The sequence below is a fragment of the Pseudomonas sp. BN414 genome, assembly GCF_029871275.1.
Classification (GTDB): Bacteria; Pseudomonadota; Gammaproteobacteria; order Pseudomonadales; family Pseudomonadaceae; genus Metapseudomonas; species Metapseudomonas resinovorans_C.
Genome location: NZ_SSOL01000068.1, coordinates 1 through 54,458, shown reverse-complemented (window position 1 = coordinate 54,458; position 54,458 = coordinate 1). Strand labels below are relative to the sequence as shown.

General features: G+C 55.1%; 43 protein-coding genes and 1 pseudogene. 21 read left to right on the top strand and 23 right to left on the bottom strand.

Annotated elements, in window-relative coordinates; genetic code table 11:
• The 14 genes and pseudogenes from E8E95_RS16500 to E8E95_RS16430 all read right to left on the bottom strand — a co-directional run.
• A pseudogene (locus tag E8E95_RS16500) lies at nt 1–137 on the bottom strand (transcriptional regulator); the annotation flags it as partial.
• Nucleotides 138–921: 784 nt separating this feature from the next.
• Nucleotides 922–1,119 carry a hypothetical protein gene (locus tag E8E95_RS16490; RefSeq protein ID WP_256873399.1) on the bottom strand — a complete coding sequence of 66 codons (198 nt, stop codon included), beginning with the start codon at nt 1,117–1,119 and terminating at the stop codon, nt 922–924.
• A gap of 249 nt (nt 1,120–1,368) precedes the next feature.
• A complete protein-coding gene (gene fdhA / locus E8E95_RS16485; RefSeq protein WP_280351907.1) occupies nt 1,369–2,568 on the bottom strand; it encodes a formaldehyde dehydrogenase, glutathione-independent in 1,200 nt (399 codons plus the stop codon).
• A gap of 152 nt (nt 2,569–2,720) precedes the next feature.
• Nucleotides 2,721–3,104: a VOC family protein gene (locus E8E95_RS16480; protein WP_179060091.1), complete on the bottom strand. Its 384-nt coding sequence runs from the start codon at nt 3,102–3,104 to the stop codon at nt 2,721–2,723.
• Between the two features lie 76 nt (nt 3,105–3,180).
• Nucleotides 3,181–4,299 carry an S-(hydroxymethyl)glutathione dehydrogenase/class III alcohol dehydrogenase gene (locus E8E95_RS16475; RefSeq protein WP_280351905.1) on the bottom strand — a complete coding sequence of 373 codons (1,119 nt, stop codon included), beginning with the start codon at nt 4,297–4,299 and terminating at the stop codon, nt 3,181–3,183.
• Between the two features lie 275 nt (nt 4,300–4,574).
• Nucleotides 4,575–4,961 (bottom strand): carboxymuconolactone decarboxylase family protein, encoded by a 387-nt coding sequence (locus E8E95_RS16470; protein WP_179060089.1) that lies wholly within the window; start codon nt 4,959–4,961, stop codon nt 4,575–4,577.
• 9 nt (nt 4,962–4,970) lie between these two features.
• Nucleotides 4,971–5,885: an NAD(P)-dependent oxidoreductase gene (locus E8E95_RS16465; protein ID WP_179060088.1), complete on the bottom strand. Its 915-nt coding sequence runs from the start codon at nt 5,883–5,885 to the stop codon at nt 4,971–4,973.
• Entirely contained in the window at nt 5,882–6,562 is a 681-nt protein-coding gene (locus E8E95_RS16460) for a dienelactone hydrolase family protein (RefSeq protein WP_179060087.1), read from the bottom strand. The genes E8E95_RS16465 and E8E95_RS16460 overlap by 4 nt, the downstream gene beginning before the upstream one ends.
• Before the next feature lie 10 nt (nt 6,563–6,572).
• Complete coding sequence (locus E8E95_RS16455; protein WP_179060086.1) at nt 6,573–7,529, bottom strand: VOC family protein; 957 nt, start codon at nt 7,527–7,529, stop codon at nt 6,573–6,575.
• A 19-nt stretch (nt 7,530–7,548) separates the two neighbouring features.
• On the bottom strand, nt 7,549–8,613 hold the full coding sequence (locus tag E8E95_RS16450) for a maleylacetate reductase (RefSeq protein WP_179060085.1): 1,065 nt from the start codon (nt 8,611–8,613) through the stop codon (nt 7,549–7,551).
• Nucleotides 8,614–8,760: 147 nt separating this feature from the next.
• Entirely contained in the window at nt 8,761–9,720 is a 960-nt protein-coding gene (locus E8E95_RS16445) for a PDR/VanB family oxidoreductase (RefSeq protein WP_280282242.1), read from the bottom strand.
• Nucleotides 9,721–9,742: 22 nt separating this feature from the next.
• Nucleotides 9,743–10,567 (bottom strand): alpha/beta hydrolase, encoded by an 825-nt coding sequence (locus tag E8E95_RS16440; protein ID WP_179060083.1) that lies wholly within the window; start codon nt 10,565–10,567, stop codon nt 9,743–9,745.
• Nucleotides 10,568–10,729: 162 nt separating this feature from the next.
• Nucleotides 10,730–11,686: a PDR/VanB family oxidoreductase gene (locus E8E95_RS16435; protein WP_280282243.1), complete on the bottom strand. Its 957-nt coding sequence runs from the start codon at nt 11,684–11,686 to the stop codon at nt 10,730–10,732.
• Nucleotides 11,683–12,723, bottom strand: coding sequence for an aromatic ring-hydroxylating dioxygenase subunit alpha (locus tag E8E95_RS16430; RefSeq protein ID WP_179060081.1), 1,041 nt, complete (start codon nt 12,721–12,723; stop codon nt 11,683–11,685). Before E8E95_RS16430 ends, E8E95_RS16435 begins: the two co-directional genes overlap by 4 nt.
• 129 nt (nt 12,724–12,852) lie before the next feature.
• Between E8E95_RS16430 and E8E95_RS16425 the strand changes: the two genes are divergently transcribed.
• From E8E95_RS16425 to E8E95_RS16385, 9 genes are all read left to right on the top strand, one after another.
• The gene (locus tag E8E95_RS16425; protein ID WP_280351903.1) at nt 12,853–13,563 is read left to right on the top strand and encodes a GntR family transcriptional regulator; all 711 of its coding nucleotides are present in this window, start codon (nt 12,853–12,855) and stop codon (nt 13,561–13,563) included.
• Between the two features lie 287 nt (nt 13,564–13,850).
• Nucleotides 13,851–15,128: an FAD-dependent monooxygenase gene (locus tag E8E95_RS16420; RefSeq protein WP_179060079.1), complete on the top strand. Its 1,278-nt coding sequence runs from the start codon at nt 13,851–13,853 to the stop codon at nt 15,126–15,128.
• A 676-nt stretch (nt 15,129–15,804) separates the two neighbouring features.
• The gene (locus tag E8E95_RS16415; RefSeq protein ID WP_179060078.1) at nt 15,805–16,842 is read left to right on the top strand and encodes an aromatic ring-hydroxylating dioxygenase subunit alpha; all 1,038 of its coding nucleotides are present in this window, start codon (nt 15,805–15,807) and stop codon (nt 16,840–16,842) included.
• Nucleotides 16,843–16,888: 46 nt separating this feature from the next.
• Nucleotides 16,889–17,725, top strand: a complete 837-nt coding sequence (locus tag E8E95_RS16410) for an N-acyl homoserine lactonase family protein (RefSeq protein WP_179060077.1) — start codon at nt 16,889–16,891, stop codon at nt 17,723–17,725.
• A gap of 174 nt (nt 17,726–17,899) precedes the next feature.
• The gene (locus E8E95_RS16405; protein ID WP_179060076.1) at nt 17,900–19,081 is read left to right on the top strand and encodes a cytochrome P450; all 1,182 of its coding nucleotides are present in this window, start codon (nt 17,900–17,902) and stop codon (nt 19,079–19,081) included.
• A gap of 18 nt (nt 19,082–19,099) precedes the next feature.
• Complete coding sequence (locus E8E95_RS16400; protein ID WP_179060075.1) at nt 19,100–19,912, top strand: CmcJ/NvfI family oxidoreductase; 813 nt, start codon at nt 19,100–19,102, stop codon at nt 19,910–19,912.
• Between the two features lie 34 nt (nt 19,913–19,946).
• Nucleotides 19,947–20,897, top strand: coding sequence for an NAD-dependent epimerase/dehydratase family protein (locus E8E95_RS16395; protein ID WP_280351899.1), 951 nt, complete (start codon nt 19,947–19,949; stop codon nt 20,895–20,897).
• Between the two features lie 33 nt (nt 20,898–20,930).
• Nucleotides 20,931–21,770 carry an SDR family NAD(P)-dependent oxidoreductase gene (locus E8E95_RS16390; protein ID WP_179060073.1) on the top strand — a complete coding sequence of 280 codons (840 nt, stop codon included), beginning with the start codon at nt 20,931–20,933 and terminating at the stop codon, nt 21,768–21,770.
• A gap of 33 nt (nt 21,771–21,803) precedes the next feature.
• Nucleotides 21,804–22,970, top strand: coding sequence for a serine hydrolase domain-containing protein (locus tag E8E95_RS16385; protein ID WP_280282247.1), 1,167 nt, complete (start codon nt 21,804–21,806; stop codon nt 22,968–22,970).
• Nucleotides 22,971–23,442: 472 nt separating this feature from the next.
• Here E8E95_RS16385 and E8E95_RS16380 read toward each other — a convergent pair whose 3' ends face one another.
• The 3 genes from E8E95_RS16380 to E8E95_RS16370 all read right to left on the bottom strand — a co-directional run bounded on the left by E8E95_RS16380 (nt 23,443) and on the right by E8E95_RS16370 (nt 28,874).
• On the bottom strand, nt 23,443–26,217 hold the full coding sequence (locus E8E95_RS16380; protein ID WP_280351897.1) for a LuxR C-terminal-related transcriptional regulator: 2,775 nt from the start codon (nt 26,215–26,217) through the stop codon (nt 23,443–23,445).
• Between the two features lie 242 nt (nt 26,218–26,459).
• Nucleotides 26,460–26,681 carry a hypothetical protein gene (locus tag E8E95_RS16375; protein WP_280351895.1) on the bottom strand — a complete coding sequence of 74 codons (222 nt, stop codon included), beginning with the start codon at nt 26,679–26,681 and terminating at the stop codon, nt 26,460–26,462.
• A 240-nt stretch (nt 26,682–26,921) separates the two neighbouring features.
• A complete protein-coding gene (locus E8E95_RS16370) occupies nt 26,922–28,874 on the bottom strand; it encodes a methyl-accepting chemotaxis protein (RefSeq protein WP_280351893.1) in 1,953 nt (650 codons plus the stop codon).
• Nucleotides 28,875–29,994: 1,120 nt separating this feature from the next.
• On the opposite strand from E8E95_RS16370, the gene E8E95_RS16365 reads away from it, so the two are divergent.
• From E8E95_RS16365 to E8E95_RS16340, 6 genes are all read left to right on the top strand, one after another.
• Nucleotides 29,995–31,356, top strand: a complete 1,362-nt coding sequence (locus E8E95_RS16365; RefSeq protein ID WP_179060068.1) for a DUF1329 domain-containing protein — start codon at nt 29,995–29,997, stop codon at nt 31,354–31,356.
• Between the two features lie 165 nt (nt 31,357–31,521).
• Nucleotides 31,522–34,254 (top strand): LuxR C-terminal-related transcriptional regulator, encoded by a 2,733-nt coding sequence (locus E8E95_RS16360; RefSeq protein ID WP_280282248.1) that lies wholly within the window; start codon nt 31,522–31,524, stop codon nt 34,252–34,254.
• A 71-nt stretch (nt 34,255–34,325) separates the two neighbouring features.
• Nucleotides 34,326–36,059, top strand: a complete 1,734-nt coding sequence (locus E8E95_RS16355) for a DUF1302 domain-containing protein (protein ID WP_280282249.1) — start codon at nt 34,326–34,328, stop codon at nt 36,057–36,059.
• 256 nt (nt 36,060–36,315) lie between these two features.
• Entirely contained in the window at nt 36,316–37,407 is a 1,092-nt protein-coding gene (locus tag E8E95_RS16350; protein ID WP_179060065.1) for a glycosyl hydrolase, read from the top strand.
• Nucleotide 37,408: 1 nt separating this feature from the next.
• Complete coding sequence (locus E8E95_RS16345) at nt 37,409–39,820, top strand: MMPL family transporter (protein ID WP_179060064.1); 2,412 nt, start codon at nt 37,409–37,411, stop codon at nt 39,818–39,820.
• A 332-nt stretch (nt 39,821–40,152) separates the two neighbouring features.
• Nucleotides 40,153–41,043, top strand: coding sequence for an alpha/beta hydrolase (locus tag E8E95_RS16340; RefSeq protein ID WP_280351891.1), 891 nt, complete (start codon nt 40,153–40,155; stop codon nt 41,041–41,043).
• Nucleotides 41,044–41,153: 110 nt separating this feature from the next.
• Here the strand turns inward: E8E95_RS16340 and E8E95_RS16335 are convergent, their stop codons facing one another.
• Entirely contained in the window at nt 41,154–42,053 is a 900-nt protein-coding gene (locus E8E95_RS16335; protein WP_179060062.1) for a dioxygenase, read from the bottom strand.
• 208 nt (nt 42,054–42,261) lie between these two features.
• Nucleotides 42,262–43,605 carry an aminomethyl transferase family protein gene (locus E8E95_RS16330; protein ID WP_280282252.1) on the bottom strand — a complete coding sequence of 448 codons (1,344 nt, stop codon included), beginning with the start codon at nt 43,603–43,605 and terminating at the stop codon, nt 42,262–42,264.
• 449 nt (nt 43,606–44,054) lie between these two features.
• Here E8E95_RS16330 and E8E95_RS16325 point away from each other — a divergent pair, with 449 nt between their 5' ends.
• On the top strand, nt 44,055–44,813 hold the full coding sequence (locus E8E95_RS16325) for an SDR family NAD(P)-dependent oxidoreductase (protein WP_179060060.1): 759 nt from the start codon (nt 44,055–44,057) through the stop codon (nt 44,811–44,813).
• A 703-nt stretch (nt 44,814–45,516) separates the two neighbouring features.
• Here E8E95_RS16325 and E8E95_RS16320 read toward each other — a convergent pair.
• Nucleotides 45,517–46,458: a LysR family transcriptional regulator gene (locus E8E95_RS16320; RefSeq protein ID WP_179060059.1), complete on the bottom strand. Its 942-nt coding sequence runs from the start codon at nt 46,456–46,458 to the stop codon at nt 45,517–45,519.
• A gap of 752 nt (nt 46,459–47,210) precedes the next feature.
• Between E8E95_RS16320 and purU the strand changes: the two genes are divergently transcribed.
• From purU to folD, 3 genes are read left to right on the top strand one after another with little or no spacing between them, the layout of a single operon-like run.
• The gene (gene purU / locus E8E95_RS16315) at nt 47,211–48,086 is read left to right on the top strand and encodes a formyltetrahydrofolate deformylase (protein WP_179060058.1); all 876 of its coding nucleotides are present in this window, start codon (nt 47,211–47,213) and stop codon (nt 48,084–48,086) included.
• A 49-nt stretch (nt 48,087–48,135) separates the two neighbouring features.
• On the top strand, nt 48,136–49,395 hold the full coding sequence (locus tag E8E95_RS16310) for an aminomethyl transferase family protein (protein WP_280351888.1): 1,260 nt from the start codon (nt 48,136–48,138) through the stop codon (nt 49,393–49,395).
• Nucleotides 49,396–49,451: 56 nt separating this feature from the next.
• The gene (gene folD, locus E8E95_RS16305) at nt 49,452–50,333 is read left to right on the top strand and encodes a bifunctional methylenetetrahydrofolate dehydrogenase/methenyltetrahydrofolate cyclohydrolase FolD (RefSeq protein ID WP_280351886.1); all 882 of its coding nucleotides are present in this window, start codon (nt 49,452–49,454) and stop codon (nt 50,331–50,333) included.
• 153 nt (nt 50,334–50,486) lie between these two features.
• On the opposite strand, the gene E8E95_RS16300 is transcribed toward folD, so the two are convergent.
• Nucleotides 50,487–51,599, bottom strand: coding sequence for a hypothetical protein (locus E8E95_RS16300; protein ID WP_280351909.1), 1,113 nt, complete (start codon nt 51,597–51,599; stop codon nt 50,487–50,489).
• A 179-nt stretch (nt 51,600–51,778) separates the two neighbouring features.
• Here E8E95_RS16300 and E8E95_RS16295 point away from each other — a divergent pair, with 179 nt between their 5' ends.
• Nucleotides 51,779–52,855, top strand: a complete 1,077-nt coding sequence (locus tag E8E95_RS16295) for an MBL fold metallo-hydrolase (protein ID WP_179060096.1) — start codon at nt 51,779–51,781, stop codon at nt 52,853–52,855.
• The gene (locus tag E8E95_RS16290) at nt 52,852–53,685 is read left to right on the top strand and encodes a hypothetical protein (protein WP_280351883.1); all 834 of its coding nucleotides are present in this window, start codon (nt 52,852–52,854) and stop codon (nt 53,683–53,685) included. The genes E8E95_RS16295 and E8E95_RS16290 overlap by 4 nt, the downstream gene beginning before the upstream one ends.
• Before the next feature lie 83 nt (nt 53,686–53,768).
• Here the strand turns inward: E8E95_RS16290 and E8E95_RS16285 are convergent, their stop codons facing one another.
• Nucleotides 53,769–54,125, bottom strand: coding sequence for a histone-like nucleoid-structuring protein, MvaT/MvaU family (locus E8E95_RS16285; protein WP_179060094.1), 357 nt, complete (start codon nt 54,123–54,125; stop codon nt 53,769–53,771).
• A 117-nt stretch (nt 54,126–54,242) separates the two neighbouring features.
• On the bottom strand, nt 54,243–54,458 hold a 216-nt coding region (locus E8E95_RS16280; RefSeq protein ID WP_348532581.1), incomplete at its 5' end, for a hypothetical protein.

Below are 54,458 nucleotides of genomic sequence, written 5' to 3'. Positions count from 1 at the left end.
TCATCGAGAAGCGCTCTGAGTTTGGTTTCAAACTCAATTTCGCGCTTGAGTTCTGCGTCGTTCTTGAGGCTGTTCAGCGCGGCAAGTTGTTCCGCGAGCTGTGCTTCCAGGCGTTTAAATTCGGCCAGTTTGCTCATTGCATTCTCCTTAGCGTGATGCAAATAGACACCGCAGTTGACCGATTTCGCGTGAAATTACTCTGGCGCTGGGCATTGCCCTTGGTCAATTTGCAAGGAACGCGTTGTTCGAGGCCATCAGTCCAAATTCTCAGCTATGTACCTGACTAGCTTGAGAGGTTCGGTGCTGTCGATGATGGAGAACATCACGTCCCGTTTGCTGCGGGGAAGACGTTGAGCGCAGCGTTTCGCCGTAGCTTTGATTGCTTTATCCGAACAGTGAATCTGAGCGGCGAGCAAGAGGGCAATGGTGGCGTCCAATAAAGTCAAACTGCGATGCCTTGTGTCAGTTAGCTATCCAGTATTCGCCAACTCGTAGATCGCTTCAAGTCTTCGTGTGAGCTGCGAGAGCAATCGCTTTACTTTGATTCAGACCGTGCCCACTACGTCTTCTGACGCTACAGTTGCGCCGTGGTGGCTATATGATGCTGCTTTGGTGATTTTGCGGACACTACGCCTAATCGGCAGGTGATAAGAGGGCAGCGCCATGGACTGGAAGGGAGCATTGCGCTCTATGTAGGATGCGTCCCCTAAACAAGTCCCAGCGGTGGGATGGTACCCGTAGTGGATGAGGTGGTGTGCGTCAGCTTAATGCACCCGCGCATCCTATTGCTCCAGCAGACCTTTGCGCAGAACCCTTTAAACCTCGGTTCGACAAATATCATTTCTAGCACCGGAGAGCGGGGTAGAGTTCCGTTCCTTACCCCGTAGGCACAATTCAGGTAATGGCAACTGTCGCTGATCTTTAAGGCGCGATCTGCCCCATATCGACAGAGTCCAGGTTTTCAGCAATGTACCTGACCAGCTTGAGCGGCTCGGTGCTGTCAATGATAGAGAGCATCAAGTCCCGTTTACTGTGGGGAAGGCAATTGGCGCAGCGCTTGGCCGTGGCCTTGATGGCTGCATTGGTGCCATGGATGTGAGCGGTGAGGAAGAGGGCCAAGGTGGCATCTTGAAGGTTCAAACGGATGTGCTCGCTGTGTGTCCCAAGTGAGTGGGCCGTGTGCCGTTAATTCTGCTCAATCCTACTTACTCCAACGATTGGGCGTGCCCTGTGGTCGTGAGAGGGACGGGCAGTCAGCGGGGACCGGATGCTCACTCGTTAATCTGATTGCGGGAAAAAAGAGGAGCCCGAAGGCTCCTAAAGGTTAACGCCGCAGGCACAAATCGCGGCGTCGACGGTAGAAGCGAATCAGGCTGCGCTGAAGGTCTTGTGCGGGTCGATGACGAATTTCTTCGGCACACCGGCATCGAACTCGCCGTAGCCACGCGGTGCGTCATCCAGGCTGATGACCTGCACACCCACCACTTCAGCGATGTTGATGCGGTCCCACATGATCGCCTGCATGAGCGCGCGGTTGTACTTCATCACCGGAGTCTGGCCGGTGTGGAAACTGTGGGATTTCGCCCAGCCGAGGCCGAAGCGGATGCTCAGGCTGCCGATCTTCGCCGCGGCATCGGTAGCGCCCGGGTCCTCGGTGACGTAGAGGCCGGGGATACCGATCTTGCCGGCCACACGGGTGACCTGCATCAGCGAGTTGAGCACGGTGGCTGGAGCCTCGTGCTGGGCACCGGAATGGCCATGGCCACGCGCTTCGAAGCCTACAGCGTCGATGGCGCAATCCACTTCCGGCTCGCCCAGCAGAGCGGCAATCTGCTCGTGCAGCGGGGTGTCCTGGGACAGGTCGGCGATCTCGAAGCCCTGCGCTTTGGCATGCACCAGACGCACCGGGTTCACATCACCAACGATGACCACGGCGGCGCCCAGCAGGCGGGCGGAGGCGGCGGCGGCCAGGCCGACCGGGCCGGCACCGGCAACGTAGACGGTGCTGCCCGGACCGACGCCGGCGGTTACGGCACCGTGGTAGCCGGTGGGCAGGATGTCGGAGAGGCAGGTCAGGTCACGGATCTTCTCCATGGCCTTGTCGCGATCCGGCAGTTTCAGCAGGTTGAAGTCGGCGTAGGGCACTAGCACGTACTCGGCCTGGCCGCCGGTCCAGTCGCCCATGTCGACATAGCCGTAGGCGCCGCCGGCACGGGCCGGGTTGACGGTCAGGCAGACGCCGGTGTGCTGTTCCTTGCAGGAACGGCAACGGCCGCACGCAACGTTGAAGGGTACGGAAACCAGGTCGCCGATCTTCAGGTTCTCGACGTCGCTGCCCTTCTCGATCACCTCGCCGGTGATCTCGTGGCCGAGCACCAGGCCGACCTGGGCGGTGGTACGGCCACGCACCATGTGCTGGTCCGAGCCGCAGATGTTGGTGGAGACCACCTTCAGAATCACCCCGTGCTCGATCTTCTTGCCGCGCGGATCCTGCATTTTCGGGTAGTCGATCTTCTGCACTTCGACCTTGCCCGCACCGAGATAAACGACACCACGATTACCAGACATGCCAACTCCTTCCACTCATGCGAGTGTTTCGGGATTCGGTGGTTTCCAGAGGAACCACTGAAAGTTCGTGATTATTGGTTTCGGAGGAGGGCGCACATGCATGCAACGGCAGTGCGCCTTCGATAGCGCCTTAGGTTAGGCGCCTGATGTGCTTACTCAGCTTTAAAGCAGTAAACCGCCAGCTTGTTCCCATCGAGGTCGCGAGCATATGCGGCGTATGCGTTCGGAGCCCAACCACGCGGGCCGGGAGCACCTTCGTCTTTACCGCCGGCAGCAAGAGCAGCGGCATGGAAAGCATCAATGGCGGCGCGATTGGGTGCTTCGAAGCTAACAGTGACACCGTTACCTACGCTGGCAGGTTCGCCGTTTGCAGGTTTCAGTACGAAGAAGGACGGAGCGTCTACGCCCCAGATGGAGCCATTTTCGCCAAGATCTGCAATGCGCTTATTACCCAGCGCACCCAAAACGTTGTCGTAGAAGCTACGGGCTTTGGCCAGGTCGTTGGTGCCAACAGTTACGTGCGTGAAGATGGACATCTTGTGATTTCTCTTTGTGGGTCTAAAGATGGCTGGAGAGCATTGCTCTCGGCCTTGGATAACTGGGTCGTTAGACTCAGTCTTGAAACTGGATAACCGTTCGGATGCTCTTGCCTTCGTGCATCAGGTCGAAGGCCTTGTTGATGTCATCCAGGGTCATGGTGTGGGTGATGAAGGTGTCCAAAGGGATCTCGCCCTGCTGTGCCTTGTCCACGTAGCTCGACAGTTCGGTGCGGCCCTTCACGCCGCCGAAGGCCGAACCGCGCCAGACGCGGCCAGTCACCAGTTGGAACGGACGGGTGCTGATCTCGGCACCGGAGGGCGCCACGCCGATGATCACGGACTCGCCCCAACCCTTGTGGCAGCACTCGAGCGCGGCGCGCATCAGGTTGACGTTGCCGACACACTCGAAGCTGTACTCGACGCCGCCGTCGGTGAGCTCGACGATGACGTCCTGGATCGGCTTACTGTGTTCCTTCGGATTGACGAAATCGGTAGCGCCCAGCTCGCGGGCCACCTCGAATTTGTCCGGGTTGATGTCGATGGCGATGATCCGTGAGGCCTTCGCCATCTTGGCGCCGATGATCGCTGCCAGGCCGATACCGCCCAGGCCGAAGATGGCTACGGTGGCGCCTTCTTCTACCTTGGCGGTGTTGAGCACGGCACCGATGCCGGTGGTCACTCCGCAGCCGAGCAGGCAGACCTTCTCCAGCGGGGCGTCCTTGGGAATCTTCGCCAGGGAGATTTCCGGCAGCACGGTGTATTCGGAGAAAGTCGAGCAGCCCATGTAGTGGTAGACCGGCTCGCCGTTGTAGCTGAAACGGCTGGTACCGTCGGGCATCAGGCCCTTGCCCTGGGTAGCGCGCACTTTCTGGCAGAGGTTGGTCTTGCCGGATTTGCAGAACTTGCACTCACGGCACTCGGCCGTATAGAGCGGGATCACGTGGTCGCCCACCGCCAGCGAGGTGACGCCCTCACCTACGGCCTCGACGATGCCACCACCCTCGTGACCGAGGATGCAGGGGAACACGCCTTCGGAGTCAGCACCGGACAGGGTGTAGGCGTCGGTGTGGCAGACGCCGGTCGCCACGATGCGCACCAGGACTTCGCCCGCCTTGGGCGGCGCTACGTCGACTACAACGATCTGCAGTGGCTGATTGGGGGCGAAGGCCACCGCAGCGCGAGACTTGATCATTCCAGATGTTCCTCGTTACTTGGATTTTTTGTTGGTTGCGGTCGTGCTTGTGCCGCGCAGCAACGAACCGTGCACTCGGGCTCGTATAACAATTGCAGTGGTAATGCCTCAGAACACCTATCGAACGATTGCCCCAGGGGTAGGGCGTGACAGGCTAGGAAGGAGAGTCGTCACGCAACTGATGAGGACTCATGGTCTTGAACTCGCAACTGTCGTTTTGATGCACGAAGTTTGGATCAGAACCCGCTCCATTGCAGAGCGGGTTCTTTGATGACTCAGGCGTGTTCAGCATCCCAAGCCTTGATTGCCTCGCTGGCTACTCGGAAAGCAGCAAGAGCAGCCGGCACGCCGCAGTAAATTGCAGCCTGCATTAGCACAGCACGGATTTCTTCCCGAGTGACACCGTTGGTCAAGGCACCTTTCACGTGGACGCCCAGTTCGTGGTGTTGGTTCATCGCTGTCAGTGCAGCAAGGTTGATGATGCTCCGCGTTTTGAACGGGAGGGTTTCATCACCCCATACCGCGCCCCAGCAGTACTCAGTAACCAGCTCCTGCATCGGCTTATTGAAGCTATCCGCTGCAGCGTAAGAACGCTCGACGTGTTCTGCACCCAGTACGGCTTTACGATTGGCAAAGCCCTTTTCAAAAAGCTCTCGGTTCATTCTCTATTCCTATGCGTTGTCTTGGACTTGAATCGCAGGCATTTCGATGCCCGCCCACTGTTCGATGAGGCAGGCGATTCGAGTGAAGTCAGCTCCCTCGCCGTAAGTTGCGCGGGTCATGTTCAGGACCTGCCGCACGGCACTCCCGACGGGCATCGGCACGCCCATGGCCTCGGCTTCTTCCAGGCAGATGCGGGTGTCCTTCAGTGACAGGCCGGTGGTGAACCCGAAGTCGAACGTGCGAGGGAGGATCGCTCGAGGGAGCTTGTCGGTGGTTGCACTGTTACGGCCACTTCCAGCATTGAAGACGTCGAGCATGACCTTCGCGTCCAGCCCGGCTTTAACGCCCATTACCAAGGCTTCGCAGGAAACTGCCAAAGCCGTGACCGAGACCAGGTTGTTCACTAACTTCATCGTCTGACCCAGACCTGGTTCGTTACCGCAGGAAATGACTTTCCCGAGGTTTTTCAGGATCGGGGTCGTCTCCGCTTGCTCGCGCTCAGGACCCGACACCATCAAGGCAAGCGTCCCTTTGCGGGCTCCTGCCGCGCCGCCACTCACAGGACAATCGAGCGCTGTGATGTCATGTGCTGCCAGTCCGCTGGCAAGCTGCTTGGCTGCCCGCGGGCCAGATGTGGACAGGTCGATGAACACTCGGACCTTGCCACCGTTGCAGACGCCGTTTTCACCCAGAGCGACCTTGAGCATGATGTCGGGGGTCGGCAAGCTGGCGAGTACGATTTCGGCTTGAGCTGCAACTTCGGCCGGACTGTGGGCGGAGGTTGCGCCCATCGCTACGAGGCGGCTCACCGAACTAGTGTTGAGATCAAAAACCGTCAGCGAATAACCTGCTTCTACCAGCCTGGTAGCCATTGGTTCGCCCATGGTCCCCAAGCCGATGAAGCCAATGCTTGGCAAGCTCATTCGTTACTTCCTCTGCTGTCTACTTGTGCTGAAACGGATTGCTTGAGCAACTGGATGATTGCTCGGCCGTGGGCGATTTCGTCGTCACAGACGGCGTGTTCGCGCCCTGGATAAGTCTCAAGCTCCACGTCGCCGCCCATGCGGCCAAAGACGGTTGCGGTCTGGTCGGTCCTGGCTAGAGGAACCCACGGATCGGCATCTCCATTTCCCAGGAAGATAGGGGTCCGCTGCAGCTTCCGATCAAGTAGCCAGGTCATTTGCTCCGGCCCGATCAGTCCACCTGTGTAGGCGACCAATCCGCCCCAACGAGTTGGATTGCGGTAAACGAATTCGCAGGCCAAGCATGCGCCTTGGGAGAAACCGAGTAGGACGATCCGGGATCGGGGAATGCCGCGATCTTCAAGGCGTCCGACTGCTACTTCCACGCGCGCGAGAGCGTGGTCGAGATGCGGCCGATTGTTCTCCAGCGGTGCCATGAACTTGTCGGGATACCAGCTGTTGTCGCTCGCCTGCAGCGCTACGTAGGAAACGTCTTGCACGTTGAGGCGATCGGCAATCGCGACCATGTCCTGCGGTCCTTGCGTTCGGCCGTGGATCAGAATTACCGCCATGCCGGTAGCTTCTGGTGCCGGGCCGAACTCGTGAGCAGGTTGGTCCAGATGTGGGGTAGGGGACATGCCTCTGTCCTCAGTACTTGAGTGGTTCGAGGTATGCCGCGATTTCCTGAGCATTGGCGCCCAGCTGTGGCGGAATCTGGATTGTTCCGCCGAGATTCTCGTACGACTCGTCGACGAGGAAACCCTGAGGCTTGGACACCGAGGCTTCGAACAGGGCACCACCAGGCGTGCGAACGTAGATCGAGTCGAAGTAGCCGCGATCTTTGCGGTCGGAAACGTCGGTATAACCAAGGCCTTCGAGATGCAGCTTGACGCTGCGTTGGATCTCCAGGTCGGAGACTTCGAAGGCGCAATGGTGAACGGTGCCCTCGCCATAGGCCCAGGAACCCTGCGGCAGATTGGGTGCGAGCTCGAAGTCGATGATGGTGCCGGTACCACCATTGCCCACCTCGAAGCGGGTGAATGCACCATCGACTTCTCGCTGCTTCCCGCTCCAGCCGTAATGCATGAACTCGGAGGAGTTCTCCAGATCGCGAACCGTGACCGTAATGCCGTGGGTTCCACGAATACCAAATTCGCTTGGGATAGCCCCATTGGAGTACGGCTTGCGGTTGTCGTCAGCAATGCCGACTAGCTCATAGACGATGCCGCATGGATGGGCAAACTGCAGGAGCTTCTCGCCAAATCGTTCCATGAAGGCCGGCTTGAACCCGAAACTGGAAAGATGCTTCTCCCAGAAGCTAAGCGAGGAGACTGGTACCGAAAGGGCGAGAGTCTTGACCTGGCCAGAGCCACGACGGGCCTTACGACCGGACTGACGCATCGGGAAGCAGGTGACCAGCGTGCTTTCTTCGCCGAGGTCGTTCCCGTAGTAGAGATGGTAAATCGGCTCGTTTCCGTCGTAGAGACCGGTCTTTTTGACGCTCTTCAGTCCGAGCACCTTGGTGTGGAAGTCGTAGTCTTCCTGGGCACCGCCGACGTTCAGGGTAATGTGGTGATGGCGGAGGATATGCGGATTGATTTCCATGAGGTTCTCCAGGCGCGTTTTAGTTGGAGTTAGGACGGATGCCGAGGAAAGCGTTTTCGAGGAGCTCGCCGATGCTTGCTCGTTCGATCGTTCGGGGGTTCCAGTAAGGGGAGGCACAGGCGATGTCAGCCGCGCGCGCCACGTCTTCTCTACGAAGGCCGATGTCAGCGAGGCTTTTCGGAGCACCGTGCTTGGTGGCCAAGTCGTACAGCCCCTTGGCTGCGTCATCGACTCCGAGCGCTCGGGCAACACGCGCTATGGCTTCCGGAGCAGCCGACGCGTTGTAGGCAACCGCATGAGGAAGCACCACGGTATGGGTCTCCGCGTGCGGTAGATCGAAGCTGCCGCCGAGCGTGTGGCACAGCTTGTGGTGCAGGGACATGCCTACCGCGCCTAAACAGGTACCGCACGCCCAAGCGCCAAAGAGGGCATCGGAGCGTGCTTCGCGATCATTTGGGTTGGCATGGATGCGAGGAATGGCGCGGGCAATTGCGGCAATGCCTTGCTCGGCAAGCATCGAAATCAGTGGGTTGGCATCTTTCGAATACAGCGCCTCGACAGCGTGAGCAATTGCGTTCAGACCGGACGTGACAGTCAGCTGCGCCGGGAGGGTAAGGGTAAGCTCCACGTCATAGATGATGACTTCCGGCAGGACCTTTAGGGTCCGCTGTGTGGTCTTGATACCCTTTTCGGTCTGGCCGAGGATCGGGGTGGCTTCCGACCCGGCATAAGTGGTCGGAATGGCGATCTGGGGAAGGTCGGTGTTAAGTGCGATGGCTTTGCCAAGGCCGATTGTCGATCCTCCCCCAAGAGCAATGACGCAGTCAGCGTCTAGGCGCTTGACGTGCTCCACCGCCCGCGCCGTAACTTCGACGGGAGTGTGCATGGTGGCCTCAGTGAACGTACCGACTGACAGCTCCCCGAGGGAATCCGATAAATGCTGCGCTTCTGCCTTTTGATGCGGCGTTGATAGAACAAGCGCGCGTTTGCATCCAAGTAGCTGAACTTCTTCAGCAACCTGGCGAAGCGTATCGAAGCCAAATATCACACGCGCAGGAAGTGCGTTGTAGGAAAATGGTTGCATCGGATCTCCTCACTGACCTCTTATTAATATTGCTGCAGCACATCAGTAAAAATACTTGTAGGACCGCGCAGGTCATCTATCGAAAGATAGATTTGAAGTTTTATTTCGCTTTCATGGATGCATCGACGATGCTGTGCACTACTGCTGTTAGATATCCAGTTCAAGAACAGGTGTTTTAGAGCGCGAAACGCAAACCAGCATGGTTTTTCCTGCTGCTTTTGCTTCGTCCGAAAGCACAGTGTCTCGATGGTCCGGTGTTCCGCATACAACTGTTGCCTCGCAACTACCGCAGATGCCTTCGCGGCAGGAGTAAGGGATCATGTAGTCATTTTCTTCGAGGACATCCAGAATGGTTTTGTCCGCGGGAATTAGGTATTCCTGTCCGGTACTCTTGATAATCAGTTTGAACCCGTCGTTGACTTCTGATTCGTCCTTTGGTCGAGCACTAAACCATTCAAAGTGAACGTGATCAGAAGGACGAGTTGAAGCGGCTTGCTCAACGCGTTGCATGAGCGGCATAGGTCCGCAGCAATAGATGTGGCTATCGGAGCGCATCTGTGAGATTGCCGATTCGACATCAAATTGGGTTCCGTTACTGTCGTCCAAGAAATGGAATGTGACTTTCTCTCTGTCGAAGCCCAGAAGCTCTTCGTAAAATGCGGCTCTCAATTTCGTGCGGGCGAGATAGTGCAAGTGCCAATTCTTACCTTGACGTTCACACCAGCGAACCATGGAAAGCATCGGGGTGATCCCGATCCCGCCGGCAATGAAGTTGTAGTGTTCAGCGTCAGCGACTAGCGGGAAATTGTTGCGCGGAGGCCGGACTCGCAGGGTTTGCCCAACCTTGAGGCCACCGTGAAGGAAGCTAGAGCCGCCCCGGCTCTCGGGGGAAAGGCTCACCGCTACTTGATATCGCTTGCGCTCAGTCGAGTCGTTGAACAACGAATAGTGACGAACCAGGCTATTAGGGAGGTGAACTTCGAGATGGGCACCTGGTGCGAATTCGGGCAGTTCTTTTCCGTCTGCGCACTTAAGTTCAAACGAAAGAGTGTCTTTAGCTTCCGATCTAATGGCGGAAATTATCAGATCTAGAAATTCGGCAGACATGGGGTACTCCTAGCAAGCAGGCTTACTGCTCGTTCTTGTTCGGTGTGGCTGAAAGAAACTTCGCAACTGCTTCCCTGGCAACGACGGACTCGTCCAGAACTAGATGCCCTGCATCTGCAAAGAATTGGATTTGTGCATTAGGTACGTATTTTTGCCAGTGCACAGCGAGGGGGGCTGGAAGAAGCCGATCTTCCTGTCCCCATGCAATTAGGGAGGGCATGCTCAGCTTCTGGAGTACCTCAGGCATTGATAAGTTGTTGAAACCATCCGAAAGCAGTCGCATTGTCGACGACGTCTCTCTTTCTCTCATCTTCATGAACTGCGGATCGAAGCCGTCAGGAAGGTAACGCTTGAGCGTGGAGAGATCGTTCACCATGTAGGCAGGGAATTCTTCCGGCTTTACTTCACGAAGGTCAGGAAGCGAGATGTTTTCCACTTCGAGACCAGCTGGAGCAATTAGAGCCAGTTTCGTAATTTGCTCAGTGTTTTCGGCCGCGTACTCAGCGGCCAGTCGGCCGCCGAGGGAAAAGCCGACGAGATGAAATCGACTTAGATTCATCAGGGAGAATAAGTTTCGGTAGTGATCTATGTAGTCTTGGAAGTTACTGGCTGACTCACTATCGTCTGACTCACCGAAACCGGGGTGATAGGGCAGGATGACGCGAAAACGATCGATCCATGTGCGGGCAAAGTCGATGCCGTGCCAGGTGCCGGCACCATGAAAGAACACGAGGGGTTCTCCCTGACCAGCGCTGTAGACAATAGTCCGAGTTCCTTCGACAACGTACTCGTCTCGTTGGAAACCGGAATGGTCCACACGGGCATCGCCCCACGTCATCGAATTCATCGAAGTACTCCTGCACTATTGTTATTGGCAGATACACGATGAAGGGTGCTGTGTGTTAGGACACCTATCCTTGGATAGCCTGATCTCGGCTAACTACTCGGAGAGGGGGGTGATGGGCTCAAACCGACCCAATGAAGCCGGTTTGAGCATGGGCAGAGAGGATCAAAGATCTAGGATGAGGCGGGAGCTTTTGGCTCGAGAGCAGCAAGGCATGAACTGGTCGTTCGCTGCCTTTTCCTCCGCGGAGAGGAACATATCGCGATGATCCGGCTCGCCACCTAGTACGCGCGTAGTGCAGGTACCGCAGATGCCTTGTTCGCAAGAATAGGGGATATCGATTCCATGCTCTGCCAGGGCTTGGACAACATTCATTTCTGCCGGAACGGTATACACCTCACCGGTGCTGCTGACCTGGACTTCGAATGCCTGATCCGCACCTGGCGCGGACGCTGGTTGGGCAGCAAAGTATTCCCGATGGAGGTGGTCTTCACTCCATCCGCTATCCCGCGCGGTGTTGAGAATGAAGTCCATGAATCCGCCAGGGCCGCAGACGTATAGATGAACGCCATCTCCTGGCTCGCCAAGGACGACGCTGGCCTGCAGCTTCTGCTCTTCGGGGCCGGTATCGAAATGAAAATGCACGCGACTTGCAAAGGACGCTGACTTGATGCGGTCGACAAACGCCGCTCGGTCGTCAGAGCGTGAGCAATAGTGCAGCTCAAAGTCGGCGCCAATTGTTGCCAGGCGCTCCGCCATGCAGAGGATCGGGGTTATGCCGATGCCGCCGGCGAACAGCAGACTCCGCTTGGTCGCGTTGTGGAGTGGAAACAGGTTCTTCGGCTCGCTAATTTCGACCCGGGCGCCGACCTCCAATTGCTCATGCATCGACTTGGAGCCACCCCGTGAGTTCGGTTCCTTCAGCACGCCGACGAGATAGCGGTCTCGCTCATCCTGGGAGTTGCAGAGCGAGTACTGGCGTTGGTGACCATCGGGGGTGCGCACGTCGATGTGAGATCCGGCGCTGAATGCAGGTAAATGCGCACCATCGGCCCTGCGGAATTCGAAGCTTTTGATACCTTCCGCTTCGACTGCGATTGCAGTGACGACTACTTCCATCACATGACCTCCGTGGCGCTTTCACGAGCGATGAGTCGATCAAGGATGCGACGGGATTGGACGCCACCTGCGTCGATGTTCAGCTTGAGCAGCTTGCGTTCGGGGTAGGCCAGCAGGTTGCGTTGCTGTTGCTCAAGTATCTCGAGGTCTTCGGCGAAGATCTTCCCTTGGCCCTCCTGGATGCGTTCCGTGAGTGCGTGGTCCTGGGCTTGGAAGTTCCGGGCCATTCCCCAGAAGTACCAGATCGACGTTTCTGTCTCCGGTGTAATGAAATCGACCACGATGCTATTGGCCTTGAGATTCGCGGGCGCATTGATTCCACCATTGCCTGCCAGCGCCACGCCAACATCGATCAGCACATGGCTGGGAGGGGTGAAACGGCAAATTTGCCAGCGGTCAACGAGCTGATCGTCCGGAAGATTGTTGCCGCGGAGCGCCGCCTGCCAGAAGGGCGGGGCCATGATGTTGCTCATGAACCGCGAGGTGATGACTGTGTCGCCTTCAGAATGAGTGGCAACCGGAGCTTCGTCGATCTCCTTCTGGCCAATGCTTGACGCGTGCACGTACGTTTCGTGCGTCAGGTCCATCAGGTTGTCGATCATCAGTCGATAGTCGCATTGGATGTGGTACAGGCCACCGCCGTAAGCCCAGTCGGGGCTTTCAGCCCATTCGAGGTGGTGGATCTCATTGGCATCGGCAAGGGCGGCGTCGCCTGGCCAGATCCAGATGAAGCCGTACCGCTCGACTACCGGGAAGGAGCGGATGCAAGGGAAGCCTTGCACTCGTTGACCGGGCATCGAGACGGTCTTTCCATCGCAGCCCATGACCAGGCCGTGATAACCGCAAACGAGCTGTCCGTCCCTTACGAAACCAAGCGAAAGCGGGGCGCCACGGTGAGGGCAGAAATCCTCTACTGCATGGACCTTTCCTTCGACGCCACGGTAAAAGGCGATCTTCTCGCCACAAATCTGCCGCCCCAGTGGCTTGTCGGCGATCTCATCGGGTGTGCACGCAACGTACCAGGCGTTCTTCAGGAACATGATTGACTCCTCCCAGGCGGGATTGTTGTTATTGGATCCAATTTAGTTTGCCCATACGCCGAGGTAAGATGTCAACCGGGATTTTTGAATCCAATACGCAGGTGCGTAGTCCTTTTTTGGGAGTTGAAGATGAGCAAGCCCGGGCAGCATGTCCTCGTGACCCTTCGAAAAATGATCGCTTCTGGCGAACTCGCGGCTGGCGAAAGGCTGGCTGAAATACCCACTGCTGAGGCGCTTGGGGTCTCAAGGACGCCGGTGCGTATTGCTTTTCGCACGCTGGAGCAGGAGGGCCTGTTGAGCCGGGCCGGTGCCCGGGGCTATCTGGTCAGGGGCGTTAGTCCCGAGGAAATTGCGGGGGCGGTTGAGGTCAGGGGGGTGCTGGAAGGTTTGGCGGCCCGGCAGGCCGCTGAGCGAGGCTTGTCCGAGGAGTGCCTGCGGGGCCTTCAGCAATGCCTGGAAGAAGGGGATCTGTTATTTGCGAAAGGATTCGTCACTGACGATGACCTGGAGGCTTATCAGGATCTGAATATGCGCTTCCACAGCCTGATCATTGAGGCCAGCGGGAATCCCGCCATCGAGATGGCCCTGCTGCGCAACAACCACCTTCCGTTCGCGTCCGTCACCGCGCTAGCTGTGGACCGTAATGACATGGCGCGGGAATACCGCCGATTTAATTTTGCCCATATGCAGCATCACGCCGTGTACGACGCGTTGATCCATGGTGCAGGCGCTAGGGCGGAGGGGATCATGAAGGAGCATGCCAACGCTACTTTGGGCTATGCAGAGCTATTTGCCACCAAGCAGTCGTCAAGACCAGGGCTGCGCGTCATACAGGGCTAAGGGGTATAGTGGATCCAATTTTGCGTTCGTGCCGCTTCGCTATAGGATCCAAAGCTTTGCCGGGCCGGTGCGGAAGGAGTGGCCAGCGCGCATTAGCGTTGCCCGAGCACCGGCCTTCCCATGAGATGTCCCTTTCCGCTGTAAGCGCTCGGCTCCGTCCCGAGCCCCTCGCTATCTTTTGATAGGTGTAACGCTCTCTCTTGCGCTTCTAACTGACAACCTCCCGCCCGACACGACCGTATTTCATGGCTCTGCGGGCAATAACAAAAAGATCTCAGGAGGTTGAGATGGCTGCCGGTAACAAGGTCGTCGTGGTTGGTGCTGGTCCTACTGGATTGTTGATTGCATTGGGGCTAGCGCAGGCCGGAGCCGAAGTCACCGTAATCGACAAAGGGGAGGGGGTTCTTCGATCTCCACGGGCAATGGTCTATTTGCCCTCCACGCTGAAGGTTCTTGATGACGTCGGGGTATTGGAAGACGCGAAGCGCATTGGCGCCTTTGGCTACCGATTCACTCAACACTTCCTGTTGTCTGGGCAAAAGGGTGGGCTTGATTTTCACGATCTGGAGGGAATCACCCCCTACTCGTACATCCTTCATTTCGGCCAGGATGAGCTCGCGGACTTGCTCCTTGAGCGGCTGAAAGCTCTGCCGAATGCGACGATCCAGTGGGCGACAGCTTTCCAGGGATACACCCAATCCGACGACAAAGTGCAATTGCAGCTGGAGCGCGATGGTTGCGAAGAGTTCCTGGACGCTGATTGGCTGATCGGATGCGACGGCGCCGGTTCCGCTGTCCGCAAGGCCATGGGGGTTCAGTTCGAGGGCTTCACTTGGGATGAGGTCTTCATGGCGACGAACCTCATCTACGACTTCGAGAAGTTCGACTATGCCGACAACAACATGGTGGCCGATCCCGATGATTGGCGCGTTGTCGCAAAGATCAATAATGACGGTTTGTGGCGTGTTGCCTACGGCGAAAGCACGGAACTGACTGAAGAGCAGCGTGTTGCTCGTATCACTGAGCGCTTCAAGCGAATCCTGCCTGATCCCAGTGAGCCATACGAGTTGGTGCTGGCTAACTCCTATCGGGTGCATCAGCGTTCAGCTGAAACCTATCGAAGCGGAAGGGTGCTGCTAGCCGGTGATGCGGCTCACGCGACCAACCCAATTGGTGGCCTGGGACTCACTTCCGGGGTACAGGATGCGTCGTTGCTTATCAAATCCCTGTCCGCTCAGTTCAATAACCAGGCTGCGGACGACGCGCTGGATTGGTATGCATACGAACGTCGCCGCTGCTTCGTTGAGATCGCCAGTCCTACTGCCATTGAGCTGAAGCGCCGAATGCAGGAGCGCGAGCCGGCCAAGCGCCAGGCGGACGAGGCAGGCTTCTTCGCGATGCTCGGAAATTCGGAATACAAGCGCAAAGCGATGCTTTCCACCTTTGATCTCGCTGGGCGTCCGTACCGTGAAGATTGGCGGCAATCCTATGTAGCAGAGGATCTGCGCAACAACGGTGGGATCGTGAGCGGTCACGGAGGCGTGACCATCGAGAGGGCTGGTTAGTGGCGGCCTGTCACAGAAAAAGACAGGCAACCACCATCTCTATCTTTCGATAGGAGAGAAAAGATAGGGAATGCAGAAAGGTGTAGTTATTCGGCGTTGCGTCCTGCCTGGTGGAGCGCCGGATGACTAGCTACGAAGCAACAACGAAATAAATTGCTTTGCTATTACGTGCTTTATGTTGCGAGCGGATTTCTGGGCTAATTACGCGCGGGCGGATCTCTCCCTGTCTCTTACTACAAGGCAGTCCTAGTCACTTGCTGTGCTGCGATGGTTCAAGGGGTAATGTGTAAATAGATTCAGTCGACGTGCTGACTCTTCCCGATCGTAGTTAGTGTCCTGCTTAAACCTGGAAATGCAGGCGATGGAATTTATGTCCTGTTCGGTCAGCCTCGTCAATCCGCGGAAACCAGCGCCTGGGACCGAGTCGCTATTTTAAAAATATATGGCGATGCTGCGCTAGTCATACAGGTGAGGCGCGTATTGCCAAAGCGTGGTGCACGCGCTCATTCGGCATGACCCGAGCTTGGCGATCAAGTACGTCACACCGGGCTTTCTAAAGATAGGTTTTTGAGTTAGACGATTACCACACAATAAAGGTGGATAAGGCATTTCGCGCATCTGGGTGCGACCCTTAGGGGCCTTTCTCAAGACTTCAGAATAAGAAGAGGAAAACAGTATGTTCGTGAAGAACTGTTGGTACATCGCAGCATGGGATTACGAGGTTCCTGGTGATACCCCTGTAAGTCGAACCATCATTAACGAACCGATCGTGCTCTACCGTGATAGCAAAGGGGATGTTGTCGCACTTCAGGATCGTTGCTGCCACCGCGCCGCGCCGCTATCACTGGGCTCGGTTGAAGGTGATGCACTGCGCTGCATGTACCATGGCCTCAAGTTCGCTCCGAATGGAAAGTGCGTTGAAGTTCCGGGCCAAGAAACGATTCCTGCGAAAGCCTGTGTACGAAGCTTCCCTGTTGTAGAGCAGCATAGTTGGGTTTGGGTCTGGATGGGTGATCCTGAATCGGCTGATCCTTCGCTAATCCCGCTCTCGGCCAAGCTTGACGATCCAAAATGGATATTCCGATCTGGCCAAATCGACTACCTCGCGCATTATCAGTACATCAACGACAACTTGCTGGACTTCTCGCACCTTTCGTATGTGCACCCGAATAGCTTCGGTTCGAGTCTCGACTGGGCTCGTACACGTCCGAAAGTAACCCGGCTTGAACGAGCTGTTCGAGTTGAGCGCTGGGTGGTAAGCCAGCCGGCGCCGCCGACTATTAGTGGTGTTACAGGTGACACTGTTGATATGTGGAATGCTTACACATTCTATGTCCCTGGCGTGATGATCATGCACAACGCTGTCTATCCGCCAGGTACCGCCGCACTTTTGGGTGATCAACCTCCTACCGACAAACCGCTGTTTGAATCCTTGACGTGTCAAGGCGTCACCGCCATTACCGAGACTACCTCCAGATACTTCTTCTCTTGGGGGCCCGATTCGATCCGCGGTAATGACGAGATGGCTGACGAGATGTTCAAAGCTGCCAGGATGGCCTTTGAAGAGGATCGCGTCATGATTGAGGCTCAGCAGCGCGTTCTGAATCTCAAGCCGGACGCCGATATGGTGCCAACTTCTTCGGATCAAGCTCTCGGTCAGTTTCGCTGGATTGTTGACCGTTTGCGCAAGGCCGAAACTGTCCAAGGCTCCTGAAAGAGCTCTTTTACTGGAGTTGGTATAGAAAAGCGGGAGGCCGGAATTGAGTTTACTTCCAACTTATGAAGTCTTTGCGGTGCGTTACGCACGCGTGGACCGCAGTCGTCACGAGAATTTTATTGACTGCCATCACAACCACGATCATGCAATGCCAATGGACTACTTCGTTTGGTTAATCAAGGGGGAAGTAGATTCAATTCTGGTCGATACTGGCTTCAATCAACAGGCGGCAGATAAACGAGGTCGTGCGTTGTTGCGTTGCCCTATCGACTCCTTGAGAAACCTTGGAGTTAATCCTGATGAGCTCCACGACGTAATCATCACGCATCTCCACTACGACCATGCTGGGAATATTGATCTACTGCCCAAGGCAAGATTTCATATTCAAGATGATGAAGTGAGCTTCGCAACTGGGCGTTACATGCTGCATCGACCACTGCGTCATTCATACAACGTTGAAGATGTGGTCAACCTTATTCGGGGTGTCTACCAAAATAGGGTCGTGTTCCATGATGGCGATTATGAGTTGGTTCCTGGGGTCGAGGTATACAAGGTTGGTGGACATACCGCTGGCCTACAGGTAGTGCGTGTTCATACCTCGCGCGGATGGGTGGTGCTGGCTTCGGATGCTAGTCATTTTTATTCAAATATTCTCGAAGACTCTCCGTTCCCCATCGTATTTAACGTGGGTGACATGCTGGATGGTTATAGGCTTATTTCTCGGCTGGCGGACTCTCCAGATCATTTGATACCCGGTCATGACCCCTTGGTCCGACGTCGCTTTCCGGCTTTTGAGTGTGAGTCCGCGGATATTGTCTGCCTACATGTGCCGCCCACGACCAATCTGGATCACGGGGATCTCGAAAATGGAACTGCCTAGCTGTTATGTCGAGTTTATCCAGGCATTAGTTTCTAGGTTTGGTTGTCTCTATCCTTAGATAGGTGCTCGTCCTTCTAGGTGTTGATAGTTTCGGAACCTATGTAGTGCTAAGTCGCGGTCTTTGAGTAGGCGGTCCAGTTACTGGATCTGCAAAAAAAATAAGAGGAGATAATTATGGCTGGCCTGTTTAGGGATTCCATCCCGTCTACTGATATTGATCTCTGGACTGAGGAGTCGATTCGTAACTCTGAAGAGATTAATGTAAGTAAGATTGGTCCTGTTGTTCGGCTTAATAAACATGACTGCTTCTTCGTCGGTAGCCACAAGGCCGCCCAGGCAGTCCTGAGTAACTGGAAGATCTTCTCTTCGACCGGCCGTCCCTTTGGTGTCGATGACCAATCGCTGGTCCCACGGATCCTGGTTACTGAGGATCCGCCGGAGCATAAGCGCGCACGTGACGCAATTATGAAAATCCTCGGTCCTGAAGGAATCAAGGGACTGGAATCGGAGTTTACTCGCCAAGCGGAAGTAATAGTCGACGAAATGTTGCGACGGCAAGTCGTGGACGGCGTTCAGGATCTCGCAGCTAGTTATATTCTTAAAATTTTCCCGGACATTATTGGCCTACCATCCGAAGGGCGCGAAAAGATTCTTAAGTTTGGTCTTGCTGCGTTCAATGGTGCTGGCCCCCGCAACGAGATTCTTACTAAATCCATCGTCGAGGCCGAGGACGCGTTCGCGTGGATGGACAAGAATGCAACTCGTGAAACTGTGTCGTCGGGGGGAATGGCTAGCAAGATCTACCAGCTTGAGAAAGATGGTGTCATCAACAAGGAAGAGGCCGATTTGCTTGTCCTCACCCTGCTGGGGGCCGGATTCGACACCACGATGACTGGTATCGGTAACACCCTTCACGCCCTAAGCCAGGATCCGGAGCAATGGGATGCCCTGCGCGAGGATCCCAGTCTTGTGAAGGCGGCCTTCGAAGAGTCGCTGCGATTTGACCCGCCACCTAGGATGCTGGGGCGATTGGTCATGTCCGATACCGAACTTGAAGGAATGCCGCTGAAGCAAGGCGATGTGGTCGGCGTTTTCCTCAAAGCAGCCGGACGGGATGAAAGCCGTTGGGATCAACCAGGAAAGTTTGATGTGCGGCGCCGGGGACCCCACCTCGGATTCGGTGTCGGTGTGCACAGCTGCGCCGGCCAGCTACTTGCCCGCGTCGAATTTGAATGCCTCTTCAGGGTTCTTCTGCAGAAAGTAAAGCGAATTGAGTTGGCAGGTAATCCTGTTCGCTTGATCAATAACAATATTCAGGGCTGGGTCAATGTCCCGCTCAAGCTTCATGCTGTTTAAACTTGGAGGGCATTGAAAATGGCTAATATTGCTGGTGTTAATATTGATCATGTTGATGTGGTCATGAATTTTGGTGACCCGACACAAAAACTTTCTGTGATGGATGATGCCGTAAAGGCAAACGCAAGTATCAGGTTGATTCCCCATGATGTCAGGATCCACAACGCGAGAAACATCAACGCGTCCCTTGAGGAGAATGCGTTTACCCTCGGGCGAATTGATAGTTCGGTAACCAATTTCTTCGATGTGGATCAGGTCCGCTCGGTGTATTTTGCCGAGGTTGCTGAGCTCATTAAAGAAAAAACCGGTGCTGAATATGTGAAGGTTTTTGGTGAGCAAGTCCGTGGTGCTACGGAGGGTGGTCAGACGAATGCCCGTACCCCAGCCATGAACACCCATGTCGACTATGACATACCTACCGCGCACGCAATTGCTCAACTCTATGCGCCCGAGGAGCACAAGGCTCGTTATCTCTCCGGTCGGTGGATGATCATCAACGTTTGGCGGCCTCTCAAGACTATTGACCGTAACCCGCTGGCGGTAGTGGACGGTTCTACCATTTCTCGAGAGGACCAGCACCTTTGCAAACTGCTAGCAACTCGATCGGGTGTTAGTCCTGCGTTTGGATTCAATATCTCCTACAGCGATGAGCAACGCTGGTATTTCTATCCAGCCATGACCCCAGAAGAAGTTTTGATGTTCAAGATGGTCGACTCTGATGCTGAAGCCGTGCAGTGGGCCGCCCATAGTTCATTCAACGATCCGCACACCAGCCCCGATGCACCTGCACGAGAGAGTATTGAAGTTCGTACTATTGCCTACATCCCGTAGCGCCTAGATTGTAATCTGAAGTCTGGAGGTAGCGGTGCATACGCTAATTACCGGGGCGGCTGGATTTGTGGGCAGCGCCCTTGCTTGGGAGCTGTTAAGTCGCGCGGCCCCCGATGATACGTTCGTACTGACAGATATTGCTTTTGATCACGCTATATCTGACGCACGTGTCAATCAAATTGAAGGTCGATTGGACGATGGCGCTACTCTGACTCGTATCTTGGACGGAAAGCCGGACCGCATCTTTCATCTTGCGACTGTTGCGGGTCGACAATCGGTCGATAATTTCGAGCTCGGAAAGTCAACCAATCTTGACGCTACGATAGAGCTTCTTGAACGGTTACGTCTTCAAGGGAACTGCCCGCGGGTTGTTTATGCAAGCTCTGTTGCAGTGTTTTCTCCGCCTTGGGGTTCACATGTCGATGATGAGACGCTTCCAAATCCAGGGATTAGTTATGCCACGCATAAACTAATCGGTGAGCTTCTCATCAATGACTATACGCGGGCGGGCTTTATTGATGGTGTGGCATTGCGACTGTCGGGGATTGTTGCGCGACCCGCAGGTTCCGTGACCATGCTCTCCGCCTTTTTGAGCGACGTGTTCTTTTCGGTGGCTGCAGGTAGCCCATTCACCCTTCCGATGGCGCCGGAGTCTGGAACGTGGGTGATGTCCTTGAAACGCTGCGTTGAGAATCTTCTTCATGCTGGGGAAGTAGCTGCTGGTGATTTACCCGCTAGACGAAACTGGACTCTGCCTGCGCTATATCTGCAGATGAAGGACTTTGTCTCTGCACTTGCCGACTACTACGGTCCTCAGGTCTATGAGCTTGTCACTTGTGAGTCTGTCCCCCAAGTTGAGGCGCTTTTTAAGCAGTGTCCGCTTAAAGCTCCAGGTGCACTTCAACTGGGATTTGTTGGCGATGGTTCAGTTGACGAGTTTGTTCGGAACGTAATTCTGACTAATCCTCAATTGGCCAAGCGCTGATACTTGACGAATAAATTACAAGAAGAGGTGTGTATGAGTAAGCTTGAAAACTTGAAAGGAAAGGTTGCTGTCGTGACCGGTGGCGCCTCCGGTATTGGCAGAGGCATCGCTGAACAGCTCATAGCTGAGGGAATGACGGTCGTCATTGCTGATATCGAAGAGGGAACCCTTCAAGCCACTGCCTCGGAAATCGGTGCGGTAGGTATTCGCACTGATGTAAGTAATTACGAAAGCGTCGAGGCATTGGCTCGCGCCACGGTCGAACGCTTCGGTACAGTCCATGTTGTTTGCAATAATGCTGGTGTCGGGCCCATGGGGGCGATCGCCGATTTGTCCATCTCCGATTGGCGCTGGATTATTAATGTGAATCTCTGGGGCGTCATTCATGGCGTCCAAGCGTTTCTCCCAATTCTGAAAAGCAATGCCGACGGCGGCCATATCGTGAATACGTCGTCGATGTCTGGCCTTGCTACTACTCCGGAGCTTGGTTCCTATTGCGTCACCAAGTTTGGTGTGAATGCCCTTTCTGAGGTGCTGAGCCAGGAGCTCGAAGGCTCCAATGTAGGCGTAAGTGTGCTTTGCCCTGGACCGGTGCGGACCAATATTGGCAAGAGCTCGCGTAATCGTCCGAATGAGCTGAATGACGGCAAGCTCCATGACGTAATGCTTGAGGAAACTGAGCATTTCGGCAATGTCCAGATTCCATGGCTGACGCCTGAATACACGGGTAAGCAGGTCGTTCATGCGATCAAAGAGGGTGAGCTTTTCATCTTCCCGCACCCTGAACTATTCGGCTTTATTTCCGATCGCCATGCATTGATCGATGCGGCTGTGCAAAAGGCTCTCGATTGGAAAGAGAAGAATCCGGCCTGAATCGTACGCATTGCATAATCTGCGGAGATATTGATGAACATCTCGAATTCAAAGAGCCAATGGTCAGAAGAGCGCCTTGACCTGGTGAAATCGGTCATTCGCGCCGATGTTGAGAAGGGTCTCTACCACGGTGCCGTGATTCGCGTATCACGTGCAGGCGTGGTTGGTCTGGATGAGGCCATAGGCTTTGAGGATGCGGATCACACCAGAAGTCTGAGCAAGAGCTCGGTGTTCAGCATTTTCTCGCTGACCAAGGCGTTTACCAACGTGCTCGCTCTGCGAGCTGTGGAGTTGGGTCAATTTGCCCTGACCACCAAGGTCAAAGACATCATTCCCGAGTTCATGGGGGCGCCCAGGGATAAGACCACACTTTTCCACCTGCTGACCCACACTACCGGTATGCCAGGGGTATGGACCCCGAAGCCCGATATGTATCAGGACCGCCTCGATGAGCTCCTGGCTGCAGTCTGTGAGAACGTACACGGTGTTATCGATCCAGGTCTGCGCTGCGACTACGCCCCCGCATGCAACCAGATACTGATAGCCGAGATGCTGAGGCGAACTGACCCCAAAGGTCGAGATTTCCGCAGCATTCTCCATGAAGACTTGTTTGCACCGCTGGGCATGGTCGATTCATGGCTGGGCGTGCGGCCGGATCTCCGTGCCCGAAAAGTCGTCCCGGACATGCGCGGTGTGGTTCCGATTGCTGTCCTGGGACGTACCCAGCCCGGGAAGTACAGCTTGTTCGAGGAAGAGGTGAACGAAGCCCCCCATGTTGGTGCAGTTTCGACTGCATCGGATATGTGGCGCTTTGCCGAGATGCTAAGGCTGAACGGCGAGTTGGATGGAGCCCGTATTCTTTCACCGCGGATGATAGAGCTCGCTCGTCAAAACTGGACTGGCGATCTCTACAACGAGCTTTACCGTGGCGTGGCCCTTCGCGCTGGTTGGGATAACCCGCCACCAGCCTACATCGGGCTAGGCTTTAGCGTGCGTGGCGAGAAGCTCGTGCATCATCAATTTGGCACGCTCACGTCTCGCGAGACCTTCGGAAATTATGGGGCTGGCACGACGATGTTCTGGATAGATCCTCAACTCGACATCAGCTTCTCTTGCCTCACTGCGGGCGTGCTGCCGCAGGCCGTCAACATCGAGCGATTCCAACGCATGTCCGACATCATCGTTGGCGCTGCGGTCTGACTTAGTCGTTCACCCTTTTGCGCGGTTATCTTGCTGGAGATTTCCGCGCTTCTTTTATCTCCGAACGCCGAGCTTTCGCGAAAGCGGCCATCTTCGTATTCCTCGAGCATCACGCTCATTCTGACGCCGAACAAAAGGCCTTGCACTGGCTCGCGCCGAGTGCAGGGCATGCGCTGTGCTCTTTTGGGCGGGGGCAGACAAGCCGACATTTCGCTCGCACCTGTTCCGCGACGGCAAAGGAGGAACCTGTCACTCGAGGTGGGCGAGGGTTCTCCCTCGCGGTTCTAAAAAGGCGTGCGTTGCCTGTGAAGCAGAGCTGCAGGTGCAGATTGTTGGACCAGGCACCGCGTTCAAAAAACGCTGGTTACCTGCATCCTGTTCCGCGGTGGTGGAAATAGGTTAATCGGCGTCAGAGTGGCTGTTTCGTGCGTTCTGACGCCTTCGTAGTTCGGACGCTTGGCCGGGCTTCGATCTACTGAATGATCCCCAACTGCCTGGCGCGCTCCACCGCTTGAGAGCGGCGCCGGATTCCGAGCTTGTCATAGATCTGCTGCAGGTACCATTTCACCGATCCCTCGGTCATACCAAGCCTGTTGCCTATCTCGCGGTTCAGCATGCCGGCAGAGACCATTAACAGGATTTCCATTTCCCTAGTATTAAAGGCGCCGATAACTGGAACGTCCTCGGCCTCCGTGAGCTTCGCCGCTTGGCTCGAGCTGCCGCCCATGTGTTCAAGAACTGTCAGAGCAAATGCGTCTCCTGTTTTCTCGCTAGTAGGAGTGCTCTCCAGTTGTTCTTTAAGCAAGCCTTCGAGCCAGGCACCTTCATCGAGGAACAAGCGAATAAAGCCACCAGGTTCGGCTGTTGATAACGCCTCTCTCAGTGTGCGCTGTGCGGCCCGTTTGTCTCCGGAGAGGAGTAGCAAGTGGGCTATCACCAACTCCCAACGGAGGCAGCTCCTCACGGCATCTCTGCCGTTAAGGTAGCGGTGCCACTGCTTGGCCAAGCCTAGTGCCTCGGGAATTCGATCTTCTGCCTGGGCAACACGTGTCCATGCTAAGGCTCTGGCTTCGTCGCGGCTCCTAGAGGTTGCGTGCGGTGCTACTGTTGCGGCTGGCTCTCCGCGCAAGCCATGCTTCTTACCGAGGCGAATTACGTCATCGATCTCACCCCGACGCAACAGAAGCTTCAAGCGCTCAGCAAGACTGAAGAACTTCAAGCGATCAAACTGGTGTTTCGCAGCAAAGGCGTCAGCTTCATCGAGTAGGCTAAAGGCTTTAGTGGGCTTTCCATCGATCATCGCCAGTCGTGCGGCGGTTAGCCAACCAGCGATTGCCTGATCTACAAAGCCCCTTTGGCTCGCAGAGGGTAGGTATTGGGAGAGCAGCTCGCGTGATTGTTCCAGATCGTCCAACTCGTAGTGGATTTTGGCGAGATGCATGGCAATCAGCGCGGCTAATGGTGAGCCTTTCCCGTCAATCTTTTCAGCCAGTTGTAAAGCCGCATTTAATTCATCGATAGCACGACGCGTCTGACCCGCTACGAATCGGGAGGGGCCGATCATCGCTTGGTGGTATATATCGGTAAGCCCGCGTTCAAAGTTACTGAAATACTCGAGGGCGAGAGAGTTAAGGCGCTCCATATCATCGAACTTGAAGCGCTCCCGTCGAGCGTACATCAGTGAACTATAAAGGCTGCCTTTAAGAAGAGGGTGTGCGTCATGATAGTTATCAATTAAATACTGTGCACTTTCTTCAACGTTTTCCAGGTTGTCGGAGAGTAGTGATAGCATCATTTCGCGATGCTGGAAAATGAGGCGTAGCTCGCGAGACTCTTCATTAATACCATTCTTTCTCTCTTTCTCGTCCAAGCGCTGTCGGAGTGTAGAGAGCAGCCTTTTGCAAGTCTCGAACTGCCAAAGTGTCAGAAGCTTCCATACATGGGCCATGACAATCTTTGGATACTCCATCATAGTATCCATAGGGATTTTCTTGACCAGTGCTAAGGCTTCTTCCTTGGCGTCAAAAATTTCCTCCAAATGAGAGTTCATTATCTCGGCGGCCCGCAGGTCATCTTGCGCCTGGATCGCATGACTAAATGCTTCGTTAAAATTGCCGGTGTTTTCAAGAACTCGACTTGCGCTGATGTGAAGTTCTGACACTCGATCTGAATATCGCTCCAGTAGTGTGCGATAGAGGAATTCAGAGAATAATGGATGTAGTCGGAAGTCCCGATTTTCGCCATCCAATGGGAGTAGAAAAAGCCCTTGGGAAAGACACTGAAGAAGTTTTTGCTGGGCGTCAGTGCGTTTTGTCAGGAAGTTACAGGTGGAAGCATTCAAGGTGGAAAGTATCGACGTCAAAATAAGGAACTCTTGAACGTCGTTAGGTTGATCTGCCAAGACATCTTGAAGGAAGAAGTCGGCAAATTGGCGCCGTTCGCCGCTAAAGTTCTTTAGGTCTTGAATAAGCTCGGGAGTGCGCTTAAGTAGCAGCGCAGCCAGCTTCAGACCTCCTGCCCACCCTTCAAGGCGCTGTACCAAGGACCGAATGTCTTCGGGGGTGATTGCTGTCACTGCGTCTGCCGCCAGCAAAGCGGTCGTTTCGTTTTCTTCGAAACGTAGGTCCTGGCTGGTAAAGTCAGTCACTTTGCCATGCATTCGGTGTCTTGCGACTGACAGACATGGCTCGCCACGAAAGGAGAGTACAAATCGTACTCCTTGCGGAGTGTGGTCGATGAGCATGGAGAGGAGACGCACCGAGTCGGTGCCTGCCAAATGGTGAACATCATCCAGAAAGAGGTACAGCGGGGATTCTTCGCTCGCCTCAATCAGGGCCATGGTTCGATTGAAGGCTTCACTTAGTGTGTTGGAGCCAACCCGACTAATCGGGCCATGGATTTGATCCACATTGGATGCCAGCTCGATGGCTGCTCGGAGATAGGCACTGAAGACCGGCAGGCTCTGGTCTAGTGGGGTTATCGAGAGCCAAGCAGTCTGCATCCCTGACTTTTGCAGCTCCTGCTGGAGCTCGGCTAGCAAGCAGGTTTTGCCGTAGCCTGCCGGCGAACTCACAAGCGTCAGCGTCTTATGCGCACCCGATAGTACCAAGCTGCTTAGCTTCGCTCGGGCTACAAGGTTGCGAGCGTCAACCGGTGGCTGCAGTCTGGATGCGATCAGATATATCTGGTTCGGTTCAAGGGCGTCACGGTTGTGCGGCCCTTGGTCCTTAGTAGAGGCAGGAATCATGGCCATAGCTCTTCTTATTGGTATTGGTACCCTCAGCGGAATATGCCGAAGTAACTCTGCAGCAGCAAGGTGGCCTGGCGGGTAGCTCAACCCTAGCGTATTGCTGCCGCGCTAGCCATCCCATGGCCGCGTTGCAGACGTCGAGGCAACATCGTGCCTTCGAGTCGAAAGCCCCGTGAGCAGGCTTCCCAATTGCTCAAGCGCTGGTGTCTCGTGCGGTCGTCAATCGCGGGTTTAGCGACCTAATCCGAAGAAAGAACTCTATCCAGTGGCGAGTCGAGCTGTGCGTCAAGGGCACGAACAGCTTCAACCAGTTCTCTGGTGGCTTGAGGGCCAAAGCGAACCTGTAGTGTGCGCCGCTGATTGCCTGGATGTGGATTTGTGTAGACGATCTGCAGCTCTCGCTCGTTGACGTCGAACCGAATATCCGACGTTGCTTGTATGTTTGCGACGGTGAAAATCATTCCAATATCCATTGGTTTGGGGGCTGAGCGGGCACCATGTGATGACGCGCGCCCAACCAATAGTCATTGCCCTGACTACAGAGGCGCGGTTGATCAAACTCTCCAATCTCTTGGTGGCGAGCCCTGTTCGTCCAAGATGGCAGAAGGGTGTGCTGCCTCAGGATCGAAATGATCCTATCTTTGGATGGCCGTAGCAGATGGATGCCCGGCGGTTTGCTGGCCTGTCTCGGACCGCGAAAGCTAAATCCGAAATTGCTGAACCAATTGTTGGAGCTCCGTGCCCAAGCGAGTCAGCTCAGTGCTGGCTAGCGCGACACGTTGGGTGGCATCGGCGCCTTGGTTAGCAACACTGCGAACATTCTCGACGTTCAGGCTTATCTCCACCGCAACGGTACTCTGCTCTCCGGCAGCGGCGGCAATCTGTCCGTTAAGTAGCTCGATGCTGCTTACCGCCGAGGTGATTCGGTTGAGTGACTGCCGTGCCTGTTCACCGTACGCCACTGCCTGGTTGCTTAGCTCGGAGCTCTCGGTCATTTGCTGTAGAGCACGCAAGGAAATACCTTGCAGCTCTGCGACAAGAGCTTCGATCTCGTGTGTCGACTCTTGAGTTCGCCGTGCTAGGGCCCTGACTTCGTCGGCCACTACCGCGAAGCCACGCCCCTGCTCGCCGGCACGAGCCGCCTCAATCGCCGCATTGAGTGCCAACAGATTGGTCTGCTCAGCCACCATTTTGATGACGTCCAACACGCCACCTATGCGCTCACTGCTTTGGTGAAGGTCCCTAATTACATCAGTGGATGACTTCACGTCGTTGGCAAGGCGGCCGATTTGCTCCGCGCTTTTACGCACTACATGCTCGCCAGCTTCGGCGTGCTTGTTTGCATCTGCGGCTGCTCCGGAAGCATTCTCTGCATAGTTGGCGACCGCCTCGGCAGAGGTTGCCATCTGGCGCGTGGCGTTAGCCGCGAGCGCTGTCTGGCGTTGCTGGTCAAGCGCACCGTCACTACTTTGTTGACTGGCTTCCTGTAACGCACCCGCTGCACCACGCAGTTGATCCACGCCATCCAGGATCCGACGTATGAGCTCGCGCAGGTTGGAGGTCATGCCTCCCATCGCTCGGTAAAGCTGACCGAGTTCGTCGCGCCGCGCTGTTGTGATGTTCTGGCTGAGGTCTCCAGCGGCTATGCGTTTGGCGAGGTCCAGCGTCTGATGGAGTGGTGGCAGGATCAATTGGCGGATCCCCCATCCTGCCAGCAGTGCAAGCGTGAGAATGACGCCGGCGCTGACAACCAGCAGATGCAGAATGGTATCAGCATAGTTTTCCAACCAGTCTCGATGGCTATTCAAGGCCTCATTGGCACCCTGCAATACGCGGTCGGCCAGCTCTTGCATTTGCATCGCGCTGTGCTGGTTGGCTGCGCGGCTTTCACTGTATCGCTTGAAGGCCGAGTGGTAATTGGTAAGGGCTTCTTGTGCTGCCTGGAGGATGTCCTGGTGTTCCTCGCCAATCCGACCCCGAAGCCGCGACACATCTGCCTCGGCATCGCTCATTATCTCCTTCCAAGCGGAGAGTTCTTGCTTATCGTCCCACTGAACATATCCAAATTCATAGCCCCGCATTTGCAGGAGTAGGCGCAATAGCGTCGAGGAGTTTTCTGCAAACGTTAGGGTGTTTGGATCTAGTTCGCCTTGACCGTTCACCGATTCCCGTAAAGCACTGAACATGTCTAGCTCTACGAACTCAAGTTGAATTCGAGCGTTTTCGGCTTGTTTCTGCATTTCGGCTAACGCTAAGTCTGATTGAGTCTTAGTGGCGTGGAAATGGTCAAACTGCTCTCGATAGGCACGAGCATTGAGTCTAATTTTTTTCAATTGCTCATGGTTAACTGTACTTCTATCTTCCAGGATTTCGTTGACTCGAATGTCTAGCTTGGAGAGCTTGAGCTCTAGGAGGTCAGCGTTCTCTTGTTTGCCCGTCAGAGAGAAGTCTTTCTCGGCTCCACGAGCTTCCTGCAGAAGAAGGTTTAGTTCACCGATTGCTTGGCTCTGTCTATTGCCATCCAGTAGAAGCTCGGCTGTCTTTAAGGCCATGGCAATTGCCGCGATGGACAGCAATGAGACCAAACCAAAGGCCAGCATCATTTTTTTGCCAACGTTTAGGTCTGCGAGAAAAAATATGGTGCGTTGCAGCATCTTATTATCCTTCTGGCTGCTTTAAGAGAGAGCTTTTAATGGGCCAGGAGTCGAATACAAAAGCTCGTTAAAAGGCACTGGTTTGTGGTGGGTGGACCGCAATATATTTATTGAATTAAGCGATACATGATTCGGCTTAATCTCCTGCAGTGATTTACCTCAATTTATTGTGCGGTCAGGTTCTGCTTGTCTAACAGGCGGATCACCTGCCGAAAGATAGTGCTTCCCGGCGTTGGCTTTCCTCTCCCGCATATCGAGGATCTCTGCAGCGTGAAGGCCACACTCTTAGTTATGTCGCCATATCTGCCGGTTCAGGCGGGGCCTACTGCTGTTTCGTCCCGGGCAGGAGAGGGAGGCTCAGTTTCATTGTGGTCGGCGTCGGCTGTGGTGGCGCCCCGTTTGTTGGGGGGGAAGCTGCTGGTTAGGTGGCGCCGTGTACGACGCTGCTCCTACTTCCCATCAGATAGATGGGGCGATCTACACCACCGGAATACGAGCGAGCGAGGCGCTCGGTCAGGTGATCGCGGGCAGGGCAGATTGAGCAATGAACTCTCCATTAAGGACAGGGTGACCGCTCTGGCGTCGGATCGCCTCGCTCCAAAGCCGGCCCATACCATCGCTGTGCGAACGGTCGTGGCTTCTGCGCGACATTGCCCATCAGGAGCTTTTAACGCCGCTGGGTATACCTAGCCCCGGGGGTATCCCGGTCTGCGTGCACGAAGGGGGCTGAGTTGCGTGGCGCAATTTCCATTTAAGGCCTAGGGCAGACCCGGTCTGGCGCTTCAGCCTGTTCGAGGCCGGCGGCATTGCACGCTTCGCCGCTTTGCGGTAGCTGCGACGATTTCAGTCCCCGATTGTTGCCTTCCCGATTGTGGCTCGGCCTATCCATCGATAGGTGGATGCATGAGGTGCCTTGGGTACCGTCCAGACGCGTGCTTGATTGCTCACCGGTTCGGCTCCGACGGAACCACTCAGAAGGAGAGGCCGCAGGGATAGGTGAAGCGATGCCAGCTGGTTGGTCCGTCAGAAAGCTCAACTTTTCTGGGGGGCCGGCGAAAGGCACCCAACCAAGCATCCTCAAGGCGTGAAAATAAGAAAGACCGAAAGGTCGGAGGATTACATGCAAAATCTGCTTTCAAACAAGCGTTGGCAGCTCTCGTTGGTCTTCGCTATTGCTCAGGTTTCTTGCGGTATGGCCGCTGCCGCCGTTTCTTCGCAAGAGGCTCAGCAGCTGGGCACGACGCTCACCCCGATGGGGGCTGTCAAAGCGGGCAATGCGGAGGGAACCATTCCTGCGTGGAGCGGGGATAATTCGCAATGTCCTGCAAATCTCCCGAAGGGAAGTCTGGCATGGGAGCCTTTCGCAGACGAAAAGCCAACGCTGACCATCACGTCGAAGAACATGGCTGAGTACGAGGGGCGACTGTCTCTCAGTGTTCAAACCCTGCTGAAGAACAATCCTGATTACCGCCTTGACGTTTACCCGACTCACCGGACCGCGACTGCGCCGCAGTGGGTGTATGACGACACCAAAAAGAACGCAACCAACGCTACGATTAGCGATAGCGATAAAGCGGTGCACGGTGCCTATGGCGGCGTCCCATTCCCGATCGCCAAAACCGGCGGTGAAGCGCTGTGGAACCACTACCTTTCGTGGAAAGGTGAGGCGGTGGACACCCTCGCGGACCTCATAGTCGTCGACACCAATGGTTCCAAGTCGCTGACCGCTCGGATAGACGCCAGTCGCGTCTTCCCGTACTACGTCCAGAATGGCGAGGCGCAGTTCGACGGCAAGCATTGGCAGCTTTCCCGCGCAGAGATTAAGGCTCCCGCACGTCGAGTAGGGGAGGCTACAGTCGGGACCTTGCCGATGGATTACCAGAACGTGCCCTTCGGCTCCTGGCAGTACATGCCAGGCCAGCGCCGCGTACGCAAGCTGCCGAACGTGCAATTTGACACTCCGAACTTCTTCGTCTCTGGCGTTGCCAACTTTGACGAAGCCTACGGTTTCTTCGGTTCGCCAGAGCAGTACGAGTGGAAGCTGGTTGGGTCGAAGGAGATGTACATCCCCTACAACACCAACAAGCTGCTCAAGGCCGGCCAGGATGCGGCGATTGGTGAGCGCTTCTTCAACCCTGACCATGTCCGTTGGGAGCTGCATCGCGTCTGGCAGGTAGAAGGCAAAGTGCGAAGCGGTGTGCGGAACGCCGTGGCGAGCCGTACCCTGTACCTGGATGAAGACACGTGGAACATCGTGTTGAGTGACCTGTGGGACACTCAAGGCAAGCACTGGCGCGGCGGCATCATGTACTCGAGCATTTCCTGTGATCTGCCGGGTATCGTGGCACTGCCTTTCCAGAACATCGACTTCCAGCAGAATGCGTATGTAGTCGGTGAGTGGAGTGACCATTACACCCCTCGACAGGCTCGACCACGCTCCTTCTATTCTGCGGAATCCTTGGTGCAGAGCGCGCAGCGCTGACGAAAAGAAGGGGGGCAGGCTGCTCCTGTGCCCCCTTCTGTTCGGTATTCAATGATGCGGCCTCGCCGCCCGCGCCGACCTGATAAGAAGAAGCTAGTGAGCGAAACTCTCACTAGCTGAAGAATTACTACAAGAGGCTACCTACCGCCCTGACGGAGGTTCGAGATGTACCGTGACACCTATGCAGTTGCCCCCGTCGTCGCGATTAAGCCTGAAAGTCGCACGCCGCTGTCGGCCACCAGGAGTCCAGCCTTTAACACCCAAGGACTGATCGTACGTCCTCGGTTGATGAAACAGCTTCGAGCTGCTCAGGGCCTGAGGGTGATCTCTCTACGTGCGCCCGCAGGATATGGTCGATCCATATTACTGTCGCAGTATTTCATCGAGCTACAAGCGTCGGGAGCGGCATGCTTCTGGATCGGGTGTCGCAATGATGCCGACGCCGCTGAGATGCTCATTGCGTTGCGCGATGTGTTTTGTCGCCGGGCCGACCTGACATCGTTGCATGCTGTCCCTGGCTCCTGTCTGCGTAGCGCGATGCAGCTAAGGGACATCAAGACGCCCTTGTACGTCTTTATCGACGATCTGCAGTGCGTAGAGGGCGCAGTCGTTGAGGCAATTGACGAGCTGTTGGAACGGGCGCCTGCCAACCTCCATTTCCTGCTTTCTGGGCGCGGTCAGCCATCGCTTCGGCTGGCTCGATTTCGCATGCGAGGAGAGTTGTTGGACCTGGATGTCCACGATATGGCTTTCGATGAAGACGAAATCGCCTGTCATTTTGAGAGTCAGGGGCTGGAGTCCTCCTTGTTTTCAGAGGTGCCGACTCCTGTTCAGCGTATTGAGGGATGGGTTGGTGGTCTGAACCTCCTAAGCCGTGCGATCCGATCGGGCAGTGGTCAGCTCAGCAATCTCACCAGCGTTGAGGAGAGAGCGCTTTTTCAGGAGTTCTTCTTCGAAGAGGTTTTTGAGTCCCTGGAATCCAATCTCCAGGATTTCCTGGTGTCGTGTGCCATTCTGGAGCGTTTGGAGCCCGAAGCTTGTGCCATAGTCAGCAAGCGAATAGACGGTCTGAGCCTGCTTAAGGAGTGCCAGTCCAGAGACCTGTTTGTTTTTACTGATCACCCCAAGTCACAGACTTATCGGTTGCATACCCTGTTTCGTGAATTCCTCCTCACGTACCTCGCGGAAAATGATGGGGCCAAGCTGAGCTATTTGCACCGGGAGGCAAGCGACTTCTACGTGCTCAAAGAGGAATTCTTCAAGGCGTTCAATCATGCGTTGAGCTCTGGAGACCAAGAGCTGGCCGCGAGTATTATTGAAGATAACCATGTGGCTTTCTTCGAGCGAAGCGATGACATCGCTTGGCGAATGGTTGAGCAACTTCCTTCGGCACTAATTAGTCGTTATCCCCGGATTCTGATCTCGCAAGCCTGGTCCATGCTTCATCTATGGAAGTTTGAGACGGCCAAGGAGTTGCTCGCCCAGGCTAGGCGCTGTCTCAGTGATCCGGAGTACGTAGCAAAGTACTCGCCGGATTTTATTGAGGTACTGCGGAGCGAGCTTCTTCACCGAGAGGCGATGCTTTCAATGATGATTGACGATACGCCACTGTTGGAGACGCAGGCTCGTAGCCTTGTTGAGAAATACAGTGACGCGCATCCCATCATTCGCGGCAGCATCTACAACGCATTGCTGTATGCACAGAGGGAGCGCTTCAAGCTCGATGAGATTGAAAGGTTGAGTAACCTGACGCGTGAATACCTAAGTCGGGGTGAAAGCAAACTCTCCATTATTGTGCATGAGGCGGTAATTGGTCCTTCCCGATTTATGGGCGGACAAACCGAGGCAGTTATCACTGGGCTCACTAAAGCGCTCGCTGCAGCAGAGTCGATCGCTGGTGTAGGGTCACCCTATGCAACCATCCTTGCTCTGCCGCTGGCCGAAGTGCATTACGAGCGCAACGAACTGGATCAGGCGCGTCGGCTGCTGGAAATATACTTGCCGCACGTGGAGGCCGAGGGCTTCGTGGATCAAGCGATCGCAGGATGGCTCACCGCAGCGCGTCTCGCGTTCAATGATGGTGACCCAGAAACCGCATTCGATTTGCTCGACAAAGCCGAGGTGGCCGCTGCCAAGCATGGTTTTGACCGTCTGCATTATTCAGCCCTGGCTGAACGCCTGCGCTGCCTGTTACGCATGGGTGAAGTGAATGAAATGATTCGACAGGGCCGGAAACACGGTTTGATTGGACAATTCAGTCATTTGAAGCCGTCGCTGGGTGTGACCACCAAGGATGAGGTAAAAGCACTTTGCAGCGTACGTGTGGCCATTGCGCAGAACCGACTCAACGAAGCGATGGATCTGGCCAAGCATTGGCAGCGCTATTTGGCTAAAGCTGACGCTACCCGCAACTTCCTCCGTTGGGACGTGGTTCACACTCATTTGCTAGTCCTAACTGGCGATGAGCGCGGGGCTCAGCGAAACCTTAAGCGCTCTCTAGAGCTTGCGGCTCGGGGGCGTTTCATTCGCACCTTCTCGGACGAGGGAGCTTGGCTCAGTGGTCTGCTAATGGGAGCAGAGTCAGCAAGCGGAGAAGAAGGAAAGTCCGCCGAGGAGTTCATAGAGGAAGTATTAATTTCATTCCGTGATACAAAAAACTCCGTTGTAAAGAGGGCCGAGCCAGCAGTGGTTGAAAACGTGCTGGGAGCTTTGAATGGGCGTGAAATTGAGATCCTTCAACTGGTTGATGAAGGCCTCCGAAACAAAGAAATAGGTAGAGCGCTGAGTATCACGGAGGGCTGTGTAAAGTGGTACCTGCAACAGGTATTTGACAAGATTGGAACGCGTCGCCGTGCGCAGGCGGCCAGCCGAGCTCGACAGTTGGGGCTCATGCGTTGAGTGCATGCAGGGTTTTTTGGATATCAACGGGATATCGAGCGTTTACTATCTTTTGATAGGTTTTTTAGTTGGTGGAATGCCTCTATCTTAAATTTACCGGCCTTCGGGTTGGTACGTTTAAATACATCGGGAAAGCAACTGCTGCTTTTCTTTCGCGTAAGTGTGGAGGCAAAACAATGATAATAAATCGCGTCTGCAAAAGTGCCTGCGCTGATTTTCTTGAAAATGCCGTTCGTGGGAGCGAAGCGAAGCTGATCAAAGCTGCTTCGCGTGGGGCAATAATTGTTGCGGGCGTAGGGTTTAGTGCGGTGAGTCAGGGCATGGCGTTCGATCTGGGTCCTGAGATTACAGCAGACTGGACAAATACAGTTAAGTATACCGCTGGTGTCAGGACTGGGAGTGGGAACTCCAATAACCTGAACGATCCGAACTCTGATGAGATTGAGCGAAATTTTGATGAGGGCGATCTGGTGATGAACCGGGTGGACCTGCTCACAGAGCTCAACCTGAAATACCAGAATTTTACGTTGAACTTGAGCGGCGCTGGCTGGTATGACGATGTCTATAATTCCAGCAACAGTAACGACTCCCCTCAAACGTTCAACCCATTCAGTGTTGAAAATGATCAATTTACTTCTGCTACCAAGCGCTGGGCAGGACAAAGCTTTGAGTTGATGAATGCCTTTGTCGGCGCGCAATTCGAGCCAGGTGGAATGCCTTTGAGTTTCCGTTTGGGGCGGCACACGTTGCTCTGGGGCGAAAGCTTGTTCTTTACGGACAACGGCATTGCATCCGCTATGGCGCCGGTCGATGTCTACAAGGCCCTCAGCGTACCTAACATCAAGGCTCAGGAAGTGTTCCTTCCGGTAAACCAGTTGTCTGCGAGTGCGCTGCTGAGCGATGAGTGGACGGTGGAGGCCTTCTATCAGTTTGAATGGGAAAAGTCGCGCCTCCCGCCTGTAGGTACGTTCTTTGCGTCGACGGACGTCCTGGACGAAGGTGGCGAACGTATCATCGTGGGGCCCGGTGCGTTCCTTTACCGGGGCTCGGATGATGAAGCGGATGCTCCTCAATTTGGGGTATCACTTCGCTGGCGGCCGGCTCAATACAATTTTGACCTAGGGCTATACGCTATTCGCTACAACTACAAAGAACCCCGTGTGATGACGGAGTTGTCTGGTGGATTTGATCCGGCAACAGGTTCTGTTGGTACTTATCATCTGGAGTATAAAGAGAATATCGAACTGTATGGAGTTAGCGTTAACTCCAGTATTGATAATCTCAATTTGGGTGCCGAGCTCAGTTACCGCCATAATATCCCGCTGCGCGTATCGACCAGTGTCCTTCAGCCGGACTCCTTGGGGGATACAGTGAATGCTCAGGTTTCCGCCATTTATGTCGGCAATGCAGGCATGCTCTGGGACAATATAACTTTTGCTGGTGAGATTGCTGGTCATAAATTGGCGAAGGTTACTCGGAATGGCGATCAGCGCGATACCACTTTGAATAGCTTTGCCTATGGTGCGCGTGGTGTGGTTACCTTGGATTACTACCAAGTTGCTCCAAGTCTTGATCTGTCCGTGCCTATCGGTATTGGTTATGTGTTCAAAGGTAGGTCCCCGACCTCGGGGGCATTCGGCAACTATGGGGAAAACCAAGGCGGGGACGTCACCGTCGGTCTGGCTACTACCTATAAGCAAACTTGGCAAGCGGCTATTAACTACACCAAATTCTTTGGTAATGATGATGATAACCGTTATGTCGGTCGTGACTTTGTAGCGCTTACGCTAAGCACAAGCTTCTAGTTTACAGCTTAGGCTGGTCTTGCCCTCGCTTTGCGAGGGCTTTTTTATATTGTGGGTAGTTGCGGTGGTTGTGTGTTTTTAGGGATTGAATAGCGTCTATCTTAAGATAGGTTATGCGATCTTCAGGTCGGTGTAGATTTTAGCCTAGACGCTAGGATTCTTCGGGATCCGCGTGAAGGTGGCTAGTTCATTCGCTGAGTAATGGGCTCGTAAAGATAATAACAAATAGGGGTTTAATCGCCCCGTGGACAAAGCTATGCGTGCAAATAAAAAGGCCTTGCTGCTGACCTTGCTATTGTCGATTACCTGGTGCACTAGTCATGCGCATGCAGGTGAGCGTACTCGGCCCGTGGTCCTAGATCGACCGGCGGTCACTATCAAGCATCCAGATAAAGGGTTTTTGTTGGCAGCGGCACGGGCCGGCAATAGGTTGGTGGCCGTTGGAGAGAAAGGTTTGATCGTTCTTTCCGATGATCAGGGAGCTACCTGGAGACAGGCTCGTGAAGTACCAGCGAGCGTCCTGCTGACCGATGTTGCCTTCGCAAATGATACTTCCGGTTGGGCCGTTGGGCATCTGGGGGTGGTTTTGCACACAGAGGACGGTGGGGAGACCTGGAGCCGTCAGCTCGATGGAATCCAGGCGGCGCAGTTGGTACTCGCGGAAGCCGTCCACCACAGCACTGCTGGCACCGCTTCTTCCGTAGATCAGCCATTGGATGCGCTGACTAGTGCCCAGAATCTTGTTGCGGACGGACCTGACAAGCCATTTCTATCGTTAAGCATTCGCGGCGCAAGAGAGGTCTTGGTTGCTGGTGCCTATGGATTAATGTACCGCACCGTAAATGGGGGGCTTTCATGGACTTCCGAAAACAGTGCGCAAGTTAACCCGGGAAGTCTTCATTTCTACGCTCTTACACAGTCCCAGGGGCCTCTGTACGTGGCCGGTGAGCAGGGCTTGCTGCTGAGTAGTGAAGATGGGAAACGATTCCGGGCGCTTCAACAACCTTACGAGGGCACATTGTTTGGTGCTGTGGTTACCAAGAACAGTGATGTTCTAGCGTTTGGTCTCAGAGGTAACTTGGTGCGTTCAAGTGACCATGGGCAGAGCTGGAGCAGAATTGAAAGCGGTGTCTCTGCCTCATTGCAGGCCAGTGAGATATTGGATGATGGTGCGGTAGTTCTCGGTAGCGATAACGGCCAGATCATTGTAAGCCGAGATGGGGGAGAAAAGTTCTCTCCTCTTGCGCAGTCCAATCAGCCTGTCGCTGACATCCTTCAACTTTCAAGGGAGAAGTTGTTGGTTGTGGGACCTCTTGGTGTAGAAATTGTTCAGCTGGAGGCAAAGTAAAATGCAATTCCAAACCGGGGCATCCTCTAGTTCGTTTAAAGTTGGTGATAGTTCGTTCCTCGAGCGACTGTTGTTTGAGAATCGCGGAGTCATCCTTCTCCTTTGCCTGCTGATAACGGTGTTTCTAGGGTATCAGGCACGCTACCTTGGATTGAATGCTAGTTATAAATCGGTCATTCCCCATGATCATCCATATATCCAGAACTATCTTACCCACGAAAAGGATTTGAAGGGGTTGGGGAATACTCTTCGTGTGGTTGTGGAAAATAAATCTGGGAGCATTTTGGACCCCCACTACCTGGATACTCTGCGCAAAGTCAACGACGAGATTTTTGCGCTGCCAGGGGTCGAACGGCCGTATTTGCAATCACTCTGGACGCGCAGCACGCGCTGGCTTGCAGTAACCGAGCAGGGTATTGACGGTGGGCCCGTCATGCCGGACGCCTATGATGGTTCAAAGGCCAGCTTGGAAGAGTTGCGACTCAATATTATGCGGTCCGGGGAAGTCGGTCGTTTGGTCGCCAGTGACTTTCAATCCAGCGCAATTATTGTGCCCCTCCTTGAGTACGATGCCCAGGTTGGCCAGAGCCTCGACTACGGACAGCTATCCAAGCAGTTGGAGGTGATCCGGGCAAAGTACGAAAGCGATAACGTCGGCATTTACATCATCGGATTCGCTAAGGTAATGGGGGATTTGATCGATGGCTTGGTAGAGATTCTGATCTTCTTCGGTGTGGCAATCGCCATTGCCACTGTCATGGTGTACTGGTTTACCCGCTGCCTGCGCAGCACGATGCTGGTAGTGCTGTGCTCCCTTGTGGCCGTACTGTGGCTGCTCGGCATGCTGCCGCTTATGGGCTTCCACCTTGATCCATACTCGATCCTTGTGCCGTTCTTGATTTTTGCCATTGGCATGAGCCATGGCGCACAGAAGATGAACGGCGTGATGCAGGATGTCGGGCGCGGGCTATCAAAAGTGGACGCTGCGCGTAACACATTCCGACGTCTGTTCATGGCTGGATTTACTGCCCTGGTATGCGATGCCGTAGGCTTTGCTGTTCTGTTTATGGTCAATATTCAGGCAATCAGGGAGCTGGCACTAGCCGCAAGCCTTGGCGTCGCTATCCTTATCTTTACCAACTTGATCCTGTTGCCGATTCTGCTCACTTATACGGGCGTCAACCGTCATGCCGCTGAGCGTGCCCTTCGTAGCGAAGAACGCGCTTTAAATGGCAATAGCGGGCCGTGGGGACTGCTTGTCCGGTTCACTCAGCGCCGTTGGGCATTTGGTGCAATCTGCGTTGCATCATGCCTGGCTATCGGGGGGGCCATATTGGCCTCACAGCTGAAGATTGGTGATCTTGATGCTGGCGCCCCGGAGCTCAATCCGGACTCACGATACAACCGGGACAATGCGTACATCACCACAAACTACTCAACCAGTAGTGACGTGATGGCAATCATGGTGACTACTGCTGATGAACAGTGCGCTGATTACGATACGGTGGTTGCTGTGCGCGATCTGCAGGGGCGCCTGCAGCAGCTTCCTGGAGTAGAGGCTACCAATTCATTTGCCGACCTAGTGCGTCAGATGGGGGCGGCTTTCAATGAAGGTAGCTTTAAATGGGCTGAGATCGTCCCTAATCAGGTAGTGCTCAACACTGTTATGACTCAGGCCACGCGTGGGTTGTTCAATGGTGATTGCAACATGCTCACGGTCTACGCTTACCTGCGCGATCACAAAGCTGAGACTTTACAGCAAGCTGTAGAGGTGGTTGAGCGCTTCGCTGCAGAGTCAAACACTAAGGAAGTAAAGTTTTTGCTGGCGGCAGGTAACGCTGGGATCGAGGCAGCCACTAATCAGGTGGTTAAAAAAAATAACTACCTGATGCTTTTGGGGGTGTATGTCGCGGTTATAGTTCTGAGCCTAATAACGTTCAAATCGTGGCGGGCGGTATTGGTAGCGATATTGCCGCTTGCGCTGACTAGTATATTGGCTGAAGCTCTGATGGTGCTCGTAGGGGTAGGGCTTAAGGTTTCCACATTGCCAGTTACTGCGTTGGGCGTGGGGATCGGTATCGACTACGCACTATATATTCTTAGCATAATGCTGCTCTGGTTGAGGATGGGGTATAGCTTAGAAGAAGCGTATGCACGTTCACTGATGTTTGTTGGCAGGGTGGTGTTGCTGACTGGTATGACGCTAGCTGCTGGCGTGGCCACGTGGATGTTCTCGCCAATTAAGTTCCAAGCTGATATGGGTTTGTTGCTGGCGTTTATGTTCCTCGTTAATATGTTTGGTGCATTGATCCTACTTCCGAGTCTAGCGGCTTTCCTCCTGAAACCGAGCAAGGTAGCTAAGGAGAAAGTTGAAGCGGACATTCGGCTTAAGGAAAAGTGCGAAGCTGTATGATTGGCTCCTAAAAGTGTCACCCTTTGAACCCACTCCGGTGGGTTCTTTTTTATACAGGGGACCATGTGGGGCGTAGTTAAAGTCTCCACGGTTCAGAGCTGGGATATGAGCTAAACAGCGGTGTGACCAGGTCTAAGAGCGCGCGCCTGCATTGGCCCTTCGCACCACTCCCATGAAAGTCTCCTCTGGCTCCGCATTACTATCTTGCGATAGGTACTGCGTTGGCTGTCCCTTCCTATTCTCCAGATTGCAGCATCTCTCTGTGAGCCGGAACCTCTTATTACGAGTGTTTCTCTCCAGCACCTCCATCAATTGAGTCACAACTAGCCGCCATGACCCAGCCTCGACCTCCAGCACTCGCTCAGCATTTTCCTGATACCCATATGCGGAATTTCAGCTCTCTGGAGTTGACGCGGTTCAGTTTTGATACCCGTTGTAAACAGTTGCAGCCCCCGGCAGATATGCAGGTGGAGCGGGTTAACCTGAACGGTGTAAGTGCGATGTGGGCCATCCCAGAGGACTACGTCGGGTCCAGGACACTCGTATACGTGCATGGTGGAGGGTTTGTGTTGGGATCTGCCGAGGCCTTCGTGGGGCTGGCCGGCAATCTGGCTCTGCAGGCGGGTGCACGGGCGTTGATCCTTGACTATCGTTTGGCACCCGAACACCCATTCCCGTCTGCACGCGAAGACATTCTTGCTGCTTACCATGCGCTTCTTGGCAATGGTATTGCTGCGGAAGAAATAGTGTTCGCAGGAGATTCGTCAGGGGCGAATCTGATTCTTTCGTTGCTGGAAGATGCTAAGTGCCAATGTCTACCGTTGCCCGCAGCGGCACTTCTTATATCGCCTTGGGTCGACCTCAGTTTGCAGCACGAGAGCTTCACGACCAAAGCAGCTAGCGACATTTGCCTTACCCCAGAGTGGCTGGCGAACTGCGCCTCTCTTTACTTGGGAGAGATTTCCGCGGTAGATCCAAGAGTGTCAGTGCTGCAGAACAGCATGATCGGATTGCCCCCCATGATGATACAGGTGGGCTCAAACGAATTGCTTCTCGATGACTCGCTTAGGCTGGCAAGGCACGCAGGTGGGATGGGAGTGCGGGTGAGATTGGACGTGTGGCCGAATATGTTCCATCTCTGGCACAACCATGCGTCAGAGTTGGAGGAGGGTGATGCTGCCTTGCTCCAGGGGGCGGAGTTCCTAGCCGCGAATCTGCCTTAGCCTTCCGGTGGCATTGTACGAGCATCGGGAAAGAGTCAAAGACAGAGGATAAGGACACGGCCAGTATGAAGACCGTGCCCTTTCTCCATCGTGCGGGCTTGCAAGGCGAACTAGAAACTCAATGTGGCAACGTCTGCACCAATTCTACCGCTTGCCGTCATGCCAGGGGCCAAGTGGAAGTCGTACGAGATAGCTGGTACTTCAGGGTGGGGAGCGTTGTTGTCCAGGGTTGGGGTCACGATCAGCGTGGTTGAACTCACTCCGAAGACTGCGTCGTCATCGATGTAGCAATCCCCAGCTATGTAGAGGGCGGTTACGAGCTCTTTGTGCTCGGGGGCGCTGATCAGGTAGTGGATATGAGCTGGTCGGTACCCATGGCGACTTTGGGCATCTAGCATGCGTCTTACCGGCCCGTCGTCAGGTAGCGGGTAGCTTTTCGGCATGACCGTGAAGGCATGGTAACAACCGTTCTCGTCAGTGCTGTAGACGCCCCGCGTATCCATTTCCTGTCCGCGCTGAATGTCATAAACCCCTTCTGAATCGGTCTGCCAGATCTGCACTGTGGCATTTGGGATCGGATTTCCATCTGTATTCAGGATTCGGCCATAGAGCTGAAGCTGGGGGCCATTGCAGCGGCGTGCCATTGATTCACCGGCCTGGTAGTTCGGTGCATTCTCCCGATAGAACGGACCGAGCAGACTGCTTTCGGTGGCTTGGTTTACCCCACTCCCATCCTGAAGCAGATTAACGATAGTGCTCAGACCGAGGGCATCCGAGAGGAGGATGAACTCTTGTCGATCGCTATTACACATTTGACCGGTCGCTGTGAGAAATGCGATTCCAGTCAACCATTCTTCAGGTGTCAGGTTTGCTTCAATGGCAAATGCATGCAAATGTCGAACTGCGCATTCCATCAACGTGCGTAGGCGTGTGGAGGGTGTTGTAGACATCTGTGCAATGACTGAGTTTGTCAGTTGAGATAATCGTTCATCACCGAGAGTGGTAGTCATCTTGTTATGGTCCTCTTGTGATACTGAGCTTGGAGAGCTCTTAATAATAACTTCTCGGATTTATCAAATGTTCGGCAGGTTTCATCTGTGAACTATCAGAATGAATTGTTTGCGCCTTGGCTGACGATGGAAGATTCGAGGCGAGCGGCGTACGAGACCTGCCGAGGAATGAATGCCGGGGGAGACCCCGGCATAAATGGCGTTAATTTCAGACGGTTTGCGCTGAAGGAAGGCCGGTGACGTCGATTCGACGATTGTCCTTCTTGTAGGGGGCAGGCGCGACGCGGGCGCGGATGTGCTTCTGACGGGTGCCGGGATGGCCCCAAACCACTACAACCTCCGTACCTGGGGTCGCGTACTCTTGGTCGATAACACACAACGACAGCATTTCGCGGAAGGTGTAGCTGTAGCATCGCGAGCTTGAAACGCCGATTTCGTGTCCATCCACTAGCACCTTGTCCATCCATGTCAAACCCAGCAGGTTTCGGGGCATTTCCATATAGGTGTATGGCTCTGCGTCCTTGCTCAGAAACGAGGCTGAAACGTCGGATACATCTTCGCCATTCCAGACGAGAGTGACCATTGTCCGACGTGGATTGGCCGCTTCTTCTTCTAGAGCGGCGCGACCGATGAATTCGTGGTCGAACTTCACGTTCTTACCCCAGCCGAGCTCGAACGGCGTGCGGGCATAAGTTGTGAAGTCCCTGCTTTGAGCACTACCGGCGACAGCAAGCCACTCCATGAAGTAAGGCATGCTCTGCAGGATCACACCGAGAAAGTCGCGTTGATCGTCACCGAACATTGCCGGTAAATAGTCCACGGTCGGTGTGGGGAAGCAGGCTTCGACGTGATTCACCATCTTGCTGCGTCCGCCAAGACGGCGGATGCCATATCGCTCTCCCACCTTAAGAATCGTGTTGTAGATTTCGACACCGTTGTGGCTCTCGCCGTGAAGTTCGTATCCGAGTTCACCGGCCATGCCTTGGCGGAGCACGTTGAAGGTCATGCCATTGATACTTGACTGGCGGAATCGCATGAAGCCGATGTCGCGCAAGCTTTCGCCCGTGAGCTCCTCCAGGAGAAGCAAGGAGTTGGGGCCTTGGACCTGGAATGCGAAATAGTCTTCGGTAACGACTTCGGCCTTGGCGTTGTAATTACCCTTTGCAAATTGATACATCGCCCAGGCGACTCCGGGCCCACTGGTGTAAATGAAACTTTCTTCGGAGATGCGCATCAGGACGCCATCTCCCATTATCTTGCCGGATACATTACAAAGAACCGCATGTTTGGCTTGACCAATGTCGAATTTTGCAAAGCTGTTTACGGAAATTGAGGAGAAGAAAGACAGAGCGTCCGGCCCAGTAATTTTCAGTTTCATTAGCGGGGACCAGTCGCCGATGAAGCAAGTTTTCTTCCAAGACTCGCACTCATCGATCCAGTTGGTGTATTCCGTGGGTTCAAGCTCGAAGAAGAAGCGTGTGTAAGAGGTGGTGCGAGGGTCGTCCGGTACTTGCGCTACGTGGTATAGAGGCTGCGGATTTGCTTTGCTCATGGTATTTCCTCAACTTTCTTGTATTGAAGTGTCGAACAAAAGGTTCACGGCTATCATCCAGTTACAAGCTTCTAACATAAAAAACTGAGATTGCCGCCACGGCGCGTAACACTTGCGTTATTGCAGTTAACTTGGACAGATTTGAATCGATGAGCAGCGTGTTCTTACGGTGTTTGGACACTAAGAGACGGTGATGTAAGCCCTAGTCCCTACGCCGCCAATGTCACTATCGGTATTTTCTAGTGAAGCCGATTCGATGCAGGAAAAGCTCCGGATGTGCATAGGCTCAAGATAAGCGCGTGGGAGTGCTTAATCCCCTATCCTCAGATAGGGAGAATTACTTGGAATGTTTGTCTAGCCTGCATAGGCATGATAAGTCGGCCATCCCTGGCTGAAACGCTTATGTACATGCGTTCTAAGTAGCAGTCTCATAAAAGGAAATAAATAAGATGATGAGCTTCGAGAATGAAACTGTCTTGATTACCGGCGCAGCCAGCGGCATGGGGGAGTCTCATGCGCGCGCGTTCCATCGTCTGGGCGCGAATGTTGTCATTGGCGATATCGCAAAGGACAAAGGCCAGGCGCTTGCAGACGAGTTGGGCGAACGTGCGATGTTCGTTACTCTGGATGTAACTGATGAAGAGTCTTGGGATGCTGCCCTGGAGCAGGCTCGCACCTTTGGTCTGGTCTCTGTATTAGTTAATAACGCCGGTATTATTGGCTTTGACCCGCTTGATGGCCGCGAGAAGGACATTTTTCAACGGACGCTCGATATCAACCTTACGGGCGTATATCTTGGAATCTGCTCTGTTATCGCTGGAATGAAGGAACTGGGTCGCGGCAGTATCATCAATATTGGTTCCACTGCCGCCGTCCAGGGATATCCTTTAGCGTCTGCTTATTGCGCCAGCAAGTGGGGCGTGCGTGGTCTGACTAAGGCGGCGGCGTTGGAGCTCGCTCACGACAATATTCGAGTGAATGCGGTGTTCCCTGGGGCAGTTCACACGCCGATGACTGCGCCACATGATCTCAGTGGAATGCTTTCTATTCAGGCTATCCCGCGGGCGGCACAGCCGGAAGAAATCAGCCGTATGGTGTTGTTTATTGCGCACCAGGATTCGGGCTTTATTACTGGCGGTGAGTATTTGGTAGATGGCGGCACTACGCTTGGGCCGTTACCTAAAAACTGGCGTGAGAACCATCAGTAATCGTCTTGTTGCCTAGTGTCTCTTGTACAGGATGCATTCGGTGTCCTGTACAAGCGCTTGTCGCTACCTCTAGCCGCCAAGGTAGAGGTCGGAGGCCGAACTGCCCGCCAATGAAAAAGCGCCGGTGAGCGCTGCCCGCCGGCGCTTTCTCTTGCTCCTTTCCCCCCCAATTCCTTCAGAGCAAGCGAAGCCACCTTTTTGGCCATGCCTTATGCCCCGGGAAGTCAATTCTCTGCCCGGGGCAACACCTGTCCATGCTAAGTCCGTGGCTTCGTCGCGCGCCTCGTGGAGGTCGTATGCGTTACTACGGTCGCGGCTGGCTCACGGAATCGAAGGCCAGCCTCGAAAGCCCGGCGGCAATGTGCAATTGACGCTGGAATGCATGCAAGCTTCAGGGATGTCTGCGGTGTAGCGTTGCGGGGTGGTTTGGGCGGCAGCGACGATCAGCAGGATGGCGATGGTAGCTGCGAGGCCGATGGAAATTATTTTTGTTCTCATGGCTATGCCTCTGGTTGGAGCAGGACAGCCATAGCGTCGCCATTTGCGTGTCAGAATGGTCCTATCTTTCGATAGCAGTACTGGCCATCTCGGAATGGAGGTGACCTAGTGCGCAGCGACAGCAGGCAAGTAGGACCGGCGAGCATCCCTCAACGACTTTTTCGATTGCTCTTCTTCATTCGGCCCCTGCATTCCACCGGTTTCTTCACCAGGCAGTGCCAGATTCCGGTAGGAAGTCATCGTAGATTTCCTTCATCAACTGCCTGAGCCAGCGATTCGCTTCGTCGTGGTGAAAGCGGGGGTGCCAGTACTGACAAATTGGGAATGGCGCGAGATCCACTGGGGGTTTCAGGCGTCGAACCCAGCCGTACTCATCAAAGATACGGCCGATCTCTCCTGGTACGGTCGCAATCAGCTCAGGATCATTCTTGATCAGCATGGGAATGACCAGGTAGTGGGGGGTCAGCAGGAACACGCCACGCTTGATACCGTGTTCGTCCAGCGCTCGATCATAGTGCGTGGTCTTGCCCCCCAGGTTGATCACGATGTGTTTCATGCGGGTGAATTGCTCAAGGCTGATCGAGTCCCCGACCTGTTTGTTTTCTCTACTGACGATCGTGACAAACTTATGGAAGAACAGATTCTGCTGGAAGAGTTCGTCGTTTACGGCAAGCTGCGATCCCATCGCAAGGTCAGCCTCGCCCGACTCTAGCGTCGCAGCTATGTTTTCGGGCCTGACCTGCAGCGTTTGAATGGTGCAGTGTGGTGCTCTGCGCTTTAGCTCCTGGATCATCCTGGGCAGAAACACGAGTTCGCCCATGTCGGTCATGCAGAACTTGAACGTACGGATTGCCGTGCTCGGGTCGAAGCGAGCTTGGGTGAGTAGCGAGTTTCGTACCGTGCTGATGACCTCCAGTATCGAGACTGCTAACTGCTCGGCCTTGGGCGTCGGCCTCATGCCGTCACCGACCTTGATGAACAGCGGATCGTTGAAGAAGTCCCGCAATCGTTTTAGCGCGTGACTGACCGCGCTTTGCGAGAGATCCAGGCTGTCAGCGGCCCGGGTCACGCTGCCCTCACGAATCAGAGCATCGAAGACCGGTAGGAGGTTTAGGTCGAGCTTCTTTTCGTTATGAATGCTGCGCATGGGATTGGGTATTTTTGTGATTGTGGTGCATTAGGGTATTCCAAGAATTTCGTTACTTGAAACACCGTATGGGATTTAGCAGCGCTGAACCCGGTAGGTAGACCACCTAGACAGGAGAAAGCAGCGCGGCATTGCGTGGAGGATTCACAGGTCGCCACCCCGAACGTGTTGCCATATCCATTCCAGAACGATGCATGGACCTGCTAGCTCCGGTGGTCATATTCGAGGTGGCGGGGGCCGAGCTGCAAAATGTCGATAGATCGAATGCGCTCCGTGTTTTTAGCAGCATGAGCTTCGAGCTGTTGGCGACTCAGTTGCCCTAGTGCTGCTGTACAGCAGCATGGGTACCAACTGACACAGCTGCTGGTGGCTATGTAACCCTCGTTTTCCCTCTGCTGGGACGTCTCCACGCTCTACGTGGTGCCTAGGGTGACTACCACCAGGAGAGTAGGGCGGGTAGGCGCTGTACTCGAGCCCTACCCGGCGAGCGTGCTGATCGACATAGGGTGGGGTCTCGAACAGCACGCTCTCGCTCGCACTTTTTAGTGTGGCTGGTGCAGTTGCTACGACGCACTGAGCGCTCCGCGGATGAGTGTGAGAACTGACTGGAGCATTTCAGGGTTATGCACGGCGTTCATGTCGTGCATCTACGGCATGCGTGGATCTCAATCTGTTGAGTTTTTATAGTGACTCAGGCGTCAGTGCGGCTGCGCTGACGCCCACTCCAATAAAAACGAAGCTCGGAGACCGCTGTGTCCAATCCAAAGTTCATTCTGCTGTTGTCGTGCCGCAATACCGCCGGAATCGTGAAGGATGTTTCCAGCTACCTCTTTGACCAGGGATGCAACATCCTCGATGCGCAGCAATTCGATGATCTGGATACTCAGCAGTTCTTCATGCGAGTGGTGTTCGATGCGATAGACAACGGGACGGAGCTGGTACTCGAGATCGAGGACATCAAGTCCGGATTCGCCGATATCGCCCATTTTTACGGTATGGAGTGGTCGCTGCGTCCGCAGGACCAGCGCAAGCGCGTGATGCTGCTCGTGTCCGGCTATGACCATTGCCTGCGCGACCTGCTTTACCGTAGCCGGATCGGCGAGCTGCCAATGGAGATTTCGGCCGTTGTCGCCAACCATCCCCAGGAGCGATACGCCGCAGTCGATCTGCAGGGCATAGCGTTTCACTACCTGCCAGTGACCCGGGAAAACAAGTCCAAGCAGGAAGAGGCGTTGTTTGCCTTGATCGAGTCCACCAAGACTGATCTGGTGGTACTCGCTCGCTACATGCAAATCCTCTCCGATGACCTCTCGCGCAAGCTGGAAGGGCGCTGCATCAACATCCATCACAGCTTCCTGCCGGGATTCAAAGGGGCACGTCCCTATCACCAGGCCCATGAGCGTGGCGTGAAACTGATTGGCGCGACCTCTCACTTCGTCACTTCCGACCTGGACGAAGGCCCGATCATCGAGCAAGACGTCGAGCGCATCTCCCATCGCGACAATGCAGAAGATCTCGTCCGTAAGGGGCGTGATATCGAGCGACGAGTGCTGGCCAGGGCAGTGCGCGCCTATCTGGAGGACCGCGTCATTCCCAATGGGCGCAAGACCATCGTGTTCGAAGGCTGACGCCTAGCCACACATAACAACAATTCGTAGACGTAACCGAGGTAAAGACATGCTTCCCAAGAATTTCAGAAAGACTCCCGAGGGCTATTTCACGTCTCGTTGGGGTCAGCCGGAATACACGGATTGGCTCGACGAGAGCATGTCCTGGAAGGACAACTGCTATATCGGTGACTGGTCGTTCCTTTGGCAGCGTCGTTACCGCGGGCCGGACGTGTTGAAGCTCTTCTCCGATACCTCGATCAACAGCTTCGCCAAGTTCGACATCATGCAGTCCAAGCACGTCACTCACTGCAATAGCGATGGCAAGGTGATCCATGAGGGCATCCTCAGTCGCTGGGGAGAGGATGACTTCATGCTCTTCGGTCGAGGAGGCTTCCTCATGGACTTCCACCTGCGCAAGGGGGATTACAACGTCAGCTCGGAGGTCGTCGAAGGGTTCAAATTCCAGGTCGCTGGGCCCAACGCAGCTGCATTGATCGAGAAGCTGACGGGCGTGGCTCTGGCGGACATCAAGTTTATGCACTCACACGTGGTGAAGATTGCTGGGCATGAGGTCTACGCGCTGCGACAGGGCATGTCCGGGGAGCCTGGTGTAGAGCTGCAAGGGCCTGCGGAACACGCTGCCGAAGTGTATGAGGCCGTGGTGCGGGCCGGCGAAGCGTTCGGGATCCGCAAGCTGGGTGGTCGGGCTGCCTTCATCAACCACCTGGAAGCCTGCTTCCCCACCATCGTGACCGACTACCTTCCTGCGATCTTCAGCGAGGACATGGCTGAGTATCGCGCTGAGTTCGAAGCGGCCCTGCCGGCGTTCGCCTCCACCTTCAACGTCGCCGGCAGCTTCGAAGCTGATGATGTCAGCGCTTGGTACCGCAGCCCCGTGGAGCTGGGCTGGGGGCGCAACATCAAGTTCGATCACGACTTCATCGGCCGCGCGGCATTGGAAAAGGAAGTGGCCAGCCCGCAGCGGGTGATTCGCACCTTGGTGTGGAATCCCGACGATGTGCTCAAGGTGTTCGCGTCCCTGTTCCATAAGGGCGAGCACTATGCCTTCATGGAAATGCCCCGGGATCAACGCGGCTTCATGTACGCCGACAAGGTGCTGGTGAATGGTCGTGAGGTCGGCGTTTCCACCTCGCGCGGCTACAGCTACTTCTTCCGCGAGATGCTCTCGCTGTGCACCCTGGACGTGGCCAACGCGGAAGTCGGAACCGAGGTCACGGTCATTTGGGGTAATCCGGGTGAGCCGCAACTACCTATTCGCGCCACTGTCCAACCCGCACCGTACAAAACCGACAACCGCCGCAGCTGAGTCGCCCTGGGCCCTGGCTTTCAGCACCTGCTCCATCTGTAAGACCCGGAGAAACAATGTCCGCATTCCTGATCGACGGAAAAGCCGCAGCCCGACAATTGCGTGAACGCCTTGCGCAGGACGTGAGCGCATTCGCCAAGCGACACGGCCGCGCGCCCGGCCTGGCAGTCATCCTCGTGGGGACCGATCCCGCCAGCGAAGTGTATGTACGCAACAAGGTGCTGCAGACGGAAGAGGTAGGTATGCACTCGTTCGAGTACCGCTTGCCTGCCGACACCCCGGAGGAGCGTCTGCTTGCTCAGATCGACACCCTAAATCGTGATGACCGCGTTGACGGCATCCTGGTGCAGCTGCCTCTGCCCGCGGGTATCGATGTCACCCGGGTCATCGAGCGCATTGACCCGGCGAAGGATGTCGATGGTTTCACCATCGCTAATGCCGGTCGTCTGGCAACCGGGCTGGATGCCCTGGTGCCATGCACGCCGACAGGAGTGATGTTCCTGTTGAGGAACCTGCATCCCACTCTTGTTGGCATGAACGCGCTGGTGATTGGCGCGTCCAACATCGTTGGCAAGCCCATGGCACGGCTGCTACTGCAGGAACGTTGCACCGTGACGATCGCTCACAGCAAGACCGTGGATCTTGAGGCAAGGTGCCGGCAGGCCGATATTCTGGTCGTGGCAACCGGCGTTCCCCAGATGATTCCTGGCGATTGGGTAAAGCCTGGGGCCACGGTCATTGATGTCGGTATCAGCCGCATCAAGCAGGAGAACGGAACCACCAAGCTGGTGGGCGACGTTCACTTCGAAAGTGCAGTTGAGCGTGCCGGAGCGATCACGCCTGTGCCTGGTGGAGTGGGGCCGATGACGATCGCTTGCTTGCTGGCCAATACGTTGAGTGCAGCACAACGGCGTACGGAAGTGCAGAGCCATCTTTGATGGCACTGCAGCCTGTGGGAGTTGGCGACCTCAAGGGTAAAGTTTGCTTAGCTAAATGACCGGCCGTTCTGGACTGTTAGCTTGCCTTCGCTAGCGGCGAGGACCGGTCAGAAACGGGCACTCTCTGGCTCCGACATCTCGGGCGCTGAGCCTCTACGGAGCTTTGAGCGCGACAATGGTACGACGAGCCGTTTCAATGGCCGCTTTTCGGCTAAAGGCCTCCCGCTGCCAGAGGTTGGCGAGCAATCCTCCGAGTGAGCCGACGCCGGCCAAAACGCCGTTGAAGCTCGCGGCAGTACTATCGATGGCCGAGAGGCGGCGTGCACGCTCTTTGTCCATGGCCACGCGTACTTCGACCGGCAAGACCGGAATCGAACGCCAAGCGTCAGTCTCCGGCGCGCCAGGAGTGTGACCGATAAGTTGGGTGCGGAAGTAGCGGCCGTGGTCGTCGGCTTGGCCGATGATCTCGAATGCCGTGGCGAGCTCGAACAATGAGGCGGGGACCGCGTAGCAGAGAATATCGTGGCGTTCGACTTCGCCATTGCGGATGCGAGGGACCCAAACCAGGATCAGAAACGCTTCATCCTCCCGCTGATTCTTGGCTGATAATCCCTCACTTGGAATCGCCTGCCCGATGGCTTCGGCCAAGGGCACGCAGAGATTGCTTTCCCAGGCTATCAGACGTTCTTGAAGCTGCCCCAGATCGGTTGGGAACGCTACAACTTCAGATGAACCGACCCCTTCCACCATCAAGGGGAGCACACGCAGGCCCTTCAGGCCCTGCTGAGCTAGCTCATCGGCAGTTGCGGGCTGAGCCCGAAGCGTAATCGGTGCAGAGGGAGGGGAGGGCACCCTCTGAAGGCCCAAGTAGTTGTTGTCCCCCTTTGCGAACTCCAGATGGTTAGCCGGTAGGATCAGCTGGTACGGGCTCATATAGAAAAGCTGTTCGAGGGGCTGGTCGTCGCGGTGCAGGTTCTGTGTTGCAGATTGCCTGAGCCACCAGAACATACGATCCAGGAAGCGTTCCGGAGTCCAAGCACGCTCGACACTGCTCCAGGCCACGTTGTACAAGCACAGGATGCGCGGCGAGTCGGTAGGCGTAGGGTGCTGATGCGAAAGCGCGGGGAAGTCCTTGCGCAATGTGCGGACGGTCACGGGTACGCGAAGGTCAGGGTTGACTGCGATTGCCAGTCGCTCAGTACGACGAATTACGGTGCGACAAAGGCGGCACAAGCATCGGCGAGATGTTCGGCGCGAGCGTTTCACTGCCCTGGCTATTTTCAGCGTCACCTTCAGTCCTCATGTGCAGCTTCGACCTTATCTCGTTGACACCCCTCCCCTTGAAATTCCTAGTGATCGCCACTATTACGCCATCACTGGTCCATTGAAGGGTGCTGCACTGCCTTTAACTGGGCCATTCAAAACCAGGGTTCGAGGGCAATGGAATGACAGCGGGTATCGAAATCGATTTTTTACCGGTGGGGAATGGGGAGCACAGCGGTGACGCCATCGCGATTCGTTGGAGGGAAGGTGATGGCTTCCGAGTAATGGTCTACGACGGAGGCACCCAAGAATATGGTGTGGCGTTGGTCGACCATATCCAAAAGCATTTCGGGACACACCATGTGGACTACTTGGTCAATTCTCATCCGGACAACGACCATGCCGGGGGCCTGACGCATCTCGTGGAGACACTTTCGGTGGGGGAGGTGTGGATGCATCGCCCATGGCAGTACAGCAGCGAGATTCGGCATTACTTCCATGACGGACGTATTACTGACAATAGCCTGGCGGAGCGCCTACAGCGCAAAATGAGCGCTGCCTATCGCCTGGAACAGGCTGCTGTTGAGCGGGGCATTCCGGTTCGGGAGCCCTTCGCGGGTAGCCGGATAGGCATCTTCCAGGTGCTGTCGCCGACGCGAGATCGATATGTCCATGAGCTTATTCCTGCGTTCGAAAAGTCTCCTGAGTTGAAAGTAGAAAGCGTGGTGGAGGCTTTCAAGGATTTCGGGCGCAAAGCTGTTCAGTTCGTTGCCAGTGCTTGGGATTTGGAGTATCTGCCAGAAGCGGTGACCACCAGCGCTGAAAATGAAAGTAGTGTGGTTGTGTTTGGCAGTTACGATGGTCGCGGCTATCTGCTGACCGGTGATGCTGGCGTGGAATCGCTCAAGGCCTCAGCCGATTTCGCGATCGGTCAGGGTATTCATCTCCCGTCTGCCGTCGACTTTGTGCAAATTCCCCACCATGGCGGGCGCCACAACGTGTCCACGGAAGCACTGAATTTGGTCGTGGGTGAGCCGTCGCCAGACGACTCCGTCGTACCCCGGCGAGTAGCCTTTGCGTCCGCTTCGGCGAAGGCGCCAACTCATCCCAAGCGCGTGGTGACTAACGCCTTCATTCGGCGTGGCTTCAGGGTTGCACAAACCAAAGGCCAATCTATCCGGCATCAACGAAACATGCCAAAGCGAGATGGGTATGGAGCTCTGGAATATGTTCCCTTCCACCATGAGGTCGAGAAATGAACAGCCTGCAGCTAATGGGTAGTGGGCTGGCTAAGGCTACGCTCCTGCTTGACCCTTATGAGCGCCAGGCACGTCTCTATCCCGCCTTGCTGTGCCTCCTGCCATTCGCGGTCATGGCCATCGCGCTGTACGGTAATCAGATGCTCCAACTGAAGGGCTTGTGGTGGTTGGCGGGCGCCGTGGGTGGGTTGTATCTCCTATCGGACATTGCTCGCAGCCTGGGCAAGGGCAAGGAGAAGGGCCTCTGGTTGCGGTGGGGGGGCGTGCCCAGTGTCCAGGTTCTCCGTCACCACGACGACGTCTTGGATTCGGTGTCCAAACGACGCTATCACGATTTCTTGGCGAGGAAGCTAAAGGTGGTGTTCCCGTCAAGGGAGATCGAGGGCGCGGATCCAGGGGCTGCAGACGCAGTCTATGCGGCAGCAGGCAACTGGCTTCGGGAGGCGACGAGAGATAAGAAGAAGTTCGACTTACTGTTTCGAGCCAACGTGACTTACGGCTATCGTCGAAATGGCTTTGGTGTGCGTTGGCTAGGACTGCTGATGTGCCTGGGGGTTGTCGCTTGGGTGATGCTGCGACTAGGGCTCAGCTCCTGGGCGCAGCGGCTAGATGCTGTCGCACATCCAGAGGCACTACTTGGGGCGGGGGAGGCTGTCTCCATTGGGGTGGCCTTGGTCATGGCTGTTGTCTGGATTTTCTACTTCTCTGAGGCCCGGGTGCGCGAAGCAGCTTTCTCGTATGCGCAGCGCCTTGTGTTGGCATGTGAGGTTTTCCTTCCACATGCTCCTACACGGACGGCCAAGAGTGGGGCGACAGCGCTCCAAGAATGATCACGATTTCTGGAGGTTTGCGGCGCTAGTAAACCGGTTTGGCTGCTTTAGGTCGGATGTCACCGACCTAAAGCAGCAAGGCTTCACTGAAGCCAAGATTTCACTGCCGCTGCGCCATACTCGGCTTTCCAAGCGTTCAGCACCTTGTTGTTACCGCCCTTCGTCTCGACCACTTCATTGGTGTGCGGATTCTTGTAGACCTTGACGGTGCGCTCGCGCCTTTGAGTTTTCCGAGCCGGCAGCGGAGTGCTCGCGCGACCTGGATCAAGGATGTTGATTACTGCCTTTAGCCCAAGGCCATATTCATCGAGAAGCGCTCTGAGTTTGGTTTCAAACTCAATTTCGCGCTTGAGTTCTGCGTCGTTCTTGAGGCTGTTCAGCGCGGCAAGTTGTTCCGCGAGCTGTGCTTCCAGGCGTTTAAATTCGGCCAGTTTGCTCATTGCATTCTCCTTAGCGTGATGCAAATAGACACCGCAGTTGACCGATTTCGCGTGAAATTACTCTGGCGCTGGGCATTGCCCTTGGTCAATTTGCAAGGAACGCGTTGTTCGAGGCCATCAGTCCAAATTCTCAGCTATGTACCTGACTAGCTTGAGAGGTTCGGTGCTGTCGATGATGGAGAACATCACGTCCCGTTTGCTGCGGGGAAGACGTTGAGCGCAGCGTTTCGCCGTAGCTTTGATTGCTTTATCCGAACAGTGAATCTGAGCGGCGAGCAAGAGGGCAATGGTGGCGTCCAATAAAGTCAAACTGCGATGCCTTGTGTCAGTTAG

Bases quoted from the DNA above. Each gene is read 5' to 3' on its own strand.
- fdhA (WP_280351907.1), bottom strand. From the start codon at position 2,568: ATGTCTGGTAATCGTGGTGTCGTTTATCTCGGTGCGGGCAAGGTCGAA.
- E8E95_RS16480 (WP_179060091.1), bottom strand. From the start codon at position 3,104: ATGTCCATCTTCACGCACGTAACTGTTGGCACCAACGACCTGGCCAAA.
- E8E95_RS16475 (WP_280351905.1), bottom strand. From the start codon at position 4,299: ATGATCAAGTCTCGCGCTGCGGTGGCCTTCGCCCCCAATCAGCCACTG.
- E8E95_RS16470 (WP_179060089.1), bottom strand. From the start codon at position 4,961: ATGAACCGAGAGCTTTTTGAAAAGGGCTTTGCCAATCGTAAAGCCGTA.
- E8E95_RS16465 (WP_179060088.1), bottom strand. From the start codon at position 5,885: ATGAGCTTGCCAAGCATTGGCTTCATCGGCTTGGGGACCATGGGCGAA.
- E8E95_RS16460 (WP_179060087.1), bottom strand. From the start codon at position 6,562: ATGTCCCCTACCCCACATCTGGACCAACCTGCTCACGAGTTCGGCCCG.
- E8E95_RS16455 (WP_179060086.1), bottom strand. From the start codon at position 7,529: ATGGAAATCAATCCGCATATCCTCCGCCATCACCACATTACCCTGAAC.
- E8E95_RS16450 (WP_179060085.1), bottom strand. From the start codon at position 8,613: ATGCAACCATTTTCCTACAACGCACTTCCTGCGCGTGTGATATTTGGC.
- E8E95_RS16445 (WP_280282242.1), bottom strand. From the start codon at position 9,720: ATGTCTGCCGAATTTCTAGATCTGATAATTTCCGCCATTAGATCGGAA.
- E8E95_RS16440 (WP_179060083.1), bottom strand. From the start codon at position 10,567: ATGAATTCGATGACGTGGGGCGATGCCCGTGTGGACCATTCCGGTTTC.
- E8E95_RS16430 (WP_179060081.1), bottom strand. From the start codon at position 12,723: ATGTTCCTGAAGAACGCCTGGTACGTTGCGTGCACACCCGATGAGATC.
- E8E95_RS16425 (WP_280351903.1), top strand. From the start codon at position 12,853: ATGAGCAAGCCCGGGCAGCATGTCCTCGTGACCCTTCGAAAAATGATC.
- E8E95_RS16420 (WP_179060079.1), top strand. From the start codon at position 13,851: ATGGCTGCCGGTAACAAGGTCGTCGTGGTTGGTGCTGGTCCTACTGGA.
- E8E95_RS16415 (WP_179060078.1), top strand. From the start codon at position 15,805: ATGTTCGTGAAGAACTGTTGGTACATCGCAGCATGGGATTACGAGGTT.
- E8E95_RS16405 (WP_179060076.1), top strand. From the start codon at position 17,900: ATGGCTGGCCTGTTTAGGGATTCCATCCCGTCTACTGATATTGATCTC.
- E8E95_RS16400 (WP_179060075.1), top strand. From the start codon at position 19,100: ATGGCTAATATTGCTGGTGTTAATATTGATCATGTTGATGTGGTCATG.
- E8E95_RS16390 (WP_179060073.1), top strand. From the start codon at position 20,931: ATGAGTAAGCTTGAAAACTTGAAAGGAAAGGTTGCTGTCGTGACCGGT.
- E8E95_RS16385 (WP_280282247.1), top strand. From the start codon at position 21,804: ATGAACATCTCGAATTCAAAGAGCCAATGGTCAGAAGAGCGCCTTGAC.
- E8E95_RS16380 (WP_280351897.1), bottom strand. From the start codon at position 26,217: ATGATTCCTGCCTCTACTAAGGACCAAGGGCCGCACAACCGTGACGCC.
- E8E95_RS16375 (WP_280351895.1), bottom strand. From the start codon at position 26,681: ATGATTTTCACCGTCGCAAACATACAAGCAACGTCGGATATTCGGTTC.
- E8E95_RS16370 (WP_280351893.1), bottom strand. From the start codon at position 28,874: ATGCTGCAACGCACCATATTTTTTCTCGCAGACCTAAACGTTGGCAAA.
- E8E95_RS16365 (WP_179060068.1), top strand. From the start codon at position 29,995: ATGCAAAATCTGCTTTCAAACAAGCGTTGGCAGCTCTCGTTGGTCTTC.
- E8E95_RS16360 (WP_280282248.1), top strand. From the start codon at position 31,522: ATGTACCGTGACACCTATGCAGTTGCCCCCGTCGTCGCGATTAAGCCT.
- E8E95_RS16350 (WP_179060065.1), top strand. From the start codon at position 36,316: ATGCGTGCAAATAAAAAGGCCTTGCTGCTGACCTTGCTATTGTCGATT.
- E8E95_RS16345 (WP_179060064.1), top strand. From the start codon at position 37,409: ATGCAATTCCAAACCGGGGCATCCTCTAGTTCGTTTAAAGTTGGTGAT.
- E8E95_RS16340 (WP_280351891.1), top strand. From the start codon at position 40,153: ATGACCCAGCCTCGACCTCCAGCACTCGCTCAGCATTTTCCTGATACC.
- E8E95_RS16335 (WP_179060062.1), bottom strand. From the start codon at position 42,053: ATGACTACCACTCTCGGTGATGAACGATTATCTCAACTGACAAACTCA.
- E8E95_RS16330 (WP_280282252.1), bottom strand. From the start codon at position 43,605: ATGAGCAAAGCAAATCCGCAGCCTCTATACCACGTAGCGCAAGTACCG.
- E8E95_RS16325 (WP_179060060.1), top strand. From the start codon at position 44,055: ATGATGAGCTTCGAGAATGAAACTGTCTTGATTACCGGCGCAGCCAGC.
- E8E95_RS16320 (WP_179060059.1), bottom strand. From the start codon at position 46,458: ATGCGCAGCATTCATAACGAAAAGAAGCTCGACCTAAACCTCCTACCG.
- E8E95_RS16310 (WP_280351888.1), top strand. From the start codon at position 48,136: ATGCTTCCCAAGAATTTCAGAAAGACTCCCGAGGGCTATTTCACGTCT.
- folD (WP_280351886.1), top strand. From the start codon at position 49,452: ATGTCCGCATTCCTGATCGACGGAAAAGCCGCAGCCCGACAATTGCGT.
- E8E95_RS16295 (WP_179060096.1), top strand. From the start codon at position 51,779: ATGACAGCGGGTATCGAAATCGATTTTTTACCGGTGGGGAATGGGGAG.
- E8E95_RS16290 (WP_280351883.1), top strand. From the start codon at position 52,852: ATGAACAGCCTGCAGCTAATGGGTAGTGGGCTGGCTAAGGCTACGCTC.
- E8E95_RS16285 (WP_179060094.1), bottom strand. From the start codon at position 54,125: ATGAGCAAACTGGCCGAATTTAAACGCCTGGAAGCACAGCTCGCGGAA.